Here is a 55,249-nt window from a genome sequence, read left to right as displayed (position 1 = left end):
GGGTCGACCTGGTGGAACCGGTCGAACACGCGGGGCAGGTGCTCGGCCGGGATGCCCGGCCCCTCGTCGGTCACCTCGAAGACGACCAGGGGCCCGGCGCCCACCACGCTGGCCGTGATCTCGCCACCGCCGTGCTCGACCGCGTTGGCGACAAGGTTGGCCAGCACGCGCTCCAGCCGACGCCGGTCGGTGCGCGCCGCGACCGGAACACCGGTGACCCGTACCCGGGGCGACCAGCCGCGCGCCGCCACGATGTCGTGCAGCAGCGCCAACGCGTCGACCGGCCCGACGGCCAGCTGCTCCTGCCCGGCGTCCAGCCGGGAGATCTCCATCAGATCCTCGACCAACCGGCGAAGTCGGACCACGTCGCCGACCAGCAACCGGGCCGCCGGCCGGGCGTCGTCGGGCAGTTGGTCGAGGTGCTCGCGCAGCAGCGACGCCGCGGCCACCAACGCGGTCACCGGGGTACGCAGTTCGTGCGCGACGTCGGCGGTGAAGCGCCGCTCGCGGGCCTGCGCGGCCGACAGCGCCGCGATCTTCGACTCCAGTGCCTCGGCCATCTCGTTGAAGGTCGCCGCCCAGGCGCTGAACTCGTCGCGCCCCCGTACCGGCAGGCGGGTGGCGAGCAGCCCTTCGGTGAGTGCTCGGGCGGCCCGGCTGGCCCGGCCCACCGGTTCCAACGTCCGGCGGGCCAACGCGTGACCCACTGCGGCGGCGAGCAACACCACCAGCACCCAGCCGGCCACGAGGGCGGTGCGTAGCTGACCCAGGTCGGTGGCGACGTCGTCCTCCACTGTCAGGACGTACAGCTCGGCGGTCGAGCCGGGGATGCGCCCACCGATCACCAGCAGCCGAGGACGCTCCGCCGGCGCGGAGCGCTGATAGCCGAGCCGCCCGTCCGCGACGACGGCCCGCAACCGGGTGCCCAGCACCGGGGCGTACGCGGGGTGCGAGGCTCGGGTCGGGCCGTCGACGAGCAGCACATGCCGACCGCTGGCCTCGAAACTGGTGAGCAGTTCGGTGCTGCGCTGCTCGGTCAGCGGCAGGAACTGCCCAGCGAGAACGAGCTGGTAGCGGGCGTCGGCGGCGGCCTCGTGCAGCGACGCGTCCAACCAGGACTGCCGCAGCAGCAGCCCGGTCCCGCCGGCGAGCAGCCCGGCCGAGACGCCGGCGACCAGGACGAACGCGATCGTCAGCCGGCGCCGCAGGCGCCCGGGCAACACCGCGTGTCCGGCCATCGCCGCCCCCGTCAGCCCGTCGACAGTTTGTAGCCGGCGCCACGTACGGTCCGGATCAGCAGTGGCTGCGCCGGGTCGTCCTCGACCTTCGCGCGTAGCCGCTGCACCGCCACGTCGACCAGTCGGGAGTCGCCGAGGAAGTCGTGGTTCCAGACCAGGTCCAGCAGCAGCTCCCGGGTGAAGACCTGGCCGGGCCGGCGGGCCAGCTCCAGGAGGAGGCGGAACTCGGTGGAGGTGAGCGCCACCTCCCGGCCGTGCCGGCGGACCACGAAGCCGCCCGGGTCGATCTCCAGACCGCCGACCTCGATGACGGTCGAGGGGGTCGGCAGGCTGACCCTGCGCAGCACCGAGCGAACGCGGGCCACCAGCTCGGGCAGGTCGAAGGGCTTGCGCAGATAGTCGTCCGCGCCGCACTCCAGCCCGACCACCACGTCGATGGTGTCGGTGCGCGCGGTCAGCATCAGGATCGGCACCTGGCTGGTGCGCCGGATCTCCCGGCAGACCTCCAGACCGTCGAGGCCCGGCAGCATGATGTCGAGCACGATGAGGTCGACCGGGTGGGCGCGGAACGCGGCCAGAGCCTGCCGCCCGTCCACTGCGGTGTCGACCCGGAAACCGGCGCGGCGCAGACCGAGGGCGGTGACCTCCCGGATCGAGAAGTCGTCCTCGACCACCAACACGCGGCCCTCCATCACCCGAGGGTAGACCCGGCGCCACAGTGCGTAGTCCTGGCGGAACGGCCGACATCGGCGGCCGGCTGGCCCCCCTCCGGGCGCCGCCGAACCGCTACCGTCAGGTGCTTTTGGCACCCCTGAACCAGCTCACACGAAAGGGCACGACGTGAAACGTCATGGCTGCGTGATCCGACTCCGCCCCGAGCAGCGGGAGACCTACCTGAGGTTGCACGCGGCCGTCTGGCCGAGCGTGGAGAAGACGCTGCGCGAGGCGAACTTCCGCAACTACACCATCTTCCTCCACGACGATCTGCTCTTCGGCTACTACGAGTACGTGGGCGAGGACTACGAGGCCGACCTGCGGCTGATCGAGGCGGACCCGCAGACGCAGGAGTGGTGGAAGCTGACCGACCCGTGTCAGGAGTCGATCGCCGAGCCCGGCTCGGGGGACTGGTGGGCCCCGATGCGCGAGGTCTGGCACCTGGCCGACGAGGCTTAGGTCGACGGTGTCGATCATGGAGTTGTGGTGCCCGTTTCGGGGACCGGCGGTCGCTTTGTCGCCCACCACAACTCCATGATCGGCGAGGCGGGGAGTTCGCCTCGAAAATCGCTGACAAAAATTCTGGGCGTGCTGTCGATTGGGAACGGTTCGGTTCGTAGCCCTGGTGAGAGCCCGGCATCGGAACGGGCCGCACACCCACTGGAGGGCACGATGACCGCCACTGCGAACACGACCCGCGCCACCACGCCGAACGTCGGTGCGCTGATCCGGACCGGTGTCGCCGCCACTGTCGCGGCGAGCGTCGCCACCACGGCCGTCGCCGCCGTCGGACACCTGGCCGGGATCAGCCTCGCGCTGGGCGGCGCCCCGATCCCCGTGACGGGGTTCGGTGTGCTGACCGCCGTCTTCTCGCTGATCGGTGTGCTGATCGCCGGTGTGCTGGCCCGTTTCGCCCGGCGCCCCCGGGTCACGTTCGTCCGCACGACCGTGGTGCTGACGGTCCTGTCCCTGGTGCCGGACGTGATCGCCGACGCCGGGACGGCCACCAAGGCGCTGCTGATGCTCACCCACCTGGTCGCGGCCGCGATCGTGATCCCCGCCGTCGCGCGCCGCCTGGCCGCCTGACCTGCACCCATCGCACCATCCATCGAGGTACCGGAGGATCGTCATGAAGCAGTACCTGCTGTCCGTGCACTTCCTCGAGGGCGCGCCGACGCCGTCCGACGAGGAAACGCAGACCATGTTCAGGGAGACCGGCCGGATCAACGACGACATGCAGGCCGCGGGCGCCTGGGTCTTCGGCGGGGGACTCACCTCGCCGGAGAGCGCCACCGTCGTCCGGGTCGAGAACGGCACCACCGCCATGAGCGACGGACCGTTCGCCGAGACGAAGGAGCACATCGCCGGGTTCTGGGTCATCAGGTGCGCGGACCTGGACGCGGCGCTGGCCTGGGCCGAAAGGTGCGCGGCGGCCTGTGGCCCGGTCGAGGTGCGCCCCTTCGACGACCTGTCCCAGGCCTGACCGGCAGCCGGTCTTCCGACATGGACCTGGCGAGCATCTACCGCGCGGAGTACGGCCGCTGCGTCGCCACCCTGGCCCGCCTCCTCGGTGACATCAACCTCGCCGAGGAGGCCGTCCAGGACGCCTTCACCACGGCGCTGCAGAAGTGGCGGACACTGCCGCCGAACCCGGGCGCCTGGATCGTGACCACCGCACGCAACCGTGCCGTCGACCGTCTTCGCCGGGAGTCGACCCGCGAGGCCCGCCACGCTCAGGCCCTGCTGCTGTATCACCAGGATGATCCCTCGGAGGTGGGACCGGTGCGGGACGACCAGCTGCGACTCATCTTCACCTGCTGTCACCCGGCGCTGGCCCCGGAGGCGCGGACGGCGCTCACCCTGCGTCTGCTGGGCGGTCTCGACGTACCGGAGATCGCCCGCGCCTACCTGGTTCAGGAGGCGACCGTCGCCCAGCGGATCGTGCGCGCCAAGAGGAAGATCCGCGACGCCGCCATCCCGTACCGGGTACCGGCCGAACATGAGCTGCCGGACCGGCTGCCGCCCGTCCTCACCGTGCTCTACCTGATGTTCAACGAGGGCTACGCCTCCACCGCCGGCCCGTTGATCAGAACGGACCTGTGCGCCGAGGCGATCCGGCTGGCCCGTGAACTCGCCGCGTTGATGCCCGACGAGCCCGAGGCCCTGGGCCTTCTCGCCCTGCTGCTGCTGACCGAGGCGCGCCGCCCGGCCCGGCTCGGCCCGACCGGCGACCTGGTGCTGCTGGCCGACCAGGACCGGTCACTGTGGAACCGGCAGCTCATCACCGAGGGCCATGACCTGGTCCGCCGATGCCTGCGCCGCAACCGGCCCGGCCCGTACCAGATCCAGGCCGCGATCAGCGCCGTGCACACCGACGGCGCCGCAACCGACTGGCCGCAGGTCCTGGCACTGTACGACCAACTCCTCACGCTCGCGCCAAACCCTGTCGTGGCGCTCAACCGAGCGGTCGCCGTTGCCGAGGTGCACGGGCCGGCGGTGGCCCTCGCCGCGCTGGAGGGCATCGACCTACCGGGCTACCACCGGCTGCCCGCCACCCGAGCCGAACTGCTCGCCCGGCTCGGACACAACGACGAGGCCCGAGTCGCCTACGAACAGGCCGCGGCTCTGGCCACCAACGCGACCGAGCGGGCCTACCTGGAGACCCGTCGCAACGAACTCACCAGTGAACGGAGAGCATGATGACCGCCACCTACACCGTCGACGTCTTTTCCAGCCTCGACGGCTTCGGCACCACCAGTGGAAACTGGGGCGGCTACTGGGGAAAGCAGGGCCCTGAACTGCTCGCGCACCGCCTGTCCGTCTACAGCGTGGATCAGCGCATGGTCTTCGGGGCCAACACGTGCCGGGTGTTCGCGCAGATGCTGGCCGCGAGCACCGAGGAGTCCGAGGTCCGCGACGCCTGGGTGACCCGGATGAGGAGCCTCCCGGCGACAGTGGTGTCGAACTCGCTGGAAGGCCCCCTCGACTGGCCGGACGGGGCTGTCGTGCGCGGTGACGCGGTCGACGTCGTCGCCCGGCTCAAGGAGGAGTCCGCCGTCCCCCTGCGATCGCACGGCAGCCTGTCGTTGAACCGGGCGCTGATGGCCGCCGGACTGGTCGATCTCGTCCAGGTGACCCTCTTCCCGGTGATCACGGGGCAGACCGGTACCGAGCCGATCTTCCAGGGAGCGGCCGACTTCGACCTGGAGTTGATCGAGAGCCGGACCCTCGACGGTCGCACCCAGGAACTCCTCTACCGGCCCACCCTGCACGTGTGAGTCGCGCGTCGCCTGGCCATCCGCCGCGTCCGGCGAATGGCCAGGCGGGTCGGCCGGTTCCGGTCACCACTGGTGGGCGACGTCGAGCACCACCCGGCTGTGGGTGCCGGGACCGGCGAGCACGAGCACCCGGAACGGCAACCGCGCCCGTACGCCGACGGCGAAGGTGCTGTAGCCCTCGAAGCTGCCGCCGAAGACCACGTCGCGCAGCGTCTCGTAGCGCAGCAGATTCGCCACGTGCTCGCCGACCGCGTAGGGCAGGGTGCCCAGGTGGTCGTCGTCGTACGCCGGGGCCCGCAGCGAGACCCGCAGCAGCGCCCCGCCGGCGGTGTACGGCGACAGCGCCAGCCCTTCGCCCTCGGTCCACGTCTCGCCGTAGCCGACCGCGTAGCCGTCGACCGGGCCGTTGAACTCGAAGACGACCCGGTCGTAGCAGTCGTGCCGGCCGGTGCGCACATCGATCAGCGGGGCGTCGCTCAGCGCGCCGGCCGCCTTCTCCGCGCTGCCCCAGGTGATCCCGCAGTACGCCGCTGTGGTCGTGGTGCCCTCGGCGGCGCTGCTGCCCGCGCTGGCGACCAGCCCGGCGAGGACGACCGTCAACGCCGTCAGTGTGCTCCTGATCCTCATTGTGGTTTCTCCGTTCGGTACCGGGGTCACGTCGCGGCGGCGCTGCCGGTGACCCTCTGCCGCCACCGTCGTCCTGCCCCGGCACAGGAGCTTCGCTGTGACGTAACCGCCGAGTAACGGCAGGCGGTTTGACCGTCAGCCAGGTCGGCGGACGCCTGGTGCTCGGCAACTGATAGGCACTGATCCGCCGCCGGTATGACGCTTCCGCTATGCCGAACATCGACCGCCGTCACATTAATATCGGCATACATCGATGACCGACGGCTGACGGCCGCCGGACGACAGCAGGGGAGTACCCGATGTTCCGAGGACAACTGAGACGCGCGGCGATGGCCATGCTGGTGGCGATCCTGGCGGCGGCCGGGATGCAGCTCGCCACCGGCACGCCGGCCGCCGCCGTCCGGACCGTCTACTACGACGCGAGCCGGACCGGCGAGTTCCGCACCAACTTCGACCAGGCGGCGCAGATCTGGAACAGCCGGGTCAGCAACGTCCGACTCCTGGCCGGCACCCCGGCCAGCATCACCATCTACGTCGACGACGGCTGGCCCCGCGCGCAGCCGACCGGCCTCGGCTCGGGCCGGATCTGGATGGGCCGCACGGCCGTCAACCAGGGCTACGACCGCACCCGCATTGCCACCCACGAAGTCGGCCACATCCTGGGCCTGCCGGACCGGCGCACCGGCCTCTGCTCCGACCTGATGTCCGGTAGCAGCGCACCGGTCTCCTGCCGCAACGCCAACCCCAGCGCCGCCGAGGCGAGCCGGGTGAACTCGCTGTTCGCCGGCACCCTGGCCGCGCCGGCCAGCACGACGTACACCTGGAACGGCGACTCGGACATCGCCCCGTTGGTGGTCGGTGGCCGGCCGGCCACCGAGAACTACCCCTTCATGGTGTACGTCTCCGGCTGCACCGGCACGCTGATCAAGGGCAACTGGGCGGTCACCGCCAAGCACTGTTCGACGCCGTCCTCGGTGCGGGTGGGCAGCGTCAACCGTTCCAGCGGCGGGACCGTGGTGCGGGTGACCCGGGCGGTCAACCACCCGAGTGTCGACGTGAAGCTGCTGCAACTGGCCAGCTCGGTCACGTACGCGCCGGCCCCGATCCCGAGCACCTCCGGCGCGGTCGGCACCGCCACCCGGATCATCGGCTGGGGTCAGACCTGCGCCCCGCGGGGCTGCGGTTCGGCCCCGACCGTGGCCAACGAGCTCGACACGTCCATTGTGGCCGACAGCCGGTGCTCCGGCATCAACGGCCCGTACGAGATCTGCACCAACAACACCAACGGAAACTCCGGCGCCTGCTACGGCGACTCCGGTGGCCCGCAGGTGCGCCGGGTCAACGGAGTGTGGAACCTGATCGGCGCCACGAGCCGGGCCGGCAACAACAACTCCACCTGCGCCACCGGCCCGTCCATCTACGTCGACCTGCCGTCCATCCGGTCCTGGATCAACACCCAGGTCGGCGGCCTACCCGTCTGACCAGCTCGGACGCTGCGGGCGGAGGACGCGACAGGCGACCTCCGCCCTCGGCGCGTGCTCTAGGGGACCGGGCCACCTGCGGCGGCGAGTGCCTCCAGGAACTCCCGGAGGCGGCGCGCGCGGCGAAACCGCCCCTCGAAGAGACCGATCTGCCACGCGGCGGGGCTGTCGACGCTGCTGCGCCAGTGCTCGGCGAGCTTCTGCGTGTCAGCGTTCGCTGTCAGCGCCTCCGCTGCCGCGGGTGGCAGGTCGAGGACGAGGAGCGGGCCTCCGGGGCTGTCGCGCTCCACGCGAACGCCGCTGAGCGCACGGACCGGCAGCCGCAGGTCCCACCACGCCGGGTCATCCGGGTCGGCGTCGGCCAGCTCATCGGCCCACACTCCGCGCAGTCGGCCGCGGACCTCTCCGTCGGTGACCGACAACATCGGAAGCCCGGCGCCGCCGCCATACCAGGTGACGGCACCGATATTCACCATCAGCAACAGCAGGGGGGCGGCCACCACCACGGCCGGCGCGGCGGCGAACGGCAGCCACGGCACCTGGGAGGCCAGCGGCGCGGTCACAAAGGGAGCCAGGAGCGCGGCGACGGCCACACCGAAGACCCCGCCGACAGTCACCGGGCGCATCTGATAGCCGGCCCTGATCGGTCGCAGCGTGCCGAGCACCCGCAGCAGGCGTCGACGCATGCGCAGCTCTGGCGCCCCGGTGCTCACGGCTGGCCGAGGCCGGCGCGCAGCTGCTCGAGTTTGTCCCGCTGCGCGTCGACGAGCCGCCGGTACTGGGCGACCTGTTCCTGAGCCTGCCGTACTGCGTCGGCGCCGTACATGTCGGTGCTCTGAGTGACCTGCGAGACCGCGTCCGCCAGGCTGGCGCTGGCCGCGTCGGCGGCCCGGCCAGCGGCGGCAAGAATCGCCTCCCGCAGCTCGTAGGTCTGCATCCGTCGGGTGCCCGCCGCCAGGTCGATGTCGACGAGGCGACCGCTCGCGTCGCACGTCGCGCGCACCAGCTCCGCGTCGTCGGTGCCCTCGCCGGTGAGGTTCTGCGTGGCGGCGGCGAACCGGGTCGCCTGCTCGGCCATTCCCTCGATCCGGCGTTGCACGTCTGGGTCGATCACGAAGGCTCCTTGTGGCGGAGGTCAGGCGAAGTTGTCGCCGACGCGGAACTCGGTCAGGTCCGGTGTGCCCGCCGCACCGTCGTCCGGCAGCGCCATCAGCTTGAGAAAATCCTTGGCGAGCCCGTTGATGAGCGCCAGGACCAGGCTGCCCAGCGCGGTCGCGCCGGCGATCATGGTGGTGACGGAGCCGGCCATAGCGGCGCCGGACACCTGGATGATCGGCTCCAGCGCGGGTGCGGCAAAGGGTACGAGTTGGGCGGCGCGCATGGTGATCAGCCAGACCAGGAACGGCCCCGCCATCGCACCCAGGGCGAGCCACAGACCGGTGAGGGCGATATCCAGAGAGTGCAGGGTCTCGCCGAGGGTGCGGATGTATGCGCCAAGCTCGTCGAGATGCGCCTTGAGCTTGGTCGACATGATGACGAAGCTGTCCTTGCCCTGGCCCTTCCAGGTCGCGGTCGCCGCCGAGCAGATCTTGTCGAAGTTCGCGTTGAGCGCCTTCTGCAGATTGTCGCCGTGCCGAATCAGATCGGCACCGGCCTGGGCGATACCGACGGGGTTGGCCACGAACAGGGCCGCGCCGGTCACGCCGACGATGAACGTCGGGCACAGCGCGGCGCAGGCCGACAGGCCAGCCATGATCGCGCCAATCTCCGCCAGCGTGATCGAGGCACCAGCGGCGACGAGCAGCGCCGGATCCTGGGCGAGCTGGGCAGCACTGGTCTTGCCGTAGGCATCGCCGAAACTGCTCGTCGGCACCGGCGTGCCACCAAACCCACCCACGTGCAGGTTCTCCGCGCGCTCGTACTGATCCGCGACGACGCCGAGTTTCTCGCCGATCTGCCGGCACACGTCCGCAGCACCCCGCACGTCCTTCACGAGGAATTCGACGCGCTGGATGTAGAGCGCCTCCACCGGCGACAACGCGATGCCGAAGCCGGGCGCATCGATGGCGGAGTTGCGGGCGAACTCGTCCGCCTCGGTCGCGTAGTCCTCAGCGATCGTGGTGCCGAGGGTTCGCGCACGCTCGCGAATGTCAACCGGGTCCACCGCGAAATCGACCATGCCGCCCCCTCGCTGCCCGCCGCGTTCCTGGCATCGTAGGCGAGGAGGGCGCAGCCGGCTGTCCTCGAACGTGACACGCGTTCGTCGCCCCGGTGTGCGGTGTCACCCACGCGATCCCACTACGCGGTACGGTGCGTGGCATATCGGCACATCGGAGGTGGCGTCATGCCTACCGTAGTCGTCCTCGCGCTGGCCCTCGCCCTCGCGCCCGCGCCGTCCCCGTCGACCACCTCGAACCCGCTCGGTGACATCGTCGGCGGCGTCGGCCAGATCGTCGACGACCTGCTCGGCGGCGACACGCCGAGTGCCGCTCCGACGCCGAGCGCCACTCCCACCGCGGCGGCCACGCCGAGTCGGCCACCGGTCGCCGGTCAGCCCAGCCCGGTGAAACCCGTCGCGATCCCCGGGCCGGCCGGGACGACGAGCGGCGTCCCCGCTCCCGCCGCACCGGATCGCCGCACCGCCGGCGAGGGCACCGGCACCCGCGAGGCCGCCGTGCCCTGGCGCGACGGCGACACCCCCGCACCGACGCCGCCGCCGGCCCTGGCCAACCCCACCCGGAATGCCTGGCCACCCGCGTCGTACCTGCTGGTCGTGGCGGTCCTCGCGGTGCTGGCACTGCTGCTCCTGCGCCGCCGGGCACCGGCCCCCGCCGCCGCACCCGACCCCGGTCCGGTGCCGGACTCCGGGCCGGCGCCGGATCCCGGCCCGGTGCCGGACAACGTCAGTCGACTGCCGACCAGCCTCAACGCCATCTACGAGATGGGCCGGCAGGACGAGCGCCTCGAGCAGGAGCGTCGCCGCCGTACCTGACGGCATGCCGTCCTCATGATGCCGAGTAGGCGCCCTCCCGCCGGGGGACCGCGTCGTCGTAGGCCCCGACCGGCCCGCTGTAGCGGGCCTTGCCCTTCGGGTACGGCCAGGCGTTCGCGGTGCAGCCGTGCAGGCCCAGCGTCTGCTGCTGCATCACCGGCGCCGGCCGGCCCCGCCCGGGGCACCGTTCGTGGCCGTGCCCGAGTTTGTGCCCCACCTCGTGGTTGACCATGTACTGCCGGTAGGTCTCCAGTGTCGCGCCGTAACCCGGCACCCCCTTGACCCAGCGCGCCACGTTGAGCACCACCCGGCCGCCGTTGCGGCAGGAGGTGTAGGCGTCCGGCACGTCCTGGCAGAGGGTGTCGCGGGTGCCGGGGGTCGCCAGGTAGATGGTGAAGTCGGTCGGTTCGCCGGCACCGACCCGGCGCAACCGCCACGCCCCACCCGCCGTCCACCCGCGTGGGTCGTTCAACGTCGCGGTGATCGCCGTGGCGATGTCCTTGGCCGGCAGGCCCCGGATGTCGCGCTCCACGGCGACCCGGTAGCGCAGTAAACTGCCGGCCGTCGCGCGTCCGGGGGCCGTCTCGCCGGGCGCCACCGACCAGCGGTTGCCGCCGGTGGCGGGGTAGCTGACTCCGATGACGGGCGCGGAACTGGGTCGGACCTCGGCGGCCACGGTCGGCCGCACGACGGATGTCGCCGGTCCACCGGGCGGCGGCGCGGCGGCGACCGGGTCGGTGGCGGGTTGCCCGGCGGCGGGCAGGCCGCACCCGGTGAGCAGCGCCACCACCAGCAGTGACGCCATCGAGGCGGGACCCCAGCGGCGGGTAACCTTCGTCGACATGTCTCTCCCCTCGCGCGTCGCTCGGCGGCGGCGCGGAGGAGAAGACGGGTGACAGTGGCGAAAAGTTGATGTGACCCAGCGCTCAACCTTTTGCCGACCTCGCCCGTCTCTGGCTCTGTGGCACGGGGAGGGTTCGCGGTGGCGCGGGGTGACGCCGATTTCGTCGAGTTCGCGCGGGCGGCTTCCGCGCGACTGGTGCACGCCGCGTTCCTGATGACGGGTGACCACCACCAGGCCGAGGACGCCGCGCAGACCGCGCTGGTGCGCACCTACGCGTCGTGGTCGCGCATCCACGACGACGACGCCTACGGGTACGCCCGCCGCACGCTGGTCAACCATCTGGTCGACGGGTGGCGACGGCCGATGCGGGAGTACCCGACCGACGAGGTGCCGGAGCAACGGCGTGGCGACGTGGCAGACGACGTGGCAGACGACGTGGCCACCCGGCGCTGGTTGATCACCATCCTCGGCGCGCTCAGCCCGCGGGAGCGCGCCATCGTCGTCCTGCGCTACTACTTCGACCTGCCCGAGGCGCAGGTGGCCCGGGAACTTTCCGTATCCGTCGGCACGGTCAAGAGCACCAGCTCGCGAGCTTTGGAGAAGTTGCGCACCGCCGCGCCCCGCACGGCCGACGAGAGGGCGCGCCGATGAGCGAGCTGGAACGGCTCCGCGACGCCATGCGGGCGACCGAGCGCCCCGACGCCGTGCTCGATCTGGCCACCGTGATGCGCGAGGGACGTCGGCTGCGTACCCGTCGACGCGTCGCCGGAGCCGGGGCGGCGACGTTCGCGACCGGCCTGGCCGCCGTGGTCGTCGTGGTGGCTGTCGGCGCGTCCGGGCCGGGCGATCCGGCGCCGATTGAGCGCCCGCAGCCGGTCGCCGTCGCTCCACCGTCGGTCGGTGTCTCGCCGCGGGCGGAGAAGTCGCCGGGCTCCACGCTGCCACCGACGGTGGGCCGCGACGTGCCGCAGCCGAAGCCGATGGGCCAGATCGTGGACTCCCAGGTGCGGCACGGCGCCGACCGGCGGGTCTACTACTTCGTGTCGGTGTCCGTGCCCGGCGAACCCAAGGTGTCGATCGGTCTGGCCGCCGGTCGTCAGGCTCCGGACGGCTCGCTGAGCACGGACATCCTGGTCAACGACGTCCGCGGCAGTGACCGCAGCGCCGGGTTCCACCAGATCGGCTACGACGAGGGCGCTGCCGCGCCGGTGCCCACCTTCGGCTACTTCGTCGGCCCCGCCAAGCGGATCATCGGCACCGTCGACGATCGGCAGGTCGATGCCCGAGTGGTGCCATGGAGCGCCGACAAGCAGGTGATGATCTTCTGGTTCGACCCGGCGCAGCTCAGTCCGGGGGAGCGGCTGGACGGCATCGTCGCCCACGACGCCAGCGGCCGCCGACTCTGACGCGCTGCTGCCGCTCAGGCCAGCCGACGCTCGATGGTCACCGTCGTCCCGTCGGCAGTGGAGACCAGCCGCACGTCACCGTAGGCGTTCATCAGCAGCGCGCCGCGTCCCCGGTCCATCGCCGGCCGGCGGTCCCGCCAGGTACCGAAGTCCCGAATCGAGATCCGGATCAGCCCGCCACCCACCTGGACGCGCACCCGTACCTCTGGACGCCTGGGTCGCTGTGCGTGCTCGACGGCGTTGTTCACAGCCTCGGAGGCGGCGAGCAGGAGATCTTCCAGCACGTCCGGGTCGACGTCCAGCTCGACCAGCGCGCCCCGGACGTCCCGACGCATCGCGGCGGCCGAGGTCGGCGCGGACGGGAATGTCCACCCGACGTCCAAAAGGTCGCCCAGCCCGTCGGGCTCGGCCGGCGCCGGCTCGATGACGACCGCGTCGCGGACGGGGTCGACCGTCGGGCTCGGCGTGCCGGGACCGACCGGGGCGGTTCGGGCCGGGGGAGCTGCGGCAGCGACCGCCGGAGGGTCGCCGACGACGGCCACGGCAGGGGTACGGTCGCCGGCTCGGCGGATGCTGGCCCTGATCCGGGCGATCAACTCGGCTGCGGCGAACGGTTTGACCACGTAGTCGTCGGCACCCAGGCTCAGGCCCTCCACGCTGGCCTCCCCACCCGCACGGGCGGACAGCACCAGCACCGGCAGCGCCCGGGTCGTCGGGTCGGCGCGTAGTCGGCGCACCAGGTCGAAGCCGTCCAGCACCGGCATCATCACGTCGGTCAGGACCAGGTCGGGCAGATCACGGTGAATCTCGTCGAGGGCCTGCCGGCCGTCGGTGACGGCCCGCACCCGCCAGCCCTGCCCGGTGAGCAGCCGGGTGAGGTACGCCCGCATGTCGGCGTTGTCGTCGGCGAGCAGGATCCGGGCCCCGGCCAGCTCGTCGGTGGCCGCCCCGGACGTGGGATCGGGCTCGGTCGGCGCGTCGTCCGGTTCGGTGAGCCAGCCCATCGTCTCCGCGACTGCGGCGCGGGCCGCGTCACCCCGCCCGTCCACCGCCGGCCCGGTGATCGCAGTGCGGTGCGCCGCCGACCAGGGCAGCGTCACGGTGAACCTGCTGCCGACGCCCACCTGGCTGGTCACGCGCACGTCGCCGCCCTCCAGCCGGGCCAGTTCGTGCACCAGGGCCAGGCCGATGCCGGTGCCCTCATGACTGCGCGAGCGGGCGCCCTGCACCCGGTGGAAGCGTTCGAAGAGTTTCGGCAGGTCCCGTTCCGCGATGCCGATGCCGGTGTCCGCGACGGTGAGGCGTACCCCCTCGTCGTCGGTGTCCAGGGTGACCCGGATACGGCCGATGAACGTGTACTTCAGCGCGTTGGAGAGCAGGTTCGTGACGATGCGTTCCCAGTTGACCGGGTCGACCGCGACCGGCCGGGGCAGCGGCGGACAGCTCACCTCGAGGGTCAGCCCGGCCCGCTCGACGGCGGCCCGGAACACCCCGGCGAGTTCGGCGGTCAGCGCGGCCAGATCCACCATCCGGGCGTCGCTGCGCGCCCGCCCGGCCTCCAGGCTGGAGAAGGTGAGCAGGCTGTTGACCAGCGTCAACAGTCGGGTGGCGTTACGCCAGCCGGTCTCCACCCGCTCCCGCTGCACCGCCGCCAACGGCGCGGTGGCGTCAGTGAGGGCGTCGGTCAGCGGGCCGAGGATGAGGGTCAACGGGGTACGGAACTCGTGGCTGACGTTGGCGAAGAAGTCGGTCTTGACCCGGTCCAGTTCCGCCATCGCCTCGACCCGGCGCCGCTCCTCCTCGTACTCGCGGGCGTTTCGCAACGCCACGGAGATCTGCTGGGCGAGCAGTCGGTGAAAGGAGTGGTACGCCTCGTCGAGCCCTCGGCTGGGGCTGACCCCGGCGAGCAGGACGCCGAGCGGCTGATCCTCGTCGGCGGAGGGCAGCGGCAGCGCCAGCGCGGTGCGGACCGGGTCGTTCCACGGGCCGGCGGGCAGCGGCAGCCGGTCGGCGACGTCGGTCACCGGGGTAGCCCGGCCCTCGGCGGCGTCCGTCAGCCCCCAGGTGTACGAAGGCGGGCCCGGGTCGGTCAGCTCGACGGCGTCCGGCAGGGCCCGAGCGTGCCGGTGGTCGCCGCCGGTGCAGCCGACCCGGCGCAGCGCCGTGCCGTCGCGCAGGTAGATGGCGGCGAACGGCACGTCCAGGGGGTGGCCGTCGATCACGTCGATCAGCCGGGCGGCGGTGGCGTCCACGTCGACGGTGCGCCCGTCGCCGAGCACTGACAGGTCACGCAGGAGGCGGAGCCGGCGTTCGCCGATCACCTGCTGGGTGACCTCGCTGCACACGGTCAGGACGCCGACGGTGCGGCCGTCGTCGTCGCGGGCCGGGGCGTGCGAGACGCTGAAGTACGCCTCCTCGCGGTAGCCGGCCCGCTCCAGCAGTAGTTGCAGCGCGGGGACCCAGCTGGCCACCCCGGTCGCCATGGCCTCCTCGATCAGCGGGGCGAGTACGGGCCAGCCCTCGGCCAGCGTCACCCGTACGTCGTCGCCGAGCGCGGCGGGGTGCTTGTCGCCGATCAGCGCCGAGTACGCGTCGTTGTAGAGCTGGGAGTAGCTCTCACCCCAGAGCAGCAGCATGGGGTACCGGGAAGAGAGCACCATCCGTACGGCGGCGCGCAGGCTCTGCGGCCAGCCGCCGACCGGGCCCAGCGGGGTGTCGGCCCAGTCCAGTCGGGCCATCAACAGCCCGGTGTCGCCGCCGCCGAGGAACAGGTCAGTGCTGGGTCGCGTCACGCTCGATCCGACCCCATCGCAAGCCCCCGTTCCGGGCCCGACGACCCCTTCCGTGTTACCTACCCATCCTGACACCTCTACTCACCTGTGCCGACGCCGGTACCCACCGTCGAACCGGCGGCGGTTCGGGACGAACGACCGATGCTCAAGAAATAGAGATCTGTCAGTGTCTCGGGTATCTCTCCAACCCCGAGGAGCCCCCATGAAAGGCAGAACGCTGAGCGCGGGAATCGCGCTTGCCGTGTTCGCCGGAATGACGGTGACGCTGGCTGCCCAGCCGGTAGCCGCGTCGCCCATGGCCACGATGACGGAGGCCCGGCCGATCGCCGCGTCCGCCGCCGCGTTGGCCGCGCCGGACATCTCCGTCACCAACGTCCAGGCGCACCTGACCCAGTTCAACAGCATCGCGACCAGCAACGGTGGCAACCGGCGGGCCGGCTCGGCCGGCTACACCGCCTCGCTCAACTACGTGAAGACCAGGCTCCAGTCGGCCGGCTACACCGTCAGCGAGCAGTACTGCTCCAGCTGCACGTACCCCTCGAACAACCTGATCGCCGAGTGGCCCGGCGGCCCGACCGACCAGGTGGTCATGTTCGGAGCGCACCTGGACGGCGTCTCGGCCGGTCCGGGCATCAACGACAACGCCACCGGCTCGTCGACCCTGCTGGAGAACGCACTGGTCCTGGCCGCGCAGAACCCGACCATGACGAAGAAGGTGCGGTTCGCCTGGTGGACCGACGAGGAGCAGGGGCTCAACGGCTCCCGGTTCTACGTCAACTCGCTCACTACCACCCAGCGCGGTTACATCAAGGGTTACTACAACTTCGACATGGTCGGCTCGACAAACGGCGGCTACTTCATCAACCGGGTCACCTCGACCACTGCGGCTCCGCTGAAGGCGTACTGGGACTCGTTGGGCCTGCAACCGGAGGAGAACGTCGAGGGTCAGGGCCGCTCCGACGACTACTACTTCCAGCAGGCCGGCATCCCCACCTCGGGCTACGCCGCCGGGGCCAGCGCCCGCAAGACCAGTTCCCAGGCGGCCAAGTGGGGTGGCACCGCCAACTCCGCGTACGACCCCTGCTACCACCGGTCCTGCGACACCACCGCCAACGTCAGCGCCACGGTGCTGAACCGCGCGGCCGACGGGGTCGCGTACGCGCTGTGGCAGCTCGCCGTGAGCGGCGGCACCCCGTCCTGCACCGGCGGCCAGGTGGTCGGAAACGGTGGCTTCGAGAGCGGCAGCACGCCGTGGACCGCGTCCTCCGGCGTGATCACCAACGCCAGCGCCCAGCCGGCCCGGACCGGGTCGTACAAGGCGTGGCTCAACGGCAACGGCCGCAGCGGCACCGAGAGCCTGACGCAGTCGGTGACACTGCCGGCCGGGTGCGCCAGCTACACGCTGTCCTTCTGGCTGCACATCGACACGGCCGAGACCACCAGCTCAACGGTGTACGACCGGCTCACCGTGCAGGTGGGGTCGACCACGCTGGCGACGTACTCGAATCTGAACAGGGCGTCCGGCTACGTCCAGCGCAGCTTCTCGGTGGCCGGGTTCGCCGGGCAGACGGTGACGCTGCGCTTCACCGGCACCGAGGACTCGTCGTTGCAGACCAGCTTCGTGATCGACGACGTGACGCTGGTGGCGAGCTGACCGCGTACCCCGAAGAAGGGCCGCCGCCGGCAGCGTCCGGCGGCGGCCCGTCACGTCGTGGGTCAGGGGAGTCGGGGGTCAGGGGAGCTGTGGGTAGAGCGCGGCGACGCCGCCGGGGAACCCGGCCTGCACCCGCCGGCTGACGTCGTCGGCGACGATCTCGTAGGCGTCGGCCTCGATGCCGTCGACCGCGAGCCGGGCGATCGAGGCGGGGTCAGACTTGGGGCCGGTGATGGTCGCGGCCATGTCGGTGTCCAGGTAGCCGACGTGCAGGCCGGCGACGCGGACGTCCCGCTCGGCGAGCTGGAGGCGCAGCGCGTTCGTCATCGCCCACTCGGCGGACTTGGCGGCACCATACGACCCGTGCAGGGGGAAGTTCACCCAGGACAGGACGGAGAGCACGTTGAGGATGGTTCCGCCGCCATTGCCGGCGATGACCGGCGCGAACGCCCGGATCGTCGACAGGGTGCCGATGTAGTGGGTCTCCAACTCCAGCCGGACGAGGTCCAGGTCGCCGTCGAGCAGGTCGGTCCGGGTGTCGATGCCAGCGTTGTTGATCAGCAGGTTCACGCCGCCGGCCAGCTCGGCGGCGGCGGCCACCGAGGCGGGGTCGGTGATGTCGAGGCGGACCGGCGTCACGCCGGGCAGGTCGACGCTGTCGGGGTTGCGGGCGCCGGCGTAGACGGTGGCGCCCCGGGCGAGGAGTTCGGCGGCCAGGTGTCGGCCGAGGCCACGGTTGGCGCCGGTGACGAGGGCGGTGCTTCCAGCGATCTTCATGGCCGTCACGCTATCCGGCCTGACTTCTGTTAAGCAAAGTCAGCTATGTCACGGCGGTGGTCGACGGGATCGGGAATACGACCCGGACGCGCCCACACCCCAAGCGGTGACGACTCGTATCCTTTCCGCGAACCTCCGTACGAGCCGAGATGGGAGACGGTGTGAGCAACCAGGCCGAAACGTTGGAGTTCCAGGCCGAGGCGCGTCAGCTCCTCCAGTTGGTGGTCCACTCGATCTATTCGAACAAGGACGTCTTCCTGCGGGAACTCATCTCGAACGCGTCCGACGCCCTGGACAAGCTCCGGCTGGCCACCCTCGTCGACAAGGACCTCGTCGCCGACACCGACGACCTGCACGTCGCCCTGGAGATCGACCGCGACGCCCGCACCCTCACCGTGCGCGACAACGGCATCGGGATGACCCGCGACGAGGTCGTCACGCTGATCGGCACGATCGCCAAGTCGGGCACCGCCGAGCTGCTGCGCCAACTGCGCGAGTCCGCCGACGCCCACGCCAAGCAGGACCTCATCGGGCAGTTCGGCGTCGGTTTCTACGCCGCGTTCATGGTCGCCGACCGGGTCACCCTGCTGACCCGCAAGGCCGGCGAGACCGGCGGCACCCGCTGGGAGTCCACCGGCGAGGGCACCTACTCGATCGAGGCGGTCGACGAGGCGCCGCAGGGCACCACTGTGACGCTGCACCTCAAGCCGGCCGACACCGAGGACAACCTGCACGACTACACCGCCGAGTGGACCGTCCGCGAGATCGTCAAGCGCTACTCCGACTTCATCGCCTGGCCGATCCGGATGACAGTCGAGCGCCCCGGCGCCGAGGGTGAGCCCGCCACCAGCGAGGTGCAGACCCTCAACTCGATGAAGGCCCTCTGGGCGCGGCCCCGCGACGAGGTCGACGCCGCCGAGTACAACGAGTTCTACAAGCACGTCAGCCACGACTGGGCCGACCCGCTCGAGGTCGTGCACATGAAGGGCGAGGGCACCTTCGAGTACGAGGCGCTGCTCTTCCTGCCCAGCCACGCCCCACTGGACCTGTTCTCCCCGCAGGGCCGCCGGGGCGTCCAGCTCTACGTCAAGCGCGTCTTCATCATGGACGACTGCGAGGCGCTGGTCCCGACCTACCTTCGCTTCGTCAAGGGCGTGGTCGACGCGCACGACCTGTCACTGAACATCTCCCGGGAGATCCTCCAGCAGGACCGGCAGATCCAGATCGTGCGCCGCCGCCTGGTCAAGAAGGTCCTCGCCACGGTCAAGGACCTCAAGGCCAACCACGCCGAGCGCTACCGCACCTTCTGGACCGAGTTCGGCGCCGTGGTCAAGGAAGGGCTGATCGACGACACCGACAACCGGGACACCCTGCTGGACATCCTGTCGGTGAACTCCACAAACGACCCGGACGAGCCAACCGACCTGGCCGGCTACGTGTCGCGGATGAAGGACGGCCAGACCGACATCTGGTACGCCACCGGCGAGTCCCGGGCCGCCATCGAGAACTCGCCGCACCTGGAGGCGTTCCGGGCCAAGGGGCACGAGGTGCTGCTCCTCACCGACCAGGTCGACGAGGTGTGGGTCGAGCGGGTCGGCACGTACGACGGTCGCCCACTGCGCTCGATCGCCAAGGGCGAGATCGACCTGGACACCGACGAGGAGAAGCAGCAGGCCGAGGCCGAGCGCGAGCAGCAGCGACAGGAGTTCGCCGGGCTGCTCGACTGGCTGGGGACCACCCTCACCGACAGCGTCCGGGAGGTCCGCCTGTCGTCGCGGCTGACCACCTCACCGGCCTGCGTCGTCGGCGACGCCCACGACCTCACCCCGACCCTGGAGAAGATGTACCGGGCGATGGGGCACGAGATCCCCACCACCAAGCGGATCCTGGAGATCAACCCCGGTCACCCGCTGGTGTCCGGGCTGCGCAAGGCCCACGAGCAGGGCAGCGACGCCACCGCTCTGACCGAGACCGCCGAGCTGCTCTACGGCCTGGCGGTGCTCGCCGAGGGCGGTGAGCTGACCGACCCGGCCCGCTTCACCCGGACGCTCGCCGACCGGCTGGCGCGCACCCTCTAACTGGAATACCGCCGGCCGGCGGCCCGCCCGAGCAGCGGGCCCGCCGGCCGGCCCCGTCACTGGCCGGGAATCACCAGGCCCGACTCGTAGGCGATCATCACCGCCTGAGCGCGATCGCGCAGGTGCAGTTTGGTGAGCAGGTTGCCGACGTGGGTCTTCACCGTGTGCTCGCTGAGGTGGTGGTGGGCGGCGATCTCGGCGTTGGACAGACCAGCCGCGATCAGGCGCAGCACGTCCGTCTCCCGCGCGGTCAGGGCGGTCACCGCGGCGGCCCGGGCCGGGTCCGGATGGCCGCGCCGGTGCAGTTCGCCGATCACCCGGGCGGTCACGGCGGGAGCGAGCAGCGCGTCCCCGGCCGCGACCACACGGACCGCGTTCACCAGGTCGGCTCGGGGAGCGTCCTTGAGCAGGAAGCCGCTGGCCCCGGCCCGCAGGGCCGCGTACAGGTAGTCGTCGCTGTCGAACATGGTCAGGGCGAGGACCCGGCTCGGGGTGAGCGCGCAGACCTGGCGGGTCGCGGCGACACCGTCGAGGACGGGCATTCGCATGTCCATCAGGACGACGTCGGGACGGTGTTCGCGGGCGGCCCGCACGGCCGCCGCGCCGTCGGCGGCCTCGGCGACCACCTCGATGTCCGGCTCGGCGCCGAGGATGGTGGCGAACCCCGCCCGGAAAAGATCCTGGTCATCGGCGAGCACCACCCGCACCATCAGACCACCGCCGGTGCCGGCAGCGGCAGGGTGGCGGTCACCGTGAAGCCGTGACCGTCGGAGGCCGGGCCGGTGCGCAGAGTGCCGCCGCAGGCGTGGGCGCGCTCGCGCATGCCGACGATCCCGTACCCGGGCCGGCTGCTCTCGGACGCCTGGTGGCCGCGGCCGTCATCGGTGACCGACACCGTCAGCGAGTTCGCCGCGTGGTCCAGTCGCACGCGAACCGATCGGGCACCGGCATGCCGCACCACGTTGGTGAGGGACTCCTGCACGATCCGATAGGCGGCCACCCCGACGTCCGGGGGCGGTGGCGCGACGGCACCTCCGGACGGCGAGACGGTGAGCACCGCGTCGAGGCCGGCGGCACGGACCCGCTCGACGAGGACGGGAAGATGGTCCAGACCCGGCTGGTCGAGTGGTTGGTCGGCGGGTTCGTACAGGCTGCCGACCGCGCGGCGGAGCTGAACGACCGCGTCCCTGCCGGTGGCGGCGATGGTGGCGAACGTGGCATCGGCGCGATCCGGTTGGTGGCGGACCAGCAGCGGACCCGCCTCCGCCTGGACGATCATGACACCGACCGCGTGGGTCAGGATGTCGTGCAGGTCGCGGGCGATGCGGGTGCGCTCGCGCAGCACCGCCGCCGTACGTTCACCGGCGACGCGACGATCACGTTCGGCGAGGGCCGCGGCCTGGGTTCGGCGGGCCCGGGTGCTGGTGCCCAACGCGTACGCGAAGAGGTAGGCGACCGACAGGTAACGCAGCACCTCCACGTCCGGGCGGGGGTAGAGCAGCGAGACCAGCAGGCCGGCGGCGGTGAGCGCGACGCCGAGCAGGCGGATCGGCAGGGATGCGCGCGCCGCGAACGTGTAGAGGCAGACCAGCGGTCCGACCGGCAGCAGTGGGGGAGCGCCGAGCGAGGCGGAGACGGTCGTGGCGACGCCCACGAGGAGGGCGACCCGGAGCAACGCCCGGTCCCGCCACAGCACCGGCACCGACGACGCGACCGCGAGCGGAAGCACCCACCAGGCATGTGGCCCGCCGAGCAGGGCGGGCAGCACCGTCGCGGCTACGGCAGCCACGGTGACGGCGAGATTGACGTACCGCTTCACGTCCGCAGTATCGTCCGACCCGGCGAGCCGACGCCTCCCTCCACGGGACCAGATCGATCCCGGCTCACCGGGCGATCCGTCCCGGCCGCCCGCGCCACACGCTCGACACATGATGACGATCCTCGCCACGCTCCTCAGTGGCCTGCTCTGGTTCGGTGGCACCGGGTTGCACCCTGTCCCCGCGCTGACCTGGCTCGCCCCGCTCCCGCTGATCCTCGCCTCGACGCGGGTACGCCCGCGCACCGCGCTCTGCGCGACCGCCCTCGCCTGGTCGATCGGTCAGGGCGGCGTGCTCGGCTACTACCTCGGCACCCTGCGACTACCGGTCCCCGTGGTCGCCGGTGTGGTCCTGCTCGGCGTCGGTCTGGCGACCGGAACGGTCCTGCTCGCCCGCGCACTGCTGCTGCGCGGACGAACGGTCCTCGCCGTCCTCGCGGTGCCCTCGCTCTGGGTGCTGGGGGAGTACGCCGCGTCCCGCTTGCTGCCGCATGGCGCCTGGTGGAGCCTCGCCTACACCCAGGCCGACATCCGCCCGGTCATCCAGCTGACCGCGCTCACCGGAGTCTGGGGCGTCACCTACCTGCTGCTCGCCGTCCCTGTCGCCCTCGCCGCCCTGCGCGCGAGCACACGCCCCGCCCTGACCTGCCTGCTCGTCCTCCTGCTCGGCGCCGGCGGGTGGTCGGCCTGGTCGCTGAGCCGTTCCCCCAACCAGGCCGAGCGGGTGACCGTCGGCCTGGTGGCCCTACGGCAACCCGAGGACGGGCTCCCGATCGACGAGCCGCCCGGCCGTGACCTGCTCACCCGTTACGCCGCACGGGTCAAAGGTCTGGTTGCCCGTGGGGCACGCATCGTCGTGCTGCCGGAGAAGGTGTTCGCCGTGTCGGACACGACGATGCCCGTGCTCGTGGCCGCGCTCCGCCAGGCCGACGCTCAGGTCGTCGTCGGCGCGGTGCGGCAACGGGCAGACCGGGCGAGCAACGTCGCGCTGGTACTCGAACCCGGTGGGACCGTCGCGACGTACGAGAAGCAGCATCTCATCCCGGGCCTGGAAGACTGGCTGACGCCGGGTGACGGCGAGGTGCTCGTCGAGGGGCGGTTCGGCGTCGCGATCTGCAAGGACCTCGACTATCCCGGCCTGGTCCGGCGGTATCGGGCGCAGGGCGCCTCGGTGCTGCTCGTTCCCGCCCTGGACTTCACCTCCGATGGCTGGCTGCACGGTCGGATGGCGCTGGTCCGGGGCGTGGAGAACGGCCTCGTCGTGGTGCGGGCCGCGGCGTTCGGCCGTCCGACGGTCACCGACCCCGGCGGCAGGATGCTGGGTGAGGCCACCGCCGGTGACGCTGAGTTGTTGGTCAGCGCCGCGCCGACGGCAGGGTGGCGCACTGTCTATTCGCGTACGGGAGACTGGTTTCCGTTCCTGTCAGTGATCCTGCTGGTCGTCGCCGTCGTCGGGAGCCGCCGGCCGGTCACGGCCGGTCGGCGTCCGTGAGCCGACGACGGATGCGCTCCGCGTCCGGGTGCCCGAGGTCGTCGAGGAGGCGCAACGCCGCCCGCCAGCTCCGGGCCGCCCCGGCCGGATCGCCGGCCTCGGCCTGCGCCTCGGCCAGGTGCCCGAGCGTGTCCGCCTCGTAGTACCGGTCCCGGAACTCCCGGTACAGCTCCACCGCGTGCCGGTACGAGCCGACCGCCTCCGCCGGTCGCCCCGCCCGGTGCTGCGCGTACCCGAGAGTGTCCCAGGTCGGTGCCTCACCCTGGCGGTCGTCGAACTCCCGCAACAGCGCCAGGCCCTGCCGACACGCCTCGATCGCGGCATCGTGCTCACCCAGTTGGGCGCGGTACCAACCGATCGCGTTCAACGCCATCGCCTGCCCGTACCGGTGTCCGGCGGTGCGGTACAACGTCAGCGCCGCCTCCGCGTGCTGGACCACCTCTGCGCGCCGGCCCTGCCGGTCGGCCATTTCGGCCAGGTCCAGGCAGGTGTGCCCCTGGTTGGCCGGGTCGTCGAGGCCCCGGAAGAGCTCCAGTGCCCGCTGAAGCTGACCGGGTGCCTCGTCGAGCTGGCCCAGCCGGGCCTGGGCCCGGGCCAGACTGCGGTGCGCGTGCGCCTGCCCGGCCGAGTCGCCACCGCTCCGCGCGGCGACCAGCGCCGTACGTTGCACCGCCAGTTGGTCGTGCCAGCCGCCCTGCCGGTCCAGAAAGATGGTCAAACTCCAGGCCAGTTGCCAGGCGTGCCGTTCGAACCCGCCGGCCGCGCACCGATCGACCAGTGCGATCAGCACCTCCCGCTCCCGGGTGAACCACGCCGCAGCCTCGTCGTGATCGCTGATCTTCTCCGGTCGGACCCCGGTGACAGCTGGCGGCAGCGCGATCGGGTCCCAGTGTGGGTGCAGCAGCACGGCAGCAGCGTGCGCGCTGTGCAGGTAGTGGTCGAAGAGCCGACCCCGCGCCTCAGCCCGGTCGCCGGTCCGGTCCTGCTCGCCGGAAAGCTCGGCCGCGAAGGCCCGCAGCAGGTCGTGCATCCCGTACCGGTCCGGACCACGCTCCAGCACCAGGTGCGCGTCGGCGAGTTCGGCGAACGCCGCCCGGACCTGGCGGCGCTCGACGCCGGCGAGGCTGGCCCCGGCCGCCGTACTGATTGTCAGGTCCGTGCTGCCGCCGACCAGCCGGAACAGCCGGGCCGTCGGGTCGGTCAGCAGGCGGTACGACCAGGACAGTGCCGTGCGTACGCTGCTGGCGGGGTCGCCGGCGTCCAACCCGTCCAGACCCCCGTCGGTGCGCAACTGCGCGCCCAGCTCGGCCAGGGAGAGCTGTGGCCGGACCACCGCCCGGGCCGCCACCACGACCAGCGCCAACGGCAGCCGGTCACAGAGCCCGACCAACTCGCCGATGGCAGCTCGTTCCCTCTCGGCCCGCACCCCGATCCGCGCGTGCAGCAGAGCGGCCGCGTCCCCGGCGGTGAGCAGATCCAGCACCAACGGCTCGGCGCCCTCGGTGGCCACCAGGCCGGTCAGCCGGTCCCGGCTCGTCACCAGCACCAGGCAGTGGGCGGACCCGGGTAGCAGCGGCCGGACCTGCGCGGCGTCCCGGGCGTTGTCCAGCAACACCAGCATGCGTCGACCGGCCAGCAGGCTCCGATAGAGCGCTGTCTGCTCCTGCGGGTCGAACGGCAGTTCCCGGGGCGACACACCGAGCGCCGCGAGAAAGCCGCGCACCACCTGCTCCGCACTGCGCACCACGCCACCATGGCTGTAGCCCTCAAGGTTGGCGTAGAGCTGCCCGTCGGGGAAACTCTCGACCACCCGGTGGGCCCAGTGCACGGCCAGCGCCGTCTTGCCCACCCCAGCCAGTCCGGAGAGCACCGCCACCGGCACGGCGCCGGGATGCGCCTCGGCATTCGCCCGCAGGGCGCTCAGTCGAACCAGCTCCGCCTCCCGTCCCGCGAAGCCCCGGACGTCCGACGGCAACTGCGCCGGGACCGGGTGGGCTGGGGTCGGCCGCGCGACGGGACCGGCCGCGCCCGGTGTCCGAGCGGGTTCGGCGCGGGGCGCCGGCACGGTGACCTCACCGCGCAGGATGGCCTGGTGCACCTGGCGAAGTTCCGCGCTCGGGTCCGCACCGAGCGCATCGGCCAACCGTTCCCGTAAGCGGGCGTAGTACGCCAGGGCCTGTGCGCCCCGTCCGGCGGCGGCCAGCGCGCGCAACAACGCGGCGGCGACCGGTTCGTCGAGCGGGTGGTCGTCGGCGAGCCGGGTCAACGGGTCGATCACGGCATCCGGATCACCCCGGCGAAGCGTGCCGCGGGCCCACTGCACGACGCTGTCGATGTGCCGACGGTGCCAGTCCTGTCGGATCCGGGCCGCCCACTCACCGGGCACGCCGGCCAGCGGCTCGCCACGCCACAGAGCCAGCGCCCGGCGCAGCAGCTCCGCTTGCTCCGGGTCGGCGTCGGACAGTTCGTCGGCCCGCCGCCGCAGCGCGTCGAAGTGGTGGCCGTCGACAGTCTCCGGCGGCAGGTCCAGCAGGTACCCACCGGAGCGGCGGACCAGCGCGTCCGAAGCCCCGGCGGTGGTCAGCACCCTGCGGATCCGAGCGAGGTAGACGTGCAGGTTGTGCCGAACCCGCGGCGGCGGGGAGTCACCCCACACCCGATCCACCAGGGATTCCGCGCGAACCGGCCGGCCCACGTCGACCGCCAGCGCGGCGAGGACGGCGCGTTGCCGGGCCGCTCCCGCGTCGATCAGCTGGCCGTCCGTCCACACCTCGACGGGCCCGAGGATCCGAATCTCCATGAACCGCCGCTCGCCCCCGTGCCGCCGGTCGGCCAAGCCGGCAACCGCGACCGGATTGAGGTTCCGGCAGGAATCCGTCGACCTACCGCGCAGATCATCGTAGGCACAGCGACATCTCTCAATCCGATGTCGGCAACTCGACTCACGGCCGCCTCGGTCGTGACGAGACCCGGAGGTCACTCACGTGCGAAATATTCGGCGAAGGCTCACGTCCGCCCTGGTTGCCACGGTTGCCCTGACCGCCGGGCTCGGCGCCGCCCCGAGCCCGGCCCAGGCCGCCAACTACCCGTGCCCCACGAACCTGCTCTGCCTCTACGCCGGTACGAACTTCACCGGTGACGTGTTCTACCTCGACGGGCCGTACAACGGCTGTAACGACGTCACGCTGCCCTCGTACTTCCGCAACAGGGCCCAGTCGATCAAGAACAACCGGGCTTCCGGCACCGTCTCCACCTTCTGGGACAACGCCAACGCCACCGGGCTCCTCGGCTACCAGCACGCCTACGGCTATCGGGCGAACCTGGCGTACGACTCGGCCGCGATCGGCGGCACCTGGAACCTGCGTATCGAGGCCGTACGGGTCTGCTGAGGGCGGAAGTCTCCGGTGGGGAGAGAAGTCGGAGACGCCACGACGGCGCCGGTCGGAATCCAACGGGGATTCCGACCGGCGCTGTCGTGCGGTCAGCCCGGGTAGTAGCAGACGTTCGGGATGACCGGACCGCCGTTGACCCCGAAGGTCGCGAAGCCCATCCACGCCCGGGTCTGCGGGCCGTACTCGCCGTCCTCGGCGATGTCCGCCCACGACCAGGTGTCGTTGATCACGCGCTGTGCGTACAAGACGGCGTTGCGGGTGTTGGTGCCGTACTGACCGTCGAGCCGCAGCGACTGCGAGTAGCAGTTGTTCAGCGCCTCCTGCAACACCTTGACCGCGCTGTTGGAGTTGCCGTATTTCAGGTAGCAGGTCTTGTTGCGGTCCTGCCAGCCGACGGTTGGCACGTGCATCTCACCCGCGTAACCACCGACCTTGTAGTAGGTCAGGCTGGTGCAGGTGGTGGCGGCCTGCGCGGCGGTCGGCGCGGCCAGGGCCAGGCCGGCGCTGGCGAGCACTGTCGCGAGAATGGCGGCGGCGCTGCGGCGGCCGAGGTTGCTTCGATGGATCGGCATGCTCTCCTCCTGAGGATGGGCTACCGGGGTCGACCCCGTGTGCCTCGAAGCATCGCGACCATCGATCTACGAATTCCTGCTCGAACGTCAATTGCGAACGCTCGGCCGGATCACCGGCCGAGCGTTCCCGCGTGTGCGGTTCGGTACGCAGGTCGGGGTCATGCCGCCGAAGCGGACGCCTTCGACCCTCGGTGCGTCGCCACCGGGCCGGCGTTCCAGCCCCAGCGGGGGGCCGGTACCGCCGCCTCGCGACGCCCATCCGTGTCGACGTCGTCGCTGTCGGTTCCGTCAATGGTCCCCTCGACCGAGGCGGAGGCGCCGCGCGCCAGTCGCAGCGAGTGCTCGGCGCCGGTGCGGGCCGCGCACGGCCAGGACTGCCCGGCGCACTGGAGGTTGCGGCACTGGCCCTCGTCGTCCGGCTCGTGTGCGCCCGACACATCGATCGCCAACTGCCACAGCAGCGGGTCGGTCACGTCGTGCGGACGCTCGGCGGTGCGACTCGGTCGGTTGCTGGTGTCGTCGGACATGGTGGCCCCCCTCATCAGGCTGTACCCCACAAGGGTCACCCGTCAGCCGCCGGCTAAACCGCCGACCTGCTGTGATGTGTCTCTGATCGCAGCTCGGCCGCGGACGCCGCACGCTTATCGGTCAATCCGGCAGAAGCGGCATCTCCACGCCCGGCTCCCGACCGAGCAACACCGCACGCGTGAGCGCCGCTGATCCGAACCGGTCGCGGACCGCGTCGACCGCAACGTCCAGATCGGACCCGGAGTCCGGCTGGAACGGCAGCTCAGGCTGGACTGGGTTGTCGTCGAGGTTGCCCACGGAGACACCGATCAACGTGATGCCACGGCGATCGATCTCGGGCAGCGCCGCGCGCAGTAGCGCACGCGCGGCGGCGAGTAGCGGCGTCGTGTCCGCCGTCGCCTTACGCACCGTGTGCGACCGGGTCGCCCGGGTGTAGTCGCCGAAGCGCAGCCGCAACACCACAGTGCGGCCGGACCGCCCGGCCGCCCTCATCCGCCGGCTGACCCGGTCGACCAGGCCGGCGAGGATGGCGTCCAGCTCCGTGGAGGCGTGCGGGGCCCTACTGAGCGCGTGCTGCGCGCCCATCGAACCGCGCCGGCGCCCCACCTGCACCGCCCGAGGGTCGCGATTGTGCGCCAACGCGTGCAGGTGCCGGCCGGAGCCCGCACCGAGCAGCGACACCAGCGCCGCCTCCCCGAGGCGGGCCACCTCCCCGACGGTACGGATCCGGCGTTCGCGCAGCTTGGTGGCCGTGACCGGGCCGACGCCCCAGAGCCGTTCCACCGGCAGCGGGTGCAGGAACGCCAGCTCGGCGTCCGGTGCGACCACCAGCAGGCCGTCCGGTTTCGCCACGCCGCTGGCCACCTTGGCCAGGAACTTCGTGCGGGCCACCCCCACGGTGATCGGCAGGTGGACCCGGTCGCGGACCTCCCGACGTAGTCGTTCGGCGATCTCGACCGGTGGCCCGACCAGCCGCCGCAGACCCCCCACGTCGAGAAACGCCTCGTCGATGGAGAGCCCCTCGACCAGCGGTGTGGTCTCCCGGAAGATCTCGAAGACCGCGCGGCTCGCTGCCGTGTACGCCGACATCCGCGGCGGCACGACGATCGCGTCCGGACAGAGCCGACGCGCCTGCTGGCCGCCCATCGCGCTGCGGACGCCCCGCGCCTTCGCCTCGTAGCTGGCCGCGAGCACCACACCACCACCGACGATCACCGGTCGCCCGCGCAGGCGCGGGTCGTCGCGCTGCTCGACCGACGCGTAGAACGCGTCCAGGTCGGCGTGCAGGATGCTGGCGCCGGGCGACACGTACACATGTTCGCATGACGCCGGCATGGTGCGGCAGTGAGCTGGGCAGACGCCCCGTCAGTCGAGGCAGAACTCGTTGCCCTCCGGGTCGGCCATGATGAGATGACCGGCGCCCAACGGGGGAGTGGGCTCGTGCCGATCGAGTCGCTTGGCGCCATGCGAGACGAGCCGTTCGGCCTCGGCCTCCAGGGCCGCCATCCGCTCGTCACCCTCCAGCCCGGGGGCCGCGCGGACGTCGAGGTGGACGCGGTTCTTCACCTGCTTGTGCTCCGGCACTCGCTGAAAGAACAGCCGTGGTCGCGAGCCCTCGGGGTCGACCACCGCTGACGCGTCGTTGCGGTTCTCCGGCGGCACACCCATCGCCTCCAGCGCCTGATCCCAGGACTCGAAGTCTCCGGGTGGGGCCTGTACCTGGTAGCCGAGCGTCTCGGCCCAGAAGGTGGCCAACCTCGCGGGGTCGGCGCAGTCGAACGTGATCTGGACGTCGCGGATCACGGCGGATCCCTGCTTCCTGGTCTGGTCGGTCATGATCCCAGCCTCTCGTGGATAGCGGACAGGGTTGTTCCGCTATCCGTGCAACGATCGACGAGTGACCGTCGAGGCGACGACCGAGCGGGTGCTGCGCCTGCTGGCGCTGCTGCAACGACGACTGTCCTGGACGGCCGCCGAACTGGCCGCGGAGCTGGGGGTCACCGGCCGTTGCGTGCGCCGCGACGTGCAGCGTCTGCGGGCGCTCGGCTACCCGGTGCACGCGGTGCCGGGCGTCGGCGGCGGCTACCGACTCGGTGCCGGCACCCGGTTGCCGCCGCTGCTCCTCGACGACGAGGAGGCAATCGCCACGGCGGTGTCCCTGCGGCTCGCCGCCGGGGGCACTGTCGCCGGGGCGAGTGAGGCCGCGTTGCGGGCACTCGCGAAACTCGATCAGGTGATGCCATCGCGGCTCCGCGCCGAGGTCCGGGCGGTGCACGGTGCCACCGACACCCTCATCGGCCCGGTCGCCGAGATCGACGCGGAACTGCTGGTGACACTCGCCCGCGCCTGTCGGGACGGGGTACGCGTCCGATTCCACTATCCCGGCCGGGGCGCTGGTGAGCAGGAGCGGACGGTCGAGCCGATCCGGATGGTCACGACCGGCCGCCGCTGGTATCTGATGGCCTGGGACGTCGACCGCGCCGACTGGCGGACGTTCCGGCTGGATCGGATCCGGGCTGCGGTCGCGACGACCTGGCGTTTCCCGGCGCGCGAACGCCCGGATCCGGTCGCCTTCGTGCAGCGCGCCGTGACCGGGGCACCGTACCGATACCTCGCCCGGGTGCGGGTGCACGCCCAACCGGAGCGGTTGCGGGAGGTGGTCCCACCACAGGTGGGGCGGGTCGAGGATGACAGCGAAGGATGGTCGGTGCTGGTCGTCGGCGGCGACAGCCTGGACTGGCTCGCCGCGCACCTCGCCCGCCTGGATCACGAGATGGAGGTGCTGGAGCCTCCCGAGCTGCGCGAGGCCGCAGGCCGGCTCGCCCGTCGCCTCGCCGTGCTGGCGGGTGCGACGTCGGAGCCCGGCGCGCGGTGCCGCAGCGTGTAGTGGCGCAGCGACACCGGGCCGCCGTCGGGAGCGGTCCATGGTGCCGTGCTGGTGCCGACACACCGCCATCCCGCGCGTTCGTACAGAGCGGCGGCCGCAGCGCCGTCGGCGGCCAACTCCAGCACCAGGTCCGTCCCGCGTTTGCCCGCCCACTGGCGGGCCCGGTCCAGCAGCGCGCTGCCCAGCGCCAACCCCCGGGCTCTCGGCACCACGAAGAGACGAGCCACCTCAGCCGTCGGCCGGCCGGGCGGCCCGTCCACCTGATCGGGGATCCGATGCACAGCGACGTGTCCGACAACGGCCGCGTCGGCGTCGACGGCGACCCACGCCCGCGCCGGGTGCGGCTCGCGCAGCCAGCGGTGCGGGTCGACGGGCCAGTTCAGCGGGTACGCGTCGACCTGGTGGACCTCGGCGAGCGCCGCGACGCAGCCGTCCAGGTCGGTGGCGCGCCGCCGACGGATGGCGGGCCGGTTCACAGGTCGTCGAACGGGCCGGCGTAGCGGAACTCGCCCCGGATGGACTCGCGCCACGCGTGCATTGGCCGAGCCATGAAGTACTGCGGCCCCCACGGCTGCGGTGGAGTGACGCCCAGCTCGACGGCCGGCCGGAACCCGAAGCGCGGGTAGTAGTCGGGATGCCCGAGCAGGACCACCAGCGGTTCGTCCCGCGCGTCAGCCGCGCCAAGGACCGCGTGCATCAGCGCGCTGCCAACACCGCGCCGCTGCCAGTCGGGCAACACGCCCAGCGGCCCCAGGCCCAACGCCACCGGCGCGCCGCCCACCCGGCCGCGGGTGGCCACCACGTGCCCGACCACCTGGCCGTCCGAATCGGTCGCCACCAGGGAGTACGCGGGCAGCCAGCCCTCGTCGACGCGCAGCGCGTCGACGAGGGTCGCCTCGACCGGTACGCCGTCACCGCCATCGGCCTTGGCGAAGGCCGCGGAGTGCACCGCGCGAATCGCGTCGACGTCGGCGGGTGTCTCGCGTCTGATCAGCACCGCGCCACCATAGACGCGGTGAGTTGCCGGCTCCACGCGTTTATCGCCGGCACGGGCCACGGCCCGGCGCTGGCCGACTGCGCCGCCGCCGCCGACTTCTCGATCTGCCGGCGGTCGTCGCGGCTGGCGGTCGTGGTGGGTGGCGGGCGGCTTCGCGGACATGGCGGGGAAACGCTTGATGTCTGTGAGTCATCAAGATGTCGCCCAGTCATCAAGCTCATCGCGATCCGCGATCCGCGATCCGCGATCCGCGATCCGCGATCCGCGATCCGCGATCCGCGATCCGCGATCCGCGATCCGCGATCCGCGATCCGCGATCCCGGGCCCGGTACTTCCCTGCTCCGCGCGTGCGGCCCTCGCCGGCGGGTCGGGCGTGATCTCAACCGACGGCAGTGGCGGAGGGCGGGGCGCTGCCGCCCTGGCGTGCCTCCGGGACCATCAGCCGGATGATCTCCGCCTGGTCGGCGGGCGAGGGCAGTCCCCATTCCGGTCGGTAGCCGTACACCTGGTGCAGTGGGGTTGAGGCGGTGCGGCCGTCCAGGATCTCCACGGCGTCGGTGCCGATCAGGCCGGGGTGTTCGACGCCGCAGGCCTCGGCGACCTTGGTCAGGTCCCGGCGTAGCGTCCGCAGGTAGTTGGCCGCCCGGACCGACTTCAACGCCGGGTCCAGCCCACGGGCGAGCCACGCGTTCTGGGTGGCCACGCCGGTGGGGCAGGTGTCGGTGTGGCACTTCTGCGCCTGGATGCAGCCGACCGCCAGCATCGCCTCCCTGCCGACGTTGACCATGTCGCAGCCGAGCGCGAACGCGACGATGGCGTTGTCCGGAAGGCCGAGCTTGCCGCCGCCGACGAAGACCACCTGCTCGTGCAGACCGTGCTCGGCGAAGACCTTGTAGACCCGGGAGAAGCCCTGCTGGAACGGGAGCGACACCGAGTCGGTGAAGATCAGTGGTGCGGCTCCGGTGCCGCCCTCGCCGCCGTCGATCGTCACGAAGTCCACACCCCGGCCGGTGTCCCGCATGAGGGTGGCCAGCTCCTCCCAGAAGCTCAGGTCACCGACCGCCGACTTGATGCCGACCGGCAGGCCCGTCTCGGCGGCCAGCAACTCCACCCAGTCGAGCAGGCTGTCGCAGTCGGAGAACTCGGCGTGCCGGGACGGGCTGACGCAGTCCTGACCGGCCGGGATGCCCCGGGTGGCGGCGATCTCGGCGGACACCTTCGCCCCCGGCAGCAGCCCACCGAGGCTCGGCTTGGCGCCCTGGCTCAGCTTGATCTCCAGCGCCCGCACCGGTGCGCCGGCGACCAGGTCCTTCAGCCGGTCGAGGCTGAACCGGCCGTGCTCGTCCCGGCAGCCGAAGTACGCCGTGCCGAGTTGGAAGACCAGCTCACCACCGTTGCGATGGTACGGCGACAGGCCGCCCTCGCCGGTGTTCTGCAGGCAGCCGGCGAGGGCTGCTCCCTTGTTGAGGGCGGTGATGGCGTTGCCGGAGAGCGAGCCGAAGCTCATTCCGGAGATGTTGACGACCGACTCCGGTCGGAACGCCCGGGCTCGTCCCCGTGCCGCGCCGAGCACCTTCGCGCACGGCACCCGTACGTCGTGCCCGGCGGTCGGTGCCGACGGCGGCACGGCACGACCGAACGTACGGTGCTTGATGATCGGGTACCCGGCGGTGTATTCGATGTCGTTGTCGGTGCCGAAACCGAAGTAGTTGTTCTCCTGCTTGGCCGACGCGTACACCCAGCGGCGCTGGTCGCGGGTGAAGGGCCGTTCCTCGTTGTTGCCGGCCACGATGTACTGCCGAAGCTCCGGCCCGATCGTCTCCAACAGGTAGCGGGCCCGGCCGAGGACCGGGAAGTTGCGCAGCAGCGCGTGGTCACGCTGGATCAGATCCCGCGCGGCGAGTGCCGCGACGGCGGCGGCGACGGCGGGTACGGCTCGACGGGCCCAGGTCATGCCGCAACTCTTTCCGCCGGGGCGGCGGATCAAACCGGTGAGCGTGCTGGTGGCGGTGCGGGTGCGCCCCCGCACCACCACCACGGGCTCAGCGGTGCCGGAACGACTCGCGGACCGACCCGCCGACGACGGTGCACCACGTGCTCGTACTGAGCTTGCCGTTGCGGGGCAGCCCGTGCAGCGCCTGCAGGTCCTGCACCGCAGTGCGGGTGGCGTGGTCGTACGCCCCGGTGACGGTGACCGCGTACCCCTTGGTGGCGAGGATCTCCTGCACGGCGGTGACCGGCGCTCCGGCGGCGTGCTGGTCCAACTCCGGCGCGAGCGTCTCCCAGGTCGGCGTGGTGAGGGTGGCGTCCACGTCGACCGCGATGCCGTTGCGGGCCTGCCAGTCCTGCACGGCCGCCACTGTCGCGGCGTCGAACGTGCCGCTGACCGTCACCGGGTAGCCCCGGTAGGCGAGCAGGTGCTGCACCACCCGGACCGAGGGGGAGTTGACGAAACGCCACAGGTCCGGCCAGCGGCGCGCCGGCACGTCACCGAGTTTGGTGCCCAGCGCGGCGTGCACCCGCCGCCGCAGCTCGGGGAACTGTCGGTAGAAGGCGGCGCCCGGGCACTCAGTGGTGCGGAAGTCCCAGTGGCCGAAGATGTCGTACGCGTGCAGCCCGTACTGCCGGCAGATCGCGACGCAGAGCTTGACCAGCGAGTCGGTCAATGCCTCCGGTGGCGTCTCGGTGACGTACGTGCCCTCGTTCTCGATGCCGATGGCCCGGCCGTTCTCACCCGGACAGTGCGCCGAGATCATCTGCCGGTCGCCGGCTTCGAGGCGCTCCAGGCTGCCCCGGCGGCCCTCCAGCACGTACCCGCCACGGCTCACTGTGAAGTGCTGGCCGGTGTCCGACCAACCGTTGCCGTCCATGTGCAGGTCCTGGCAGTCGTGGGCCAGCTTGACCGCCTGCTCACGGGAGTAGTCGGTGACGTTCGGGAACGCCATGTGGTGCACGATGATCTTGTTGGTGGCGATGGCGCTCACCGACAGCGGGTCCTTCGGCGGGCGGGCGGCCCACTCGTCACAGCTGATGATCCAGTCCAGGTCGGTGCCCGGCGCGGCCTGCGCCGCGCCCGGGAAGGCGAGTTCGCTCCCGACGACGGCGACCGTGGCGGCGCCGAGACCGGCCCGCAGCAGCGTCCGGCGATCCACTTCGGAATAGTCGACGTGCATTGCATCTCCTCCTGCGGCCGACGGCGGGGGGATGAAAAGTAGCTCCAGTGGCCGCACGCACTCCGGAGAATATTGCCAAAACTCGCCCGCGCGCCAGAGGGCCGACAGGCCTGATGATCACTTGTGTTTCCGCGTGTCGGGTCGGGGGTAGGTCGGGGCGGACCGTTCCGGCTGCCCCATTTAAGGAATGACCAGATGAGTGACAACGTCAGCGACGCGGTGGGCGACGCTCTCCGCTCGGTGATGCTCTTCCTGCCCAAGGCCGTCGCCTTCCTGGCGATCCTGGTGGCCGGATGGCTGATCGCCAAGGCCGTACTGAAGATCGTGGAGAAGGTCCTCGAACGGGTGGGCTTCGACCGCGCCGTCGAACGCGGCGGCATCCGCCGCGCGTTGAGCCGCTCCCGGTACGACGCCAGTGACATCGTCGCGAAGCTCGTCTACTACGCGGTGCTGCTGTTCACCCTTCAGCTCGCCTTCGGCATCTGGGGCCCGAACCCGATCTCCGACCTTCTCGGCGCGGTGATCGCGTGGCTGCCCCGCGCCTTCGTCGCGATCGTCATCGTCGTGGTCGCCGCCGCCATCGCCAACGCGGTCAAGGACATCATCAGCGGCGCGCTCGGCGGCCTGTCGTACGGCCGGGTGCTGGCCACCATCGCCTCGGTGTTCATCCTCGGCCTCGGCGTCATCGCGGCGCTCAACCAGATCGGCGTGGCCACCGCGGTCACCACCCCCGTGCTGATCGCCGTGCTGGCCACTATCGGCGGCATCCTCGTCGTCGGTGTCGGCGGCGGTCTGATCCGTCCGATGCAGAGCCGTTGGGAGTCGTGGCTGACCCGCGCCGAGCGGGAGTCGCAGCTGATCGCCGAGCACGCCCAGGCGTACCGGGCCAGTCGCCGCGACGCCGAGGCCGCGCTGGCCCGCCGGTCGGCCACCACCAGCGACGCGGAGGCCACCCAGGTGGTGACCCGGCCCACCGACGCCGACGCCACCCAGGTGGTGACCCGGCCCACCGACCCGGAGGCCACCCAGGTCGTCCACTTCCCGGTCAGCTCCGACGCCACCCAGGTGGCCAACCGCAGCGCCGCCGACGAGCCGACGCCGACGCCGGCCCGGCCCTCAGCGACCGACCACACGACGCAGGTGGTCAGCGGCTCGGCCGATTCGGACGTCACGCAGGCGGTGGGCGCCGGCGTCGACCCCGACACCACCCAGGTGGTCACGGGCGGCACCGATCGCGCGGTGCCCGGGCAGCGCACCAGCGACGACAGCGAGACCACCACCGTCATTCCGCCGCTCGACCGGCGCTGACACCAGCGGTACGGCGGCGGGGCGGGACCGATTCGATCCCGCCCCGCCTCTCGTTGTCCGCCCCGCCCCGCCCACCCGGCCCGGTTCGCGCTGCCCGGCGCGCCGAAAGCGCTGGCCGAGGCCGCGCCGGTTGTCTAGCATCGCGGGCATGACCTGGCGACATTGATCCAGCAGCGTCTGCCGATCCCGTGGGCCACCACGGTCACCGCACGTCCGGTGTCCGTCTCCACTCCCACGGGAAGGCCCCATGACCCTCATCGCTTCGCGCGTGCCCGAGCCGGCGGTCCGTCGGCTGACGGCGACCCTCTACGGGTACGCGTTCCTCAGTGACCTGGTCCTGCTCTACCCCCTGTACGTGGTGTTCTTCGCCGACACCGGGCTGTCGGTGGGGCAGATCGCGTCGCTCTTCGTCATCTGGTCCGCCGCCGGAATCCTGTTCGAGGTGCCCTCCGGCGCCTGGGCCGACGTGCTGTCCCGCCGACTGCTGCTGTGCCTCGCCCCGCTGGTGGCCGCCGCCGGTTTCGCGCTCTGGGTGCTGCTGCCGTCGTACCCGGCCTTCGCTGTCGGCTTCCTGCTCTGGGGCGCTGGTGGCGCACTGGTCTCCGGTGCGCTGGAGGCGTTGGTCTGGACCGAGTTGGACCGGCTCGGCGCTGTCGACCGGTACGCCCGGGTGCTCGGGCGGGCGCGGACGGCCGGTGTGCTGGGCGTGGTGGTCTCCGGAGTGCTCGCCGGCCCGGTGCTCGCCGTCGGCGGATACCCGGTGGTCGGCGCGGCCAGCGTGCTCGCCTGCCTGCTCGCCACGATCGTCGCCACCCGCTTCCCGGAACACCGCGCGCCCGCCGCCGTCGGCGTTCCGGTCGCCGAGCCGGCGGCGGTCGTCCGGCCGGTGGGTGCCGCACCACCCCGGCAGGACGAGCCCGTGAGCCCGGACGACGATGGTGACCTGGGGTGGTGGGACACGCTGCGGGCCGGGGTCTCGCAGGTCCGCACCCGTCCGCCGGTACGGGCCGCCGTGCTGCTGGTGGCCGTGGTCGCCGCCGACTGGGGTGCCCTGGACGAGTACACCCCGCTGCTCGCCCTGGACACCGGCGTCGGGGCGCAGGCCGTACCCCTGCTGCTCCTGCTGCTCTGGGTCGGAGTGACAGTCGGTGGGCTGCTCGCCCCGGCGGGGGAGCGGCTGGGCAGCCGAGGTTACGCCGGGTTGTTGGGGCTGGTCGGCGTCGCGCTGGCCGGAGGCGCCCTGTTGCGGCACCCGGCGGGGTTCGTGCTGCTGGCGGTGGCGTTCGGCGCTGCGCAGTTGGCCACCGTGCTGGCCGACGCGCGGCTCCAGGCCCGGATCGTCGGCAGCAGCCGGGCCACCGTCACCTCCCTGGCCGGGATGGCCACGGACGTGCTGATCATCGTGACGTACGCCGCCTACGGCCTGCTCGCCACGGCGGCCGGCAACGCGGTGGCGTTCGCGCTGACCGCCGGGGCGTACCTCGTGGTGGCGCTGGTGCTGCTGACCCGCCGCCGGCACCGGACGACAGTGCCCACCGTCGTGGCTGCGGCTGTGCCGGGCGGCCCGGACTGACCGGGGCCCGGCGGCGGCCTCCGCGGGCCGCCGCCGGGCCGCACGTTCAGCCGGCCATGTGCAGGAACGACCACTGGTGCCCGTCGAGGTCCCGGAAGCCGCGCATGTACATCGGCCCGTTGGCCATCCCCGGCCCGAGCGACTCCCCACCGGCGACGGCCGCCTGGTCGACCAGTTCGTCGACCTGCCCTCGGCTCGACGCCGACAGCCCGACGATCACCTCGCGGCTGGTCGACGTGTCCGTGGCGGCGACACCCGTGTACGCCTCGAAACCCGAGCGGAGGTGCAGCACCAGCCGGGTGGTGTCGGAGATGGTGAGCACGGTGCTGTCACCGTCCGGCTGGGCCTGGTCGCTGGTGAAGCCGATCGCCCGGTAGAACTCGGTCGCGGTGGTCAGGTCGCGCACCGGCAGGTTGATAAATGTCATGGTCATCGGTGGTCTCCGTCCGTCTCGAGCAGTGCCTTCAGTGCGGCGAGCCGGTCCCGCCAGTACGCCTTCAGCTCCGCGGCCTGCTCGGCTCGGGTCAGCTTCTCGTGCAGCACGTTGACCCGGGCCTTTGACTCGCCGAGAGCGTCGATGCCGACGACGATCCTGGTGGAGCCCCCGGCCCAGTCGGCCCGGAAGCTGCGCGGCGCGGTGGCGGTGCGGACGCGTACCTCGACGTCGGGCAGCCAGCGGGAGCGTGCCGTCTCGTCGGCGAACGCCTCGAACAGGCGCAGCGCCGGTGCGGCCACCGTCCGGCTCGCGCTGGCCTCGAAGCCACCGCCGCGTCGCTGACCCGGCGCTCGCAGGCCGCGGGCCTGCTCGTACCCGACGGTGATGGTCTGCGCCCACCAGCCCGGCACCCCGTGTTCGGTGGCCAGGTGACGGGCGATCAGGGTGTGCGTCCACTCGGTGGCGGACGTGGCGTCGAGCAGGGCGAACCACTCGTTCCAGCCGCGGCCGGTCCGGGCGCGGATCAGGTCGTCGGCGATCCGCTCGGTCTGCGCAGCGGCAGCCGTGACTGTCGGCTCGGTAGGTGGTGGAGGGGACGCGGCAGTGGACGCCGGCTCGACGGCCCGATTGATCAGGTGCCGGCGGGCGGTGGTGTAACTCTCGCCGGTCTTCTCCATCCGGGCCCGGACCCGGGCCTTGAACGATCTCTGGGTGGTCATCACATGCTCCCGGTCAACGGCACGGTCACCGGGACTCACGCTCCCGCCGACCCCGCCGGAGTGGGGCATGTGGCACCACGTCCCGAGGGCTCCAGGCCCCCTTTTCCTCCGCGTTGCCGGCGGCGTGAGCGCCGGGAGGGAGGTGCGGCGCAGGACTACGCCGACGTCATTCTACTCCCCTGCAGCCGTCAGGGTTGGTCACCGTCGAGGTAGACCCAGCGGCCGTCCTCGCGGACGAACCGGCTGTGTTCGGTCAACGTGCCGGGCCGGCCCGCGTCCCGGTAGTGGGCGTGGAAGGTCACAGTGCCGGCGGTGTCGAGCAGGCCGCCCCGCTCGGTCTCCACGATCTCCAGTTGGGTCCACCGCTGCCCCGGGTCAAGCTCCAGGGAGGCGGGCCGGGTCGAGGAGTGCCAGCTGCGCAGCAGGTAACCCGAGTCGCCGAGGGCGAAGGCGCTGAACCGGGAGCGCATCAACGCCTCGGCCGTCGCCGGGGCGTCGCCGCCGTGCGCCGGCGCGCAGCAGTCCGTGTACGCCCGGCCGGAACCGCACGGGCACGCCCGTCCCGTTGTCGCGTTCGCCCGCCGACGTCCCGCACCCTTACCCACGTCGCCATCCTGCCGCACCCGCTCCAGGGCCTGCGTCAGAGCCCCTGGTCCGCCGCCGTCTGGACCCTGCCTCGGCTCGACCGACGACTGTCGCCGCACAGGGCCTAGTCCAGCGGCACCGGCAGCGGCACCGGACGCTTGGCCACCCGGTCGTCGCCCGACGACTGGCCCCGCAGGTGCCGGGCCAGCCAGGGCAGCAGGTGCCGGCGGGTCCAGGCCAGTTCGGCGCCGAACACCTCGCCGCGGCGCCGCCGGGGTGCCGGCGGCAACGGCCGCGTCCAGGAGTCGTCGAACCCGGGCAGACCCGCCGTGTACGCCAGGGCGGCGGCGATGCGCTCGTGCCCGGCGCTGTTGGCGTGCAGCCGGTCGTCGCTCCACAGCCGCGGATCGGAGGAGACCGGGTGGGCGCCCAGGTCGAGGAGGGTGGCGCCGGTCCGTGCGGTGGCGGCCCTCAGCGCCTCGTTGAGCGCCAGCATGCGACCACGCAGCGGCCGGGCCAACGGCATCACGGGCGCCGGATCCGGCATCGTGAAGGTCAGCACCGTGGCCCCCTGCTCGACCAGTGCCTGCTGCATCGCCGCCACATCCCCGGCGACCTGGTCCGCGTCGAAGGAGGGGCGCAGCACGTCGTTCATGCCGGCGACCACGGTGGCCAGGTCGGGCGCCAGGTCGAGGGCGGGCTGGAGCTGCTCGGCGCGGATCAACGCGGTGGTCCGGCCCCGGATGGCCAGGTTCGCGTATTCCAGACCGCCCTGGGCGCGGGCCACCGCCAGGGCGAACCGGTCGGCCCAGCCCCGGTAGCCACCGATGCCGTCCGGGTCGTCGAGCCCTTCGGTGGTGCTGTCGCCGATCGCCACGTACCGCTGCCACATCACCCGCGCGAGGTTAGCCCTCGGTCAGCTCGGGCGGACCACCGACCTCACAGCCAGCCGGAGCGGCGGAACAGCCGGTACAGGAACAGGGCCGCCGCCGCCATCAGGGTGAGGGCCCCGGCGTAGCCGTAGCGCCAGGCCAGCTCGGGCATGTGGTTGAAGTTCATGCCGTAGATGCCGGCGATGCCGGTCTGGGTGGCTGCGATGGCCGCCCAGGCGGCGATCTTGCGCATGTCGTTGTTCTGCTCGACGGCGAGCTGCGCCAGCCGCGACTGGACGATCGAGGTGAGCAGGTCGTCGTACGCGGCCACCCGGTCCACCGCCCGGCTCAGCCGGCCGTCGACGTCGACGAACCAGCGGTGCAGGGCGCGCGGCGGGCCGTCGGGTTCGAGCAGCGTACGCATCGGCCCCTGCAACGGCAGGACCGCGCGCTTGAACTCCACCACCTCCCGTTTGAGCTGGTAGATGTGCTGAATGTCGGCGGTGCGGTCGCGGGCGAACACCGCCTCCTCGACCCGCTCCAGGTCCCGTTCCACGTGGCCGGCCACCTCGAGGTAGGAGTCGACCATGCGGGCGCAGACCGCGTACGCCACCGCCCACGGGCCGGCTGCCAGCAGCGCGGGGCGGCGCTCGATGTCGGCGCGAACGCTGCGCAGCGCCCCGGCGGCACCGTGCCGCACCGTGATGGCGAAGCGGTCACCGAGCAGCACCATGACGTCCCCGGTGTCGATCACCTCGGAGGTCTCGGTCAGCTCGTCGTGCTCGACGTACCCGGCGGTGCGCAGGACCAGCAGCGTGACCGGCCCGTGGCGCTGCACGGTGGGCCGGTGCCCGTCGGCGAGCGCCTGTTCGACTGTCAGTTCGTCGAGGCCGAAGGTCTGGCCGACTGCGGCGAGCACTGCCGGGCCGGGATCGTGCAGTCCCAGCCACACGAAGGCGTCGCGGCCGTGCCGCGCCCGGGCGTACGCGTCGGCGTAGTGCGGTTGACCGGGTTCCCGGCGGCCCTTGACGTAGACGGCGCAGTCGACCACGGCGTCCGGGTTGGACCGGCGGAGGGTGGGGGAGTCGCCCTCGACCCGTCCGAGCAGTCGACGGGCCAGGGCGCGTACGCCTCGACCGGTCCGGTCCCGTACCGGTCGCTGATCCACCGCGTGCCTCCCCGTCGCCGGCGTACCGTCCCGATCAGGGGATGGTGCCACCGCATTCTGCCGACGAGGGTCCGGCTCCCGACAGCGGGGAGGCGGCGTGGGCGGCGTGGGTGGCTCGGGCAGGCGGTCCGGTTCAGGCGGTGCGGGTGGCGAAGACGACGACGTTGTCGACGTAGTTGCCGGTCGCCGCGTCGAACCGGCCTCCGCAGGTGATCAGGCGCAGCCCGGCGGCGTCCGCCGGGCCGTAGACCAGGGCGGTGGGGAAGTGCTCCTTCGGGTACGCCCGCACGTCGTCCACTGTGAAGGTGGCGACCCGTGCGTCGGCGCGGGTGACCTGCACCTGTTGCCCGGCGCGGAGCCGACCGAGGTCGAAGAAGACCGCCGGGCCGGACGGCGCGTCGACGTGTCCGACCAGGACAGCGTTGCCGGTCTCACCGGGGCTGACCCCGTACCGGTACCAGCCGGCGAGGGTGGGCCGGTCCAGTGGCGGCACCTCCAGCACCCCGGCGGCGTCGGCGCCGACGGGGACGATGTCGGCGCGTACGTCGATGGCGGGGATCTGCACCCGGACCGGCGCGGCGGGTGGCAGCGGAGCCAGGTCCGGTGCGGGGTGGGTGCGGGTCGGCGCGTCGGCCGACGGTTGTGGTGGCCGCGCCGGATCGGCGGTGAGGCCGACGGTGATCAGCCCGAGCCCGGTCACGCCGAGCAGGGCCACCACTGCCGGTAGGGTCCGCCGCCACCGCACGTGTGCACCTCCGCACCGGATTGTCGGGGTGCCCGCGCCGGTGTCACCGGCGCGGGCACCCGTCTCAGGGATGGAACGGTCGCCGATCAGGCGACAGTGGACACCGGACGGCGCCGGCGGATCAGGATCACCGCGCCGGCGAGGGCGGTGCCGAGCAGCGTGCCGCCGGCGGCGAGAGCGCCGGTGTCACGGTTGTCGCCGCCGGAGCCGGCCGGCGCGCCGCCGATCGGGGTGACGGCGAAGGTGGCGGTGCCGGCCGAGCTGCCGTCGCCGCAGGTCGCCGCCACCGTGTACGTGCCCAGGGTGAATCCGGCGGTGAAGAGTTCGGCGCTCAGCCCGCCTCCGGCGGCGGCCGTGGTGGATCGGACGTTCTGGTCGCGGTTGGGGCCGGTGACCCGGAAGAGGGCGTCACCCGACTTCGGGTTGCAGGTCGTCGCGGTGAGCACGACGGTCCCACCGACCGGGGTGGTGGCCGGTGACACAGTGGTGTCGGCCAGTGCGGCGCCTGGCAGCAGGAGCATGCCGAGGCCCACGCCGAGCGCCGCCGAGCAGAGTGCTGTTGAGACCTTCATACGCGTCTTCCCTCACTTTTCGTCCGCTGACTGCGTGGGACGTCGTTCGGGTGGCCAACTCCGTGACTAGCACCGGTGTGCCCAACACTAGGTGGGTTGGGTCCTCGATCAGGTGAAAATGAGAAATCCTCGTTGCCGTCACGTGTCCACCCGAAGGCGGGGAGAGCTGCCGAAAGGCCCGGACGGCCCGACCGGCACCGGTGCTCCGATCGATGTCCATCCGGTCGGGCTGTCGTCGCTGGGCCGATGGCGAGGTATTGCCGGAGACGGCGGAAATGCACCGCCGGGCGGTGCGCCCTGCGCCCTCGGGTCAGCCGGAGGGATAAATCCCCGTGCCGCCCGGGGAGACGCTGGTAGGTTCGCTCGCCGTGACACGGAACGTGGGAGCTGGCCTGGGACCGGTGTTCGCCAAACTCTGGGCGGCGAGCACCCTCTCGGCCCTGGGCAGCGGCCTGGCCACCGTCGCAGCGCCGCTGTTCGTCGCGTCGCGTACCGACGACCCGCTCGTGGTCGCCGGAGCGTCCGCCGTGGCGTGGCTGCCGTGGCTGCTCTTCGCCCTGCCCGGCGGGGTGCTCGTGGACCGGATGGACCGGCGCCGCCTGATGATCGTCATCGACCTGGTCCGGGTGGTCGCGCTCGCCGTTCTGGCCACGGCGATCCTCAGCGGCAAGGGCGGGGTGGTGCTGCTGTTCGCGGTGCTGTTCCTGGTCAACACCGGTGAGATCGTGTTCCGCGCGGCGAGCCAGGCCATGGTTCCGGTAGTGGTGCCGCGGCACCGCCTTGAGCGCGCCAACGGATGGCTCAGCGGCGGCGCCACTCTCATGCATAGCATGCTCGCCGGTCCGCTCGGCGGTTTCCTGTTCGCGCTCTCGGCGGGCAGCCCGTTCCTGGTCAACGCCGTCACGTACGCCCTCAGCGCCGTACTGGTGGCGCTGATCGGCGGGGACTTCCGGGCCGCCGTCGGCGACACGCACGCACGCCGTACCCGCTCGATGGGCGGCGAGATCGTCGAAGGCCTGCGCTGGCTGGCCAACCAGCGGCTGCTGCGCACGATGGCCCTGCTGATCGGTCTGCTCAACGTGACCCTCACCGCCGCGCTCGCGGTGCTGGTGCTGCTCGCCGGCGAGCGGCTTGGCCTCGGATCCGTCGGCTACGGCCTGCTCTTCACCTGCATGGCCACCGGTGGGGTGCTCGGCGCCCTCCTCGGCGACCGGATCATCGCCCGGATCAGCGCCACCTGGACGATCCGGATCGGCCTGCTCGTCGAGGCGGGGCTGCACCTGGCGTTGGCCGCGTCCCGCAGCACCATCGTGGTCGGGTTCGCGCTGTTCGCCTTCGGCGTGCACGGCGGGCTGTGGAACATCGTGTCGAACTCACTGCGCCAACGCCTCACCCCAGCGAACCTGCAGGGCCGGGTGGCCAGCACGAACCTCTTCGTGGCGGCGGGCGGCAACTGCGTGGGCGCACTGCTGGGCGGGCTGCTGGCCGCCCGATTCGGCATCACCGCGCCGTACTGGGTCGGGTTGGTGGTGGCGATCGGCGTCTCCGCCGCCACCTGGCGGGTCTTCAACCGCGCCGCGGTCGCGCGCGCCTATGCCGACCCGCCCCCGGTCGAGTCGCCCGCGCCGGTGGCCTGAGCGCCGTGGCGGCCCATCGGGTGGTGGCGCGCGTCGGTGTGGCAGCGTGGTGCGGGTGACCGACTCCGCGCCGCTCGACGTCGACCTCGCGCTGCTCGGTGGCGGCGGCGCCGCCTCGTTGCTGCTCGCCGCACTGGACCGCCACGGCGTCCGAGATCTGCGGGTCGCCATCGTCGACCCGGTGCGCCGACGCGGTCAGGACCGCACCTGGGCGTTCTGGGGTCACCCCGACGGCGACCTGGACCCGTTGCTCAGCGCGAGCTGGCAGCAGGTCGAGGTGGCGACGGCGGCGCGACGCCGCGTCCTGGACCTCACCCCGCTGCGGTACGCCATGCTCCGCTCCGGCCCGGTCTACGACCGGGCTGCCGAAGCCGAGCGTCGCCTCGACGCCAAACGGATCGTCGCGCCCGCCGAGACGGTGCGTGACGACGGCGACCGGGTGCTGGTGGGCACCGGCGACGGGCGCGGCGTACGGGCCGGCTGGGTGCTCGACTCCCGCCCCCGCCCGCCGGCACGAGCGGGGCGAACCACCTGGTTGCAGCACTTCCGGGGGTGGTGGCTGGAGGCTGACCGGCCGGTGTTCGACCCGACCAGTGCGGTGCTGATGGACTTCCGCACCCCGCAGCCGCCCCGGGGCGTCTCCTTCGGTTACGTGCTGCCGGTGAGCGACCGCTACGCCCTGGTCGAGTACACCGAGTTCTCGCCGGACCTGCTCACCGACGCCGGGTACGACGCGGCGTTGGCCGGCTACCGGGATCTGCTCGGACTGGACCCGACCGGGCTGCGGGTGCGCGAGGTGGAGAACGGGGTGATCCCGATGACCGACGCGCCGTTCCCCGCCCGGCCCACCCCCCGCGTGGTCCGGCTCGGCACGGCCGGCGGCGCGACCCGCCCCTCCACCGGCTTCACCTTCTCCGCCATGTACCGCCAGGCCGACCAGGTGGCCCGCGCCCTCGCCGCGGGCGGCGCTCCGGTGCCCGAGCCGGCGTACCCGCGCCGGCACCGCTGGATGGACGCGGTGGCGCTGCGCGCGCTGGACCGGGGCGGGGTGGGCGGTCCTGATTTCTTCGATCGGCTCTTCGACCGCAACCCGGCCGAGCGGGTGCTGCGCTTCCTCGACGGCGGCACCACTCCGGCCGAGGAGGTCGCCATCATGAATTCGACCCGGCTGTTGCCGATGATCGCCGCGACCGCCGGCGACGCCGCAGACCGGGTCCGCGACCGGCTGCGCCCCACCCGGCCGGCGCCGGCCATCCCACCCGCGGTGGTGGGTTCGACGCCGACGGCTCGGCGCGCCGGCCCCCCGAGCGGGGAGGACGACGTCCGCTCCCGGTAGGTTGCCGGGCATGGTGGACGCGGCGGCCGGCAGGGGCGTGCAGATCTGGACCGACGGGGCGTGCAGTGGCAACCCCGGTCCGGGTGGTTGGGGTGCGCTGCTGCGCTACGGCGATCACGAGCGGGAGCTGTGCGGCGGTGAGGCCACGCCCACCACCAACAACCGGATGGAGCTGATGGCGGCCATCCAGGCGTTGGAGAGCCTGAACCGGCCGGTCACCGTGGAGCTGCACACCGACAGCACGTACGTGCGCAACGGCATCACCAGTTGGCTGGCGTCGTGGAAGCGCAACGGTTGGCGGACCGCCGCGAAGCAGCCGGTGAAGAACGCCGACCTGTGGCAGCGGCTGGAGGCGGCCTGCGAACGGCACGAGGTCACCTGGCTGTGGGTCAAGGGGCACAACGGCCACCCGGAGAACGAGCGGGCCGACGGGCTCGCCAACAAGGGCATGACCGAGGCCCGGGGCGCGCTGACCAGCCGCTGATCCCGGGTCAGCGGGCCGCGTCGGGGTGCCCCGGCATGCTGGAACCGCCGCCGCTGCTGCCGGATGAACCACCGGCGACGCCCGAGTTGTCGGGCTCGGTCACGATGTCCGGCCGGACGTCGGTGTCCGCCGGTGCGGGGACCTCGGTGTCCGCCTCGACCTGCACCAGTGGCACCTGGCCGGCTTCGTCCTCACTGTGCTGCGGGTCGCCCGGCAGCTCACCGTCACGCTTTCGGTAGCCCACGCCGTGCCCCCCGTCGATGCCGGTTCACGTCGGCGCTGGCTACCCGGCGTCGTCCCGGCCGAAACCTCGCGGTCAGCGACGCCGGCCCCGTAGGGCGGGTGCGGGAGACCGGGCGGGCTGACGGACCGGGGTGAGCGGCAGCGCCGTCCAGTGCGCCGGCCGGGTGAGCGTCGGTGGCAGGCCCGTGTGGGTGTCGCCTCGGGCGGCGTCCAGCTGGGTCTGGTGCAGGAAGAGCGTGCGCCGCAGGTCCGCGCCCCGCAGGTCGGCCCCGCGCAGGTCCGCACCGGTGACGTCGGCCAGACCGAGGTCCGCTCCGCGCAGGTCGGCGCCGATGAGCAGCGCCCCGCGCAGGTTGGCCCGGCGGAGATCGACGCGGCGCAGGTCCACCCCGAGCAGGTGCGCGCCCCGCCGGTCGGCGCCGCCGGGGGCGCGGGCCACGTCGCCGGCCCGGGACAGCAGCGGGTTGACCCGGTTGCGTTGGTCGGCGACGTTCACCGCGCGAAGTTGCGCCGGGTCACCCTCGATGAGCGTCAGCGTCTCGGCGCGGGCGCGTTCCAGCTCGGCGCGCAGGTCGGCCGGCGGGCGCAGCGCCACCGCCTCGGTGAGGTACCAGAGCAGTTCGTGCAGCGGTCGCAGCACCGCGAACGCCTCCGCCATCGCCGGCAACGTCTCCGGCGCGTCCCGCCAGTCCCGCCCGCCGAAGGTCACCTGGGCGACCTGCTGCCCGGCCCCGAAGCAGTCGAACACCGTGCAGCCGGGAAAACCACGCTGCCGCAGCTCGGTGTGGATGCCGCAGCGGTGGTCGGGGCGCAGGTTGGGGCAGGGCGAGCCGGCCGGCTTGTCGATGGCGAAGTCCGCCGACGCGGCGAAGGCGGGCACCACGCAGCACAGCCCGAAGCAGCGTCCGCAGTCGGCGCGCAGCTGCGCCGCCCCGGACGGCGGTGCGGTGCGGTGCGACACGCCGACGGTCCTCCTGGCGATCAGGGTGGACCACCATTGTTTCGTGTGTCGAAACCACAGGTCGGTCGGGGGTCACCGTGCGTGTGTGTCGCCGGCCGGCGCGGTGCGGGGCGCCGGGGTACGGGCATCGCCCGGTGGCGGCACGAGCCGGCGGACGTCCCGCTCGCCGTCGTCGTGCCCGTACTTCTGGTCGAAGTGCCGTTTCACGACGGCGACCGGGGTGCGGTCCTCGTCGGCGGGCTCGGCCAGGGCGAACACGCCGGGCGTCGCCCCGGGCGCGCGGGGCGGCAGCACGGCTCGCACCGTCAGCGGACCGGTCACCCGGAACCCCCGGCAGTCGACGTAGTGCTGCCCGTCCACCGTCACGAACGGCACGCGTACCTCGACCACGTCCGACTCGTCGTGGCGCAGCGTGACCATGACCGACCAGTACCGCTCCAGGTCGAGGGTGGCCTGCTCGTGCTCCCACAGCTCCTCGAACCGGGCGTGCACGAACCCGCCCCACGGGCTGTCCATGTCCACCTCGAGCTGCGGCACGTTGAACGACAACTTCCCGATCGGGAAGAACGAGATCAGCGCCCGCCCGTCCCACTGGTAGAGCTGGATCGACGGAGACGCGTCGTAGAGCCGGACCTGAAGGCGGTGGCGCAGCCGCGAGTCGAGCGCGTCGGCGAACGCGGCCAGGTGGCGCAGGTTGGTGCGGATCTGCCGGGGCACGTCCACCCGTTGCCGTTCCAGCTCCTCGGAGCGTTGCTGGGCGGCGGTGCAGTCGGGGTCGAGCAGGAGCAACTGCACCTGGGCGCCGTTGGCGAGCGCCGCTCGCACACCGCTCAGCGTCTCCTCCCGGTGCCGTTGCTCCAACAGGATCGTCCAGGTGTCGAGGATGCGCACCCGACGCCCGGAGCGGTGCAGCCGTGTCACGAACGCCTGCTGGTCGAAGCTGAGGTGCTCCTGCACCCGCGCCTTGCGGGCCTCCTCGAACAACGGGTCGAAGATGACGTACGAGATGGCCGCGAGGACCACGCTGGCCCCGAGGTTGAGCAGCAGGTCGCTGAGGAAGCCGGTGCTGCGCCAGGCGGCCAGCAGCATGACGACGGCGATCGCGAAGAGCGCCCCACCGACGACGAAGGCCCGTCGTTGCCGCCCGCCCCGACCAGCCCACCCGAGCATTTCGCCGCTCGGACCCGATCCACCGCTCATAGGCTGACGGTAACGGAGTCGTGCGACCACGGAGGGTGGCGGGGTGGACGAGAGTGAACGCGAGCAGGCGCTTCTCACCGTCCTGACCACCGAGCACTACGCGTTGCAGACGTCCCGCGCCGGCACCATCGCCGAGGCCACCGGTCGCGCCACCATCTTCCTGTCCGTCCTGTCGGCGGCGCTGATCGGCCTCGGCTTCGTCGCCAGCAACGACAGGCTGGTCCGGCCGTACCTGGCCGCGGTGCTGCCGACGCTTGTCATCATCGGGGTGCTGACGTTTCTGCGCCTGGTGGAGACCACCGTGGAGAACTCGTTGGACCTGCTGCGGATCCAGCGCATCCGGGCCTATTACCACCATCAGCTCGCCGGCGAGCACGACTTCTTCGCCGACGCGGTGGGGGCCGACGACGCCATGAGCACGGCGTGGAACCTGGTCGGCACGCGTCCCGGGCGGTGGGAGTTCCTGCTGACCACGGCCGCACTCGTGGGCGCGGTCAACGCCGTTCTGAGCGGTCTCGGCATCGCCCTGGTGGCCTCGACCGTCGGTGCCGGGGGCGTGTGGACGGTCCTGGTCGGGGTGCTGGTCGCGGTGGTGGCGTTCGGTGTGCAGTTCGTCTACATCCTCCGGGCGTCGGCCGCACGGATGCGCTGACGGCCCGCCGGTGCCACTGAGGTCGATCGCCAGCGCGGCGGCGTACGGTCGGCTGATGCGGATCATTCGGTTCACGCACGCCTGCGTGCGCGTCGAGCACGACGGCGGGGTTCTGGTCGTCGACCCGGGGACGTGGAGCGAGCCGCGGGCCCTGGTCGGCGCGGACGCCGTCCTGGTCACCCACGAGCACACCGACCACATTGACGTGTTGCGGCTCGCCGGTCTCGGTGTCCCCGTGTACGCGCCGGAGGGAGCCCGACTGCCGGATCTCGCCCCGCTACCGGTGACCCGGGTCCGTGCGGGCGAGCGATTCACGGCGGCCGGCATTCCGGTCAGCGCGCACGGCGGCCGGCACGCCGCGATCCACGAAGGGCAGCCCGACTGCCCGAACCTCGGCTACCTGATCGGCAACGAGCTGTACCACCCGGGCGACGCCCTGCACGTGCCGGACGAGCCGGTGCGCACCCTGCTCGTCCCGGCCCAGGGGTCCTGGCTGCGCCTGGACGAGGCGATCCGCTTCGCCGGCGCCGTGGGCGCGGCGGCGGCGTATTCGATCCACGACGCGCAGCTCAACGACCGTGGTCTGGCCAGTGTCGCGGGTTGGTTCGCCGAGACGATCCCCGGCTACCGTCACGTGCTGCCCGGCGACACCGCCTGACCCCGGTCGTCATCCGCCGCCGCGGTGCGGAAACGCGGCGCGGCGGCGGTGAGCACCGCGGCGGTCGTCGGGGCGGACCACACCTCGGTCAGCTCTGTCACGAGGTCGGCGACCAGCCGGGTCACGGCCGGCTCGCCGCCCGGGTGCAGCGCCTCGGCGACGATCAGCACCGACGAGGTGCCCGCCCGCACGGCCGACCAGCCGCTCTGCCGGTTGGTCCATCGTCGGGCGTGGGCCCGCCCGGCGGAGTCGACGAAGGTCACCTCGCCCGGTTCGGGATGCTCGGTGTCGCCCGCGAAGCTCAGGTACGCCTCGTTCCCGTGTGCCGGCCGGACCACCAGGTCGCCGTCGACCCGGTCCAGGTCGAGCGCCGCGACCGGGATGGCGTACGCGGCCGAGACGGCGTTGCAGAGATCGACGAGCGGGTGCACCCGGGGCAGTTCGCCGTCGAGGCGCAGCCGACGCAGCAGCGCCTCGGAGGCGCACCGGTACCTGGTGGGCCGCAGCCCCATCGCCGCGTACGCCCGCCGCCACGCCTGGATCTCCGGGAACCCGCTCTCGGCCCCACCGGCCAACCGCCGCCGCGCCTCGCCGAGGTGGGCGGCCGTGCGTGCCGCCACGTCGGCGGTGGCGGTGATCCCGGCGACCTGCACCACACCAGCGACCAGATCGGGGTACGCGTCGCGAAGCCGAGGAGAATGTTCGAACTGCACTGTGCTCCTATCGTTCGGTGAGGGCGAGGGTCACGCCGAGCGCGACGAAGGTGCCGGCGGCGGATCGGCGCAGCCAGTCGGTGACCCGGGGGCGGGTCAGCACCCGGTCGCGTACCCGGGCCGCGAAGATTCCGTAGCCGCTGAACACCACCATGGTGAGCAGCATGAACACCGCGCCGCAGCCGAGCATCGCCCGGGTCGAGCCCGGTGCCGTGGTGTCCACGAACTGCGGCAGGAACGCGACGAAGAACATCGTCGGCTTCGGGTTGAGCAGGTTGACCAGCACCCCGGAGACGATCACCCGGATCGCCGAGCGGGGTGGGGCGTCGGTGGTCACCGCGAAGGCGTCGCGGTCCCGCGCCATGGACCAGGCCAGGTAGAGCAGGTAGCCGACGCCGAGGTAGCGGACGGTCTCGAACGCCACGGCGCTGGTCTGCATCAGCGCGGCCAGCCCGGTCATCGCGGCCAGCAGATGCGGCAACGTTCCCAGGGTGCAGGCGAACGCGGCCAGCACCCCGGCCCGCGCGCCCCGCGACAGGCCGGCGGAGAGCGTGAAGATCACCCCGGTGCCGGGGGTGACCACCACGATCAGCGTGGTGATCAGGAACGGGATGGTCACGATCGTCCTCCGGCGGAGTCGGCAGGTCTGGCTCCTGCTCACTCTGCTGCCACAATGGTCCGATGGGCAGAGCCAAACCGACTGCGTCCGAGAGGTCCATATCGGCCGGCTCCGACTTCCTGCACCTGACCATCACCGACGCGACGCCGGGCGGGCGCGCCGACTGGCTGACCGACCAGCTGCGGCAGGCCATCGCCGAGGGGCGGGTGCCGGTCGGTGACCGGCTGCCTCCGACCCGGGTGCTCGCCGCCGACCTCGGTGTCTCCCGCGGCGTGGTCACCGAGGCGTACCAGCGCCTGACCGAGGAGGGGCACATCGCCGGCCGGGGCCGGGCCGGCACTGTCGTCGTCGCCGCGCCGGCCGCGCCCACATCCACAGCGACCGCGGCGCCGGCACCGGTCACGACCTTCCCGCCGGTACCGGGCACCGACATCTTCGAGGCGTTACGCGCGGCGCACGCGTCGATCGACCTGACGCCCGGCGTACCCGATCTGGCCGCCTTTCCCCGCGCGGACTGGCTGCGTGCCGAACGGAGCGTGCTGCGCCGCCTCGCCGCAGCCGACCTCGGCTACGGAGACCCCTGTGGCACGCCCGTGCTGCGACAGGCCGTCGCCGCCTGGCTGGCCCGCAACCGCGGCATCAGCGTCGACCCCGCCGAGGTGATCATCGTGGCCGGCGTCTCCCAGGCGCTCGGGCTGCTCGCCCAGGCACTCGCCGCTGCCGGCGTCGCCAGGATCGCCGTCGAGGACCCGGGCTCGCTCGGGGTACGCCAGCACCTGAACAACTGGCGGATGGACACCCCGCCGATCAGCGTCGACGACGCCGGGCTGCGGATCGACGAGTTGATCGCCAGCGGCGTGCCGGCGGTGATGCTCACCCCCGCGCACCAGTTCCCGACCGGCGTGGTGCTCGACGGTGACCGCCGCCGCCAACTCGTCGCCTGGGCGCGGGCCGGCGGATTGATCATCGAGGACGACTACGACGCCGAGCACCGCTACGACCGCCCTCCGGTGCCGGCCCTGCGGGGTCTGCTGCCCGAGCAGGTCTGCTACGCCGGCAGCGTGTCCAAACTGCTGGCCCCCGCCCTGCGGGTCGGCTGGCTGCTCGTGCCGGCGCGGCTGCGCGAGGCAGTGGTGGCCGCCAAGCGCAACGCCGACCTGGGCAACGCCGTGCTACCGCAACTGGTGCTGGCGGAGTTGATGACCTCCGGCGCCTTCGAGCGGCATCTGCGGCTGCTGCGCCGGCGACACATCCGCCGGCGGGACGCCATGATCGCCGCGCTGGCCCGCGCGTTGCCGTCGGCGACAGTGCACGGCGCCGCCGCCGGGCTGCACCTGATGATCACGCTGGACGACACCGTTGCCGACACCGAGTTGACGGCGGCGACGCTGGCACTCGGGGTGAAGGTGCAACCGCTGTCCTGGCACTGCCAGCGGCCGTACCGGCCCGGCCTCGTGCTCGGCTACGCGGCCCGTACTCCCACCGAGATCGAGGCCGGCGTCGCCGCCGTCGCCGCCGCGCTCGCCCGCGCGGCGCCGTCGGCCTCGACCTCGGTCAGCGCTTGACGTCGTAGATCACCTTGAGGATCCCGTTCGGGTAGCTCTCCGACTCCCGCAGCGTCAGCATGTGCTTGTCGCGGTCGGCCCGGCCGAACAGGCCCTTGCCGGCACCGAGCAGCACGGGGAAGACGAGCAGGTTGTACCGGTCGATCAGCCCCTCATCGGACAGCCGCCGGGCCAGCTCCGCGCTGCCGTGGATGAAGATCGCCCCGCCCTCACCCTGCTTGAGCGCGGCGATGTCCCCGGTCGAGCGCAGGATCGTGGTCGGCCCCCACCCGTCGACGAGCGCGTCGTCGGACAGCGTGCTCGACACCACGTACTTGGGCAGCTCCTTGTAGTCGGCGTGGTCCTCCGAACCGGGCCAGACCCGCGCGAACGCCTCGTAGCTGCGGCGGCCGAACATCAACGCCGTCGTGTCGGCGAGCTCCTCGCCCTTCAGCGACCAGGCCTCCGGGACGAACTCGAGATCCTTGAACACCCAACCGCCGCTGCGGTGCTCCTCACCCGGCCCGCCGCCGGGCGAGTCGACGACGCCGTCGAGCGACATGAAACCGGTGTAGACCAGGTCACGCACTGTGTTGTCTCCTCAGGCTTGGAAGCAGGCTGCCGGGTTCACGCTAGATCGCTGACGCGGCGCTGTCTTGGACGGAAGCGACAGCCGGTCCGAACGCGCCGCCGGATCTGGTGGTGCCGCGATCAGGCTCCGGCCGACCGGGCGGATCCTCAGCCCAGGAACAGCTGGACGAGGACCAGCACGGCGAGCAGCGCCGGCCCCCGTGACCCCTGACGCATCAGGTCGACCGGGATCATCCCGAAGGGTGTGTTCACCGTCGCGCCGCCGTAGTCGATCGGCGGGCGGGTGCCGGCCCGGAACGCGGCGGCCACCACCCCCAGCGCCAGCGTCGGCGCCAGCCAGGGCGGCCCCGGGTGGACTGTCGGCAGGGTCAGCAACCACCACACTCCCGCGCCGACAGCCGGCACCACCACGTGGATCCCGCGCAGCAGGTTGTCGCTGCCACCGAGCGCCCGGCGCAGGCCGGGGGAGCGACTGACCGACCGCAGACCACCGGTCAGCCGATTGGCGGCGAGGTACGCGAACACCACCTGCGCGGCACCGGCCAACCCGGGCAGGGCGAGCGCGGCAGCGTACTGCACCCCGATCAGCGCCGCCCAGATCAGCACGGCGCTCGGGTGGCGGCGCAACCGGCGTACGTCGGCCTGCAACAGCGCCCACCAGCCGGGGCCGGGCCGGAACCGGCGGCTGCGAACCCGGCCGATCCGGCGCCAGCGGCGGCTCTCCACCAGGCCGGCGAGCAGGCTCGGATCCAGCAGGATCGTGGCCGTGGCGGCGGCGTTGGCGAACTGCGCGCCGGTGGTCAGGGTGGCCCGGTCGACCCGGGGCAGCGCGCGTACCGCCAGGATCACGCCCACGCCCACGAGCGGCACCGCGGCGGCGAACAACGCGACGGTCGGCGTCGTCGCCGGCCGGGACAGCCCGTCGCCGAGGCGACCGACGAGCACCACCAGGGCGGTGATCACGGCCGCCGCCACCATCGGCACCGCCCCGACCACCGTCGGCCAGCGCCGCCCCGACCGACTGCCCTGGGCGACGACGCTGAGCGCCAGCGCGGCCGCGCCCCACCCCGCGCCGGCCGCCGCCGCCCAGCCCAGGGCGGACGGTTCGCTGACCCCACCGAGCGCCGCCACCGCCACTCCGAGCGCAGCGGTGCCGGCCGCCGAGCCCAGCAGCAACAGGACGAAACGCGGCGCCAGCCAGGCCCGTCGGCCGATCGGCGCGCTGGTCGCCCAGCTCTGCGTCGCCGGCGTGACCAGCAGCGGGCCGAGCGCGCGCAGACCACGCCAGGCCAGCCCCGCGCCCGCCAGCAGCGCGGCGACCGCCAGCCACCATCGCACGCCCGGCTCGGCCTGACCCACTGTGGGGGAGTCCAGCAGGTCACGGCTGGCGCTGATCGCGAACCAGCCGTACATGCCCACGAACAGGACCATGACGTACGCGTCGCCGAGCACGTCACCGAGGGAATGGTCGTGGTGCCGGCTGCGTGCCTTACGCAGGTGCGTTCGCACCTGCCGGGCGGTCGGCACCCCGACCGGCGTGTCGGCGATCGTGGCCGGCGCGGCGGTCACTTGCCGATCTCGATGCGCTCGTCGACCACCGCGTCGATCAGCTCCGGGTCGTGCGAGGCCAACAGCACGGCAGTGCCCGCCGCCCGTTCCCGCAGGAGTCGGTCGGCGAGCCACTGTCGCCCGCGGACGTCGAGCCGCTGCTCGGGCTCGTCCAGGATCAGCACCCGGCGGGGCCGGACGAAACAGGACGCCAGCGCCAGCCGGCGGCGCTGCCCGCTGGACAGCGTCACCGGCAGCTGGTCGCGGGCCGGCTCCAGACCCAACTCGGCGAGGACCTCCTCGACCGGCTCGGCGTCACCCCCGTGGGCGTACGCGACCAGCTCCAG

At 72.2% G+C, this 55,249-nt stretch carries 56 protein-coding genes and 1 pseudogene (2 of these 57 cut by a window edge); 22 read left to right on the top strand and 35 right to left on the bottom strand.

Annotated features, from left to right (window positions below; translation table 11 throughout):
* Together ABZU43_RS26185 and ABZU43_RS26180 are read right to left on the bottom strand one after the other, a co-directional pair.
* Window positions 1-1,238, bottom strand: partial view of a HAMP domain-containing sensor histidine kinase gene (locus ABZU43_RS26185; protein WP_355009116.1) — the 5' portion only. It extends 232 nt beyond the left edge of the window; the window shows 1,238 of its 1,470 coding nt (coding positions 1-1,238); the start codon lies at window positions 1,236-1,238; the stop codon falls past the left edge of the window.
* An 11-nt stretch (window positions 1,239-1,249) separates the two neighbouring features.
* Complete coding sequence (locus ABZU43_RS26180) at window positions 1,250-1,930, bottom strand: response regulator transcription factor (protein ID WP_355009115.1); 681 nt, start codon at window positions 1,928-1,930, stop codon at window positions 1,250-1,252.
* A 166-nt stretch (window positions 1,931-2,096) separates the two neighbouring features.
* Here ABZU43_RS26180 and ABZU43_RS26175 point away from each other — a divergent pair, with 166 nt between their 5' ends.
* From ABZU43_RS26175 to ABZU43_RS26155, 5 genes are all read left to right on the top strand, one after another.
* Window positions 2,097-2,411, top strand: a complete 315-nt coding sequence (locus tag ABZU43_RS26175; protein WP_355009114.1) for an L-rhamnose mutarotase — start codon at window positions 2,097-2,099, stop codon at window positions 2,409-2,411.
* Window positions 2,412-2,624: 213 nt separating this feature from the next.
* Window positions 2,625-3,038, top strand: a complete 414-nt coding sequence (locus ABZU43_RS26170) for a DUF6069 family protein (RefSeq protein WP_355009113.1) — start codon at window positions 2,625-2,627, stop codon at window positions 3,036-3,038.
* Window positions 3,039-3,081: 43 nt separating this feature from the next.
* Window positions 3,082-3,435 (top strand): YciI family protein, encoded by a 354-nt coding sequence (locus tag ABZU43_RS26165; RefSeq protein WP_355009112.1) that lies wholly within the window; start codon window positions 3,082-3,084, stop codon window positions 3,433-3,435.
* Window positions 3,436-3,455: 20 nt separating this feature from the next.
* Window positions 3,456-4,652, top strand: coding sequence for an RNA polymerase sigma factor (locus ABZU43_RS26160; RefSeq protein WP_355009111.1), 1,197 nt, complete (start codon window positions 3,456-3,458; stop codon window positions 4,650-4,652).
* On the top strand, window positions 4,652-5,230 hold the full coding sequence (locus ABZU43_RS26155) for a dihydrofolate reductase family protein (RefSeq protein WP_355009110.1): 579 nt from the start codon (window positions 4,652-4,654) through the stop codon (window positions 5,228-5,230). The genes ABZU43_RS26160 and ABZU43_RS26155 overlap by 1 nt, the downstream gene beginning before the upstream one ends.
* A 63-nt stretch (window positions 5,231-5,293) precedes the next feature.
* On the opposite strand, the gene ABZU43_RS26150 is transcribed toward ABZU43_RS26155, so the two are convergent.
* Window positions 5,294-5,857, bottom strand: coding sequence for a hypothetical protein (locus tag ABZU43_RS26150; protein ID WP_355009109.1), 564 nt, complete (start codon window positions 5,855-5,857; stop codon window positions 5,294-5,296).
* 299 nt (window positions 5,858-6,156) lie between these two features.
* Here ABZU43_RS26150 and ABZU43_RS26145 point away from each other — a divergent pair, with 299 nt between their 5' ends.
* The gene (locus tag ABZU43_RS26145; RefSeq protein ID WP_355009108.1) at window positions 6,157-7,338 is read left to right on the top strand and encodes a snapalysin family zinc-dependent metalloprotease; all 1,182 of its coding nucleotides are present in this window, start codon (window positions 6,157-6,159) and stop codon (window positions 7,336-7,338) included.
* Window positions 7,339-7,397: 59 nt separating this feature from the next.
* On the opposite strand, the gene ABZU43_RS26140 is transcribed toward ABZU43_RS26145, so the two are convergent.
* From ABZU43_RS26140 to ABZU43_RS26130, 3 genes are read right to left on the bottom strand one after another with little or no spacing between them, the layout of a single operon-like run.
* A complete protein-coding gene (locus tag ABZU43_RS26140) occupies window positions 7,398-8,024 on the bottom strand; it encodes a hypothetical protein (protein ID WP_355009107.1) in 627 nt (208 codons plus the stop codon).
* A gap of 23 nt (window positions 8,025-8,047) precedes the next feature.
* Window positions 8,048-8,452 (bottom strand): YbaB/EbfC family nucleoid-associated protein, encoded by a 405-nt coding sequence (locus tag ABZU43_RS26135; RefSeq protein ID WP_355009106.1) that lies wholly within the window; start codon window positions 8,450-8,452, stop codon window positions 8,048-8,050.
* 21 nt (window positions 8,453-8,473) lie between these two features.
* Window positions 8,474-9,517 carry a hypothetical protein gene (locus ABZU43_RS26130; RefSeq protein ID WP_355009105.1) on the bottom strand — a complete coding sequence of 348 codons (1,044 nt, stop codon included), beginning with the start codon at window positions 9,515-9,517 and terminating at the stop codon, window positions 8,474-8,476.
* Window positions 9,518-9,682: 165 nt separating this feature from the next.
* Between ABZU43_RS26130 and ABZU43_RS26125 the strand changes: the two genes are divergently transcribed.
* Window positions 9,683-10,330, top strand: coding sequence for a hypothetical protein (locus tag ABZU43_RS26125; RefSeq protein WP_355009104.1), 648 nt, complete (start codon window positions 9,683-9,685; stop codon window positions 10,328-10,330).
* A gap of 13 nt (window positions 10,331-10,343) precedes the next feature.
* Here ABZU43_RS26125 and ABZU43_RS26120 read toward each other — a convergent pair whose 3' ends face one another.
* Window positions 10,344-11,174 carry a DUF3152 domain-containing protein gene (locus tag ABZU43_RS26120; protein ID WP_355009103.1) on the bottom strand — a complete coding sequence of 277 codons (831 nt, stop codon included), beginning with the start codon at window positions 11,172-11,174 and terminating at the stop codon, window positions 10,344-10,346.
* A 138-nt stretch (window positions 11,175-11,312) separates the two neighbouring features.
* Here ABZU43_RS26120 and ABZU43_RS26115 point away from each other — a divergent pair, with 138 nt between their 5' ends.
* Together ABZU43_RS26115 and ABZU43_RS26110 are read left to right on the top strand one after the other, a co-directional pair.
* Complete coding sequence (locus ABZU43_RS26115; RefSeq protein ID WP_355009102.1) at window positions 11,313-11,825, top strand: SigE family RNA polymerase sigma factor; 513 nt, start codon at window positions 11,313-11,315, stop codon at window positions 11,823-11,825.
* Entirely contained in the window at window positions 11,822-12,580 is a 759-nt protein-coding gene (locus ABZU43_RS26110) for a hypothetical protein (RefSeq protein WP_355009101.1), read from the top strand. The genes ABZU43_RS26115 and ABZU43_RS26110 overlap by 4 nt, the downstream gene beginning before the upstream one ends.
* A 14-nt stretch (window positions 12,581-12,594) precedes the next feature.
* Here the strand turns inward: ABZU43_RS26110 and ABZU43_RS26105 are convergent, their stop codons facing one another.
* Complete coding sequence (locus ABZU43_RS26105; RefSeq protein ID WP_355009100.1) at window positions 12,595-15,372, bottom strand: ATP-binding protein; 2,778 nt, start codon at window positions 15,370-15,372, stop codon at window positions 12,595-12,597.
* A 202-nt stretch (window positions 15,373-15,574) separates the two neighbouring features.
* Here ABZU43_RS26105 and ABZU43_RS26100 point away from each other — a divergent pair, with 202 nt between their 5' ends.
* Window positions 15,575-17,026, top strand: a complete 1,452-nt coding sequence (locus ABZU43_RS26100) for a M28 family peptidase (protein ID WP_355009099.1) — start codon at window positions 15,575-15,577, stop codon at window positions 17,024-17,026.
* Window positions 17,027-17,104: 78 nt separating this feature from the next.
* Here ABZU43_RS26100 and ABZU43_RS26095 read toward each other — a convergent pair whose 3' ends face one another.
* Window positions 17,105-17,803 carry an SDR family oxidoreductase gene (locus ABZU43_RS26095; RefSeq protein WP_355009098.1) on the bottom strand — a complete coding sequence of 233 codons (699 nt, stop codon included), beginning with the start codon at window positions 17,801-17,803 and terminating at the stop codon, window positions 17,105-17,107.
* 149 nt (window positions 17,804-17,952) lie between these two features.
* On the opposite strand from ABZU43_RS26095, the gene htpG reads away from it, so the two are divergent.
* Window positions 17,953-19,881: a molecular chaperone HtpG gene (gene htpG / locus ABZU43_RS26090; RefSeq protein ID WP_355009097.1), complete on the top strand. Its 1,929-nt coding sequence runs from the start codon at window positions 17,953-17,955 to the stop codon at window positions 19,879-19,881.
* 56 nt (window positions 19,882-19,937) lie between these two features.
* On the opposite strand, the gene ABZU43_RS26085 is transcribed toward htpG, so the two are convergent.
* Window positions 19,938-20,591 (bottom strand): response regulator transcription factor, encoded by a 654-nt coding sequence (locus ABZU43_RS26085; RefSeq protein WP_355009096.1) that lies wholly within the window; start codon window positions 20,589-20,591, stop codon window positions 19,938-19,940.
* Window positions 20,591-21,700: a sensor histidine kinase gene (locus ABZU43_RS26080; protein WP_355009095.1), complete on the bottom strand. Its 1,110-nt coding sequence runs from the start codon at window positions 21,698-21,700 to the stop codon at window positions 20,591-20,593. The genes ABZU43_RS26085 and ABZU43_RS26080 overlap by 1 nt, the downstream gene beginning before the upstream one ends.
* Before the next feature lie 109 nt (window positions 21,701-21,809).
* On the opposite strand from ABZU43_RS26080, the gene ABZU43_RS26075 reads away from it, so the two are divergent.
* On the top strand, window positions 21,810-23,189 hold the full coding sequence (locus tag ABZU43_RS26075; RefSeq protein ID WP_355009094.1) for a nitrilase-related carbon-nitrogen hydrolase: 1,380 nt from the start codon (window positions 21,810-21,812) through the stop codon (window positions 23,187-23,189).
* Here ABZU43_RS26075 and ABZU43_RS26070 read toward each other — a convergent pair.
* The gene (locus ABZU43_RS26070) at window positions 23,167-25,989 is read right to left on the bottom strand and encodes a BTAD domain-containing putative transcriptional regulator (RefSeq protein WP_355009093.1); all 2,823 of its coding nucleotides are present in this window, start codon (window positions 25,987-25,989) and stop codon (window positions 23,167-23,169) included. The two genes, ABZU43_RS26075 and ABZU43_RS26070, sit on opposite strands and share 23 nt — an antisense overlap.
* Window positions 25,990-26,173: 184 nt before the next feature.
* Between ABZU43_RS26070 and ABZU43_RS26065 the strand changes: the two genes are divergently transcribed.
* Window positions 26,174-26,578: a peptidase inhibitor family I36 protein gene (locus ABZU43_RS26065; protein ID WP_355009092.1), complete on the top strand. Its 405-nt coding sequence runs from the start codon at window positions 26,174-26,176 to the stop codon at window positions 26,576-26,578.
* 92 nt (window positions 26,579-26,670) lie between these two features.
* On the opposite strand, the gene ABZU43_RS26060 is transcribed toward ABZU43_RS26065, so the two are convergent.
* The 4 genes from ABZU43_RS26060 to ABZU43_RS26045 all read right to left on the bottom strand — a co-directional run bounded on the left by ABZU43_RS26060 (window position 26,671) and on the right by ABZU43_RS26045 (window position 29,517).
* The gene (locus tag ABZU43_RS26060; protein WP_355009091.1) at window positions 26,671-27,153 is read right to left on the bottom strand and encodes a peptidoglycan-binding domain-containing protein; all 483 of its coding nucleotides are present in this window, start codon (window positions 27,151-27,153) and stop codon (window positions 26,671-26,673) included.
* 158 nt (window positions 27,154-27,311) lie between these two features.
* Window positions 27,312-27,680, bottom strand: a complete 369-nt coding sequence (locus ABZU43_RS26055; protein ID WP_355009090.1) for a hypothetical protein — start codon at window positions 27,678-27,680, stop codon at window positions 27,312-27,314.
* A gap of 121 nt (window positions 27,681-27,801) precedes the next feature.
* The gene (dinB, locus tag ABZU43_RS26050) at window positions 27,802-28,989 is read right to left on the bottom strand and encodes a DNA polymerase IV (RefSeq protein ID WP_355009089.1); all 1,188 of its coding nucleotides are present in this window, start codon (window positions 28,987-28,989) and stop codon (window positions 27,802-27,804) included.
* A gap of 57 nt (window positions 28,990-29,046) precedes the next feature.
* Entirely contained in the window at window positions 29,047-29,517 is a 471-nt protein-coding gene (locus ABZU43_RS26045) for a VOC family protein (protein WP_355009088.1), read from the bottom strand.
* A gap of 61 nt (window positions 29,518-29,578) precedes the next feature.
* Here ABZU43_RS26045 and ABZU43_RS26040 point away from each other — a divergent pair, with 61 nt between their 5' ends.
* Window positions 29,579-30,568 carry a YafY family protein gene (locus ABZU43_RS26040; RefSeq protein WP_355009087.1) on the top strand — a complete coding sequence of 330 codons (990 nt, stop codon included), beginning with the start codon at window positions 29,579-29,581 and terminating at the stop codon, window positions 30,566-30,568.
* A gap of 74 nt (window positions 30,569-30,642) precedes the next feature.
* Here ABZU43_RS26040 and ABZU43_RS26035 read toward each other — a convergent pair.
* The 4 genes and pseudogenes from ABZU43_RS26035 to ABZU43_RS26020 all read right to left on the bottom strand — a co-directional run.
* Window positions 30,643-31,044 (bottom strand): annotated as a pseudogene (locus ABZU43_RS26035) (GNAT family N-acetyltransferase); the annotation flags it as partial.
* Entirely contained in the window at window positions 31,041-31,565 is a 525-nt protein-coding gene (locus ABZU43_RS26030) for an N-acetyltransferase (protein WP_355009086.1), read from the bottom strand. The gene ABZU43_RS26030 and the pseudogene ABZU43_RS26035, both read right to left, overlap by 4 nt.
* Window positions 31,566-31,944: 379 nt before the next feature.
* Window positions 31,945-33,519: an FMN-binding glutamate synthase family protein gene (locus tag ABZU43_RS26025; protein WP_355009085.1), complete on the bottom strand. Its 1,575-nt coding sequence runs from the start codon at window positions 33,517-33,519 to the stop codon at window positions 31,945-31,947.
* Window positions 33,520-33,607: 88 nt separating this feature from the next.
* Window positions 33,608-34,738, bottom strand: a complete 1,131-nt coding sequence (locus ABZU43_RS26020) for an N-acetylmuramoyl-L-alanine amidase (protein WP_355009084.1) — start codon at window positions 34,736-34,738, stop codon at window positions 33,608-33,610.
* Between the two features lie 195 nt (window positions 34,739-34,933).
* On the opposite strand from ABZU43_RS26020, the gene ABZU43_RS26015 reads away from it, so the two are divergent.
* Both ABZU43_RS26015 and ABZU43_RS26010 read left to right on the top strand, forming a co-directional pair.
* Window positions 34,934-36,046, top strand: coding sequence for a hypothetical protein (locus ABZU43_RS26015; RefSeq protein ID WP_355009083.1), 1,113 nt, complete (start codon window positions 34,934-34,936; stop codon window positions 36,044-36,046).
* Window positions 36,047-36,293: 247 nt separating this feature from the next.
* Window positions 36,294-37,619 carry an MFS transporter gene (locus ABZU43_RS26010; RefSeq protein WP_355009082.1) on the top strand — a complete coding sequence of 442 codons (1,326 nt, stop codon included), beginning with the start codon at window positions 36,294-36,296 and terminating at the stop codon, window positions 37,617-37,619.
* A gap of 46 nt (window positions 37,620-37,665) precedes the next feature.
* Here the strand turns inward: ABZU43_RS26010 and ABZU43_RS26005 are convergent, their stop codons facing one another.
* From ABZU43_RS26005 to ABZU43_RS25975, 7 genes are all read right to left on the bottom strand, one after another.
* Window positions 37,666-38,052 carry a VOC family protein gene (locus ABZU43_RS26005; RefSeq protein WP_355009081.1) on the bottom strand — a complete coding sequence of 129 codons (387 nt, stop codon included), beginning with the start codon at window positions 38,050-38,052 and terminating at the stop codon, window positions 37,666-37,668.
* The gene (locus ABZU43_RS26000) at window positions 38,049-38,774 is read right to left on the bottom strand and encodes a hypothetical protein (RefSeq protein WP_355009080.1); all 726 of its coding nucleotides are present in this window, start codon (window positions 38,772-38,774) and stop codon (window positions 38,049-38,051) included. The genes ABZU43_RS26005 and ABZU43_RS26000 overlap by 4 nt, the downstream gene beginning before the upstream one ends.
* 188 nt (window positions 38,775-38,962) lie before the next feature.
* Entirely contained in the window at window positions 38,963-39,379 is a 417-nt protein-coding gene (locus tag ABZU43_RS25995) for a YchJ family metal-binding protein (RefSeq protein ID WP_355009079.1), read from the bottom strand.
* A 104-nt stretch (window positions 39,380-39,483) separates the two neighbouring features.
* Window positions 39,484-40,251: an SGNH/GDSL hydrolase family protein gene (locus ABZU43_RS25990; protein ID WP_355009141.1), complete on the bottom strand. Its 768-nt coding sequence runs from the start codon at window positions 40,249-40,251 to the stop codon at window positions 39,484-39,486.
* Between the two features lie 47 nt (window positions 40,252-40,298).
* Complete coding sequence (locus ABZU43_RS25985; protein ID WP_355009078.1) at window positions 40,299-41,399, bottom strand: magnesium and cobalt transport protein CorA; 1,101 nt, start codon at window positions 41,397-41,399, stop codon at window positions 40,299-40,301.
* A 133-nt stretch (window positions 41,400-41,532) separates the two neighbouring features.
* On the bottom strand, window positions 41,533-42,144 hold the full coding sequence (locus ABZU43_RS25980; RefSeq protein WP_355009077.1) for a class F sortase: 612 nt from the start codon (window positions 42,142-42,144) through the stop codon (window positions 41,533-41,535).
* Between the two features lie 86 nt (window positions 42,145-42,230).
* The gene (locus tag ABZU43_RS25975) at window positions 42,231-42,716 is read right to left on the bottom strand and encodes a hypothetical protein (RefSeq protein ID WP_355009076.1); all 486 of its coding nucleotides are present in this window, start codon (window positions 42,714-42,716) and stop codon (window positions 42,231-42,233) included.
* Between the two features lie 368 nt (window positions 42,717-43,084).
* Between ABZU43_RS25975 and ABZU43_RS25970 the strand changes: the two genes are divergently transcribed.
* From ABZU43_RS25970 to rnhA, 3 genes are read left to right on the top strand one after another with little or no spacing between them, the layout of a single operon-like run.
* Window positions 43,085-44,353: an MFS transporter gene (locus tag ABZU43_RS25970; RefSeq protein WP_355009075.1), complete on the top strand. Its 1,269-nt coding sequence runs from the start codon at window positions 43,085-43,087 to the stop codon at window positions 44,351-44,353.
* 55 nt (window positions 44,354-44,408) lie between these two features.
* Window positions 44,409-45,689, top strand: a complete 1,281-nt coding sequence (locus ABZU43_RS25965; RefSeq protein WP_355009074.1) for a lycopene cyclase family protein — start codon at window positions 44,409-44,411, stop codon at window positions 45,687-45,689.
* 10 nt (window positions 45,690-45,699) lie between these two features.
* A complete protein-coding gene (gene rnhA / locus ABZU43_RS25960; RefSeq protein WP_091406604.1) occupies window positions 45,700-46,173 on the top strand; it encodes a ribonuclease HI in 474 nt (157 codons plus the stop codon).
* Window positions 46,174-46,180: 7 nt separating this feature from the next.
* Here rnhA and ABZU43_RS25955 read toward each other — a convergent pair whose 3' ends face one another.
* The 3 genes from ABZU43_RS25955 to ABZU43_RS25945 form a co-directional block, all read right to left on the bottom strand.
* Window positions 46,181-46,417, bottom strand: coding sequence for a preprotein translocase YidC (locus tag ABZU43_RS25955; RefSeq protein WP_355009073.1), 237 nt, complete (start codon window positions 46,415-46,417; stop codon window positions 46,181-46,183).
* A gap of 72 nt (window positions 46,418-46,489) precedes the next feature.
* On the bottom strand, window positions 46,490-47,377 hold the full coding sequence (locus ABZU43_RS25950) for a pentapeptide repeat-containing protein (protein WP_355009072.1): 888 nt from the start codon (window positions 47,375-47,377) through the stop codon (window positions 46,490-46,492).
* Window positions 47,378-47,449: 72 nt separating this feature from the next.
* Entirely contained in the window at window positions 47,450-48,577 is a 1,128-nt protein-coding gene (locus ABZU43_RS25945; protein ID WP_355009071.1) for a DUF5919 domain-containing protein, read from the bottom strand.
* A gap of 43 nt (window positions 48,578-48,620) precedes the next feature.
* On the opposite strand from ABZU43_RS25945, the gene ABZU43_RS25940 reads away from it, so the two are divergent.
* Together ABZU43_RS25940 and ABZU43_RS25935 are read left to right on the top strand one after the other, a co-directional pair.
* Complete coding sequence (locus tag ABZU43_RS25940) at window positions 48,621-49,229, top strand: hypothetical protein (protein ID WP_355009070.1); 609 nt, start codon at window positions 48,621-48,623, stop codon at window positions 49,227-49,229.
* Window positions 49,230-49,284: 55 nt separating this feature from the next.
* On the top strand, window positions 49,285-49,887 hold the full coding sequence (locus ABZU43_RS25935) for an MBL fold metallo-hydrolase (RefSeq protein WP_355009069.1): 603 nt from the start codon (window positions 49,285-49,287) through the stop codon (window positions 49,885-49,887).
* On the opposite strand, the gene ABZU43_RS25930 is transcribed toward ABZU43_RS25935, so the two are convergent.
* Window positions 49,860-50,600 carry a phenylalanine--tRNA ligase beta subunit-related protein gene (locus ABZU43_RS25930; RefSeq protein ID WP_355009068.1) on the bottom strand — a complete coding sequence of 247 codons (741 nt, stop codon included), beginning with the start codon at window positions 50,598-50,600 and terminating at the stop codon, window positions 49,860-49,862. The genes ABZU43_RS25935 and ABZU43_RS25930 overlap by 28 nt on opposite strands.
* Before the next feature lie 7 nt (window positions 50,601-50,607).
* Window positions 50,608-51,219, bottom strand: coding sequence for a LysE family translocator (locus ABZU43_RS25925; RefSeq protein ID WP_355009067.1), 612 nt, complete (start codon window positions 51,217-51,219; stop codon window positions 50,608-50,610).
* A gap of 62 nt (window positions 51,220-51,281) precedes the next feature.
* On the opposite strand from ABZU43_RS25925, the gene ABZU43_RS25920 reads away from it, so the two are divergent.
* Window positions 51,282-52,784: a PLP-dependent aminotransferase family protein gene (locus ABZU43_RS25920; RefSeq protein ID WP_355009066.1), complete on the top strand. Its 1,503-nt coding sequence runs from the start codon at window positions 51,282-51,284 to the stop codon at window positions 52,782-52,784.
* Here ABZU43_RS25920 and ABZU43_RS25915 read toward each other — a convergent pair.
* From ABZU43_RS25915 to ABZU43_RS25905, 3 genes are all read right to left on the bottom strand, one after another.
* Window positions 52,774-53,352, bottom strand: a complete 579-nt coding sequence (locus tag ABZU43_RS25915) for a dihydrofolate reductase family protein (RefSeq protein ID WP_355009065.1) — start codon at window positions 53,350-53,352, stop codon at window positions 52,774-52,776. The genes ABZU43_RS25920 and ABZU43_RS25915 overlap by 11 nt on opposite strands.
* A 149-nt stretch (window positions 53,353-53,501) precedes the next feature.
* Complete coding sequence (locus ABZU43_RS25910; protein ID WP_355009064.1) at window positions 53,502-54,923, bottom strand: DUF6297 family protein; 1,422 nt, start codon at window positions 54,921-54,923, stop codon at window positions 53,502-53,504.
* Window positions 54,920-55,249, bottom strand: the 3' portion of a protein-coding gene (locus ABZU43_RS25905) for an ABC transporter ATP-binding protein (RefSeq protein WP_112602474.1). The gene runs 294 nt beyond the window's last position; only the last 330 of its 624 coding nucleotides appear in the window; its start codon lies off the right edge, out of view; it ends in the stop codon at window positions 54,920-54,922. Before ABZU43_RS25905 ends, ABZU43_RS25910 begins: the two co-directional genes overlap by 4 nt.

Origin of the sequence: Micromonospora sp. NPDC005205 (assembly GCF_040608275.1) — a bacterium.
Taxonomy (GTDB): Bacteria; Actinomycetota; Actinomycetes; order Mycobacteriales; family Micromonosporaceae; genus Micromonospora.
This window is presented reverse-complemented; position numbering and strand designations above follow the sequence as displayed.

Excerpts from the sequence above, each read along its gene's own strand:
- ABZU43_RS26125 (WP_355009104.1), top strand. The coding sequence starts at position 9,683 with ATGCCTACCGTAGTCGTCCTCGCGCTGGCCCTCGCCCTCGCGCCCGCG.
- ABZU43_RS26130 (WP_355009105.1), bottom strand. The coding sequence starts at position 9,517 with ATGGTCGATTTCGCGGTGGACCCGGTTGACATTCGCGAGCGTGCGCGA.
- ABZU43_RS26015 (WP_355009083.1), top strand. The coding sequence starts at position 34,934 with ATGAGTGACAACGTCAGCGACGCGGTGGGCGACGCTCTCCGCTCGGTG.
- ABZU43_RS26075 (WP_355009094.1), top strand. The coding sequence starts at position 21,810 with ATGATGACGATCCTCGCCACGCTCCTCAGTGGCCTGCTCTGGTTCGGT.
- ABZU43_RS26110 (WP_355009101.1), top strand. The coding sequence starts at position 11,822 with ATGAGCGAGCTGGAACGGCTCCGCGACGCCATGCGGGCGACCGAGCGC.
- ABZU43_RS26020 (WP_355009084.1), bottom strand. The coding sequence starts at position 34,738 with ATGCACGTCGACTATTCCGAAGTGGATCGCCGGACGCTGCTGCGGGCC.
- ABZU43_RS26150 (WP_355009109.1), bottom strand. The coding sequence starts at position 5,857 with ATGAGGATCAGGAGCACACTGACGGCGTTGACGGTCGTCCTCGCCGGG.
- ABZU43_RS26070 (WP_355009093.1), bottom strand. The coding sequence starts at position 25,989 with ATGGAGATTCGGATCCTCGGGCCCGTCGAGGTGTGGACGGACGGCCAG.
- ABZU43_RS26010 (WP_355009082.1), top strand. The coding sequence starts at position 36,294 with ATGACCCTCATCGCTTCGCGCGTGCCCGAGCCGGCGGTCCGTCGGCTG.
- ABZU43_RS25990 (WP_355009141.1), bottom strand. The coding sequence starts at position 40,251 with ATGTGGCAGCGGTACGTGGCGATCGGCGACAGCACCACCGAAGGGCTC.
- ABZU43_RS26170 (WP_355009113.1), top strand. The coding sequence starts at position 2,625 with ATGACCGCCACTGCGAACACGACCCGCGCCACCACGCCGAACGTCGGT.
- ABZU43_RS25975 (WP_355009076.1), bottom strand. The coding sequence starts at position 42,716 with ATGAAGGTCTCAACAGCACTCTGCTCGGCGGCGCTCGGCGTGGGCCTC.
- ABZU43_RS25935 (WP_355009069.1), top strand. The coding sequence starts at position 49,285 with ATGCGGATCATTCGGTTCACGCACGCCTGCGTGCGCGTCGAGCACGAC.
- ABZU43_RS26160 (WP_355009111.1), top strand. The coding sequence starts at position 3,456 with ATGGACCTGGCGAGCATCTACCGCGCGGAGTACGGCCGCTGCGTCGCC.
- ABZU43_RS26000 (WP_355009080.1), bottom strand. The coding sequence starts at position 38,774 with ATGACCACCCAGAGATCGTTCAAGGCCCGGGTCCGGGCCCGGATGGAG.
- ABZU43_RS26045 (WP_355009088.1), bottom strand. The coding sequence starts at position 29,517 with ATGACCGACCAGACCAGGAAGCAGGGATCCGCCGTGATCCGCGACGTC.
- ABZU43_RS26120 (WP_355009103.1), bottom strand. The coding sequence starts at position 11,174 with ATGTCGACGAAGGTTACCCGCCGCTGGGGTCCCGCCTCGATGGCGTCA.
- ABZU43_RS25920 (WP_355009066.1), top strand. The coding sequence starts at position 51,282 with ATGGGCAGAGCCAAACCGACTGCGTCCGAGAGGTCCATATCGGCCGGC.
- ABZU43_RS26155 (WP_355009110.1), top strand. The coding sequence starts at position 4,652 with ATGACCGCCACCTACACCGTCGACGTCTTTTCCAGCCTCGACGGCTTC.
- ABZU43_RS26055 (WP_355009090.1), bottom strand. The coding sequence starts at position 27,680 with ATGTCCGACGACACCAGCAACCGACCGAGTCGCACCGCCGAGCGTCCG.
- ABZU43_RS26005 (WP_355009081.1), bottom strand. The coding sequence starts at position 38,052 with ATGACCATGACATTTATCAACCTGCCGGTGCGCGACCTGACCACCGCG.
- htpG (WP_355009097.1), top strand. The coding sequence starts at position 17,953 with ATGGGAGACGGTGTGAGCAACCAGGCCGAAACGTTGGAGTTCCAGGCC.
- ABZU43_RS26100 (WP_355009099.1), top strand. The coding sequence starts at position 15,575 with ATGAAAGGCAGAACGCTGAGCGCGGGAATCGCGCTTGCCGTGTTCGCC.
- ABZU43_RS26140 (WP_355009107.1), bottom strand. The coding sequence starts at position 8,024 with ATGCGTCGACGCCTGCTGCGGGTGCTCGGCACGCTGCGACCGATCAGG.
- ABZU43_RS26180 (WP_355009115.1), bottom strand. The coding sequence starts at position 1,930 with ATGGAGGGCCGCGTGTTGGTGGTCGAGGACGACTTCTCGATCCGGGAG.
- ABZU43_RS26085 (WP_355009096.1), bottom strand. The coding sequence starts at position 20,591 with ATGGTGCGGGTGGTGCTCGCCGATGACCAGGATCTTTTCCGGGCGGGG.
- ABZU43_RS26025 (WP_355009085.1), bottom strand. The coding sequence starts at position 33,519 with ATGACCTGGGCCCGTCGAGCCGTACCCGCCGTCGCCGCCGCCGTCGCG.
- ABZU43_RS26095 (WP_355009098.1), bottom strand. The coding sequence starts at position 17,803 with ATGAAGATCGCTGGAAGCACCGCCCTCGTCACCGGCGCCAACCGTGGC.
- ABZU43_RS26060 (WP_355009091.1), bottom strand. The coding sequence starts at position 27,153 with ATGCCGATCCATCGAAGCAACCTCGGCCGCCGCAGCGCCGCCGCCATT.
- rnhA (WP_091406604.1), top strand. The coding sequence starts at position 45,700 with ATGGTGGACGCGGCGGCCGGCAGGGGCGTGCAGATCTGGACCGACGGG.
- ABZU43_RS26165 (WP_355009112.1), top strand. The coding sequence starts at position 3,082 with ATGAAGCAGTACCTGCTGTCCGTGCACTTCCTCGAGGGCGCGCCGACG.
- ABZU43_RS26145 (WP_355009108.1), top strand. The coding sequence starts at position 6,157 with ATGTTCCGAGGACAACTGAGACGCGCGGCGATGGCCATGCTGGTGGCG.
- ABZU43_RS25945 (WP_355009071.1), bottom strand. The coding sequence starts at position 48,577 with ATGAGCGGTGGATCGGGTCCGAGCGGCGAAATGCTCGGGTGGGCTGGT.